Source organism: Micromonospora sp. KC207, assembly GCF_004348615.1.
Lineage (GTDB): Bacteria > Actinomycetota > Actinomycetes > Mycobacteriales > Micromonosporaceae > Micromonospora.
The window spans coordinates 1-45,651 of the sequence record NZ_SMKJ01000008.1; the positions used below are offsets into that span (position 1 = coordinate 1).

Annotated in this window: 35 protein-coding genes; 22 read left to right on the plus strand and 13 right to left on the minus strand. The window is 73.6% G+C overall.

From position 1 onward, the window contains the following. Positions 1-68: 68 nt before the first annotated feature. The 9 genes from mnmA to gatB all read left to right on the plus strand — a co-directional run bounded on the left by mnmA (position 69) and on the right by gatB (position 12,423). The gene (mnmA, locus tag E1258_RS01925) at positions 69-1,142 is read left to right on the plus strand and encodes a tRNA 2-thiouridine(34) synthase MnmA (protein ID WP_132396227.1); all 1,074 of its coding nucleotides are present in this window, start codon (positions 69-71) and stop codon (positions 1,140-1,142) included. 64 nt (positions 1,143-1,206) lie between these two features. Continuing rightward, on the plus strand, positions 1,207-2,211 hold the full coding sequence (locus E1258_RS01930) for a methionine synthase (protein WP_132396229.1): 1,005 nt from the start codon (positions 1,207-1,209) through the stop codon (positions 2,209-2,211). 35 nt (positions 2,212-2,246) lie between these two features. Then, positions 2,247-2,615, plus strand: a complete 369-nt coding sequence (locus tag E1258_RS01935) for a VOC family protein (protein WP_132396231.1) — start codon at positions 2,247-2,249, stop codon at positions 2,613-2,615. A gap of 51 nt (positions 2,616-2,666) precedes the next feature. Further along, positions 2,667-3,680: an ADP-ribosylglycohydrolase family protein gene (locus E1258_RS01940; RefSeq protein ID WP_132396233.1), complete on the plus strand. Its 1,014-nt coding sequence runs from the start codon at positions 2,667-2,669 to the stop codon at positions 3,678-3,680. 622 nt (positions 3,681-4,302) lie between these two features. Further along, entirely contained in the window at positions 4,303-6,438 is a 2,136-nt protein-coding gene (gene ligA / locus E1258_RS01950) for an NAD-dependent DNA ligase LigA (RefSeq protein ID WP_132396285.1), read from the plus strand. 161 nt (positions 6,439-6,599) lie between these two features. Beyond that, positions 6,600-8,993: a bifunctional diguanylate cyclase/phosphodiesterase gene (locus E1258_RS01955; RefSeq protein ID WP_132396237.1), complete on the plus strand. Its 2,394-nt coding sequence runs from the start codon at positions 6,600-6,602 to the stop codon at positions 8,991-8,993. 145 nt (positions 8,994-9,138) lie between these two features. Continuing rightward, positions 9,139-9,444, plus strand: a complete 306-nt coding sequence (gene gatC, locus E1258_RS01960; protein WP_007075103.1) for an Asp-tRNA(Asn)/Glu-tRNA(Gln) amidotransferase subunit GatC — start codon at positions 9,139-9,141, stop codon at positions 9,442-9,444. Further along, positions 9,441-10,916 (plus strand): Asp-tRNA(Asn)/Glu-tRNA(Gln) amidotransferase subunit GatA, encoded by a 1,476-nt coding sequence (gatA, locus tag E1258_RS01965; RefSeq protein WP_132396239.1) that lies wholly within the window; start codon positions 9,441-9,443, stop codon positions 10,914-10,916. The genes gatC and gatA overlap by 4 nt, the downstream gene beginning before the upstream one ends. 13 nt (positions 10,917-10,929) lie before the next feature. Then, positions 10,930-12,423 (plus strand): Asp-tRNA(Asn)/Glu-tRNA(Gln) amidotransferase subunit GatB, encoded by a 1,494-nt coding sequence (gatB, locus tag E1258_RS01970; RefSeq protein WP_132396241.1) that lies wholly within the window; start codon positions 10,930-10,932, stop codon positions 12,421-12,423. Positions 12,424-12,554: 131 nt separating this feature from the next. Here the strand turns inward: gatB and E1258_RS01975 are convergent, their stop codons facing one another. Together E1258_RS01975 and E1258_RS01980 are read right to left on the minus strand one after the other, a co-directional pair. Then, entirely contained in the window at positions 12,555-14,096 is a 1,542-nt protein-coding gene (locus tag E1258_RS01975; RefSeq protein WP_132396243.1) for a metallophosphoesterase, read from the minus strand. A 70-nt stretch (positions 14,097-14,166) separates the two neighbouring features. Continuing rightward, a complete protein-coding gene (locus E1258_RS01980; RefSeq protein ID WP_371688549.1) occupies positions 14,167-15,432 on the minus strand; it encodes a sorbosone dehydrogenase family protein in 1,266 nt (421 codons plus the stop codon). An 18-nt stretch (positions 15,433-15,450) separates the two neighbouring features. Between E1258_RS01980 and E1258_RS01985 the strand changes: the two genes are divergently transcribed. Beyond that, positions 15,451-16,377 carry a 2-hydroxyacid dehydrogenase gene (locus E1258_RS01985; RefSeq protein ID WP_132396247.1) on the plus strand — a complete coding sequence of 309 codons (927 nt, stop codon included), beginning with the start codon at positions 15,451-15,453 and terminating at the stop codon, positions 16,375-16,377. Positions 16,378-16,417: 40 nt separating this feature from the next. On the opposite strand, the gene E1258_RS01990 is transcribed toward E1258_RS01985, so the two are convergent. Then, a complete protein-coding gene (locus E1258_RS01990; protein WP_132396249.1) occupies positions 16,418-16,795 on the minus strand; it encodes a PH domain-containing protein in 378 nt (125 codons plus the stop codon). 269 nt (positions 16,796-17,064) lie between these two features. On the opposite strand from E1258_RS01990, the gene E1258_RS01995 reads away from it, so the two are divergent. Then, a complete protein-coding gene (locus tag E1258_RS01995; protein WP_371688550.1) occupies positions 17,065-19,773 on the plus strand; it encodes a putative bifunctional diguanylate cyclase/phosphodiesterase in 2,709 nt (902 codons plus the stop codon). Positions 19,774-19,876: 103 nt separating this feature from the next. On the opposite strand, the gene E1258_RS02000 is transcribed toward E1258_RS01995, so the two are convergent. After that, positions 19,877-20,896 (minus strand): LacI family DNA-binding transcriptional regulator, encoded by a 1,020-nt coding sequence (locus E1258_RS02000; protein ID WP_132396251.1) that lies wholly within the window; start codon positions 20,894-20,896, stop codon positions 19,877-19,879. A gap of 435 nt (positions 20,897-21,331) precedes the next feature. Between E1258_RS02000 and E1258_RS02005 the strand changes: the two genes are divergently transcribed. After that, on the plus strand, positions 21,332-23,764 hold the full coding sequence (locus E1258_RS02005) for a glycoside hydrolase family 2 protein (protein WP_132396253.1): 2,433 nt from the start codon (positions 21,332-21,334) through the stop codon (positions 23,762-23,764). 70 nt (positions 23,765-23,834) lie between these two features. Here E1258_RS02005 and E1258_RS02010 read toward each other — a convergent pair whose 3' ends face one another. Beyond that, on the minus strand, positions 23,835-25,181 hold the full coding sequence (locus E1258_RS02010) for a stress response protein (RefSeq protein ID WP_132396255.1): 1,347 nt from the start codon (positions 25,179-25,181) through the stop codon (positions 23,835-23,837). A gap of 233 nt (positions 25,182-25,414) precedes the next feature. Between E1258_RS02010 and E1258_RS33805 the strand changes: the two genes are divergently transcribed. Next, positions 25,415-25,567 (plus strand): hypothetical protein, encoded by a 153-nt coding sequence (locus E1258_RS33805; protein WP_207919368.1) that lies wholly within the window; start codon positions 25,415-25,417, stop codon positions 25,565-25,567. On the opposite strand, the gene E1258_RS02020 is transcribed toward E1258_RS33805, so the two are convergent. Beyond that, positions 25,525-25,995, minus strand: a complete 471-nt coding sequence (locus E1258_RS02020; protein WP_132396257.1) for a DUF2690 domain-containing protein — start codon at positions 25,993-25,995, stop codon at positions 25,525-25,527. The two genes, E1258_RS33805 and E1258_RS02020, sit on opposite strands and share 43 nt — an antisense overlap. Before the next feature lie 135 nt (positions 25,996-26,130). Here E1258_RS02020 and E1258_RS33000 point away from each other — a divergent pair, with 135 nt between their 5' ends. Then, a complete protein-coding gene (locus E1258_RS33000; protein WP_165949604.1) occupies positions 26,131-27,054 on the plus strand; it encodes an XRE family transcriptional regulator in 924 nt (307 codons plus the stop codon). Between the two features lie 40 nt (positions 27,055-27,094). Then, on the plus strand, positions 27,095-27,901 hold the full coding sequence (locus E1258_RS02030) for a DNA-processing protein DprA (protein WP_243715120.1): 807 nt from the start codon (positions 27,095-27,097) through the stop codon (positions 27,899-27,901). Positions 27,902-28,296: 395 nt separating this feature from the next. On the opposite strand, the gene ilvD is transcribed toward E1258_RS02030, so the two are convergent. Then, positions 28,297-30,144, minus strand: coding sequence for a dihydroxy-acid dehydratase (ilvD, locus tag E1258_RS02040; RefSeq protein WP_132396261.1), 1,848 nt, complete (start codon positions 30,142-30,144; stop codon positions 28,297-28,299). 129 nt (positions 30,145-30,273) lie between these two features. Between ilvD and E1258_RS02045 the strand changes: the two genes are divergently transcribed. The 5 genes from E1258_RS02045 to serA all read left to right on the plus strand — a co-directional run bounded on the left by E1258_RS02045 (position 30,274) and on the right by serA (position 38,397). Then, positions 30,274-32,661 carry a putative bifunctional diguanylate cyclase/phosphodiesterase gene (locus E1258_RS02045; protein ID WP_371688551.1) on the plus strand — a complete coding sequence of 796 codons (2,388 nt, stop codon included), beginning with the start codon at positions 30,274-30,276 and terminating at the stop codon, positions 32,659-32,661. Positions 32,662-32,852: 191 nt separating this feature from the next. Then, positions 32,853-34,733 (plus strand): acetolactate synthase large subunit, encoded by a 1,881-nt coding sequence (locus tag E1258_RS02050; protein WP_132396265.1) that lies wholly within the window; start codon positions 32,853-32,855, stop codon positions 34,731-34,733. 179 nt (positions 34,734-34,912) lie between these two features. Next, a complete protein-coding gene (gene ilvN, locus E1258_RS02055) occupies positions 34,913-35,428 on the plus strand; it encodes an acetolactate synthase small subunit (protein ID WP_007075136.1) in 516 nt (171 codons plus the stop codon). Between the two features lie 98 nt (positions 35,429-35,526). Then, entirely contained in the window at positions 35,527-36,540 is a 1,014-nt protein-coding gene (gene ilvC / locus E1258_RS02060; protein ID WP_132396267.1) for a ketol-acid reductoisomerase, read from the plus strand. A 258-nt stretch (positions 36,541-36,798) separates the two neighbouring features. Continuing rightward, positions 36,799-38,397 carry a phosphoglycerate dehydrogenase gene (serA, locus tag E1258_RS02065; RefSeq protein ID WP_132396269.1) on the plus strand — a complete coding sequence of 533 codons (1,599 nt, stop codon included), beginning with the start codon at positions 36,799-36,801 and terminating at the stop codon, positions 38,395-38,397. Positions 38,398-38,526: 129 nt separating this feature from the next. Here serA and E1258_RS02070 read toward each other — a convergent pair whose 3' ends face one another. After that, positions 38,527-38,883, minus strand: coding sequence for a hypothetical protein (locus tag E1258_RS02070; RefSeq protein ID WP_198141604.1), 357 nt, complete (start codon positions 38,881-38,883; stop codon positions 38,527-38,529). Positions 38,884-39,349: 466 nt separating this feature from the next. Then, positions 39,350-40,228, minus strand: a complete 879-nt coding sequence (locus E1258_RS02075; RefSeq protein WP_132396271.1) for an FAD:protein FMN transferase — start codon at positions 40,226-40,228, stop codon at positions 39,350-39,352. A 222-nt stretch (positions 40,229-40,450) separates the two neighbouring features. Here E1258_RS02075 and E1258_RS02080 point away from each other — a divergent pair, with 222 nt between their 5' ends. Together E1258_RS02080 and E1258_RS02085 are read left to right on the plus strand one after the other, a co-directional pair. Further along, entirely contained in the window at positions 40,451-41,482 is a 1,032-nt protein-coding gene (locus tag E1258_RS02080) for a 3-isopropylmalate dehydrogenase (RefSeq protein ID WP_132396273.1), read from the plus strand. 143 nt (positions 41,483-41,625) lie between these two features. Next, positions 41,626-42,720 carry a branched-chain amino acid aminotransferase gene (locus E1258_RS02085; protein ID WP_132396275.1) on the plus strand — a complete coding sequence of 365 codons (1,095 nt, stop codon included), beginning with the start codon at positions 41,626-41,628 and terminating at the stop codon, positions 42,718-42,720. Positions 42,721-42,804: 84 nt separating this feature from the next. On the opposite strand, the gene E1258_RS02090 is transcribed toward E1258_RS02085, so the two are convergent. From E1258_RS02090 to E1258_RS02105, 4 genes are all read right to left on the minus strand, one after another. After that, positions 42,805-43,545 (minus strand): tyrosine-protein phosphatase, encoded by a 741-nt coding sequence (locus tag E1258_RS02090; protein WP_132396277.1) that lies wholly within the window; start codon positions 43,543-43,545, stop codon positions 42,805-42,807. A gap of 57 nt (positions 43,546-43,602) precedes the next feature. Further along, positions 43,603-44,064, minus strand: a complete 462-nt coding sequence (locus E1258_RS02095; protein WP_132396279.1) for a PRC-barrel domain containing protein — start codon at positions 44,062-44,064, stop codon at positions 43,603-43,605. A gap of 174 nt (positions 44,065-44,238) precedes the next feature. Further along, a complete protein-coding gene (locus tag E1258_RS02100) occupies positions 44,239-44,769 on the minus strand; it encodes a carboxymuconolactone decarboxylase family protein (RefSeq protein WP_132396281.1) in 531 nt (176 codons plus the stop codon). A 2-nt stretch (positions 44,770-44,771) separates the two neighbouring features. Further along, entirely contained in the window at positions 44,772-45,332 is a 561-nt protein-coding gene (locus E1258_RS02105) for a peroxiredoxin (RefSeq protein ID WP_132396283.1), read from the minus strand. Positions 45,333-45,651: the final 319 nt, after the last annotated feature.

Genomic DNA, 45,651 nt, shown 5'->3' on the forward strand with positions numbered 1-45,651 from the left:
CCCCCGCTGCCCCAGGCCGCCCGTCGGGCGGGGCCGGTACGCTCGGAGGGGGAAGGGAGCGTGACAGGGTGAGGGTGTTGGCGGCCATGTCCGGCGGAGTGGACTCCGCTGTGGCGGCGGCGCGGGCGGTGGAGACCGGGCACGACGTCACCGGCGTGCACCTGGCGTTGGCCCGCAACCCGCAGACGTATCGCACCGGGGCACGCGGGTGCTGCACGCTGGAGGACGCCCGGGACGCCCGGCGCGCCGCCGACGTGCTCGGCATCCCGTTCTACGTGTGGGACATGGCCGACCGGTTCCACGCCGACGTCGTGGACGACTTCGTCGCCGAGTACGCGGCCGGCCGTACCCCGAACCCCTGCCTGCGCTGCAACGAGAAAATCAAGTTCGCGGCGGTGCTGGACCGGGCCGTGGCGCTGGGCTTCGACGCGGTGGTCACCGGCCACCACGCCCGGCTCGGCCCCGACGGGCTGCTGCGCCGTAGCGTCGACCTGGCCAAGGACCAGTCGTACGTGCTCGCGGTGCTGACCCGCGCCCAGCTCGACCGGTCGGTCTTCCCGCTCGGCGACTCGACCAAGGCCCAGGTCCGCGAGGAGGCGGCCCGGCGCGGGCTCGCCGTGGCCGACAAGCCCGACTCGCACGACATCTGCTTCATCGCCGACGGCGACACCCGGGGCTTCCTCGCCGGTCGGCTGGGCGAGGCACCGGGCGAGGTGGTCGACGCCCTCACCGGCGCGGTGGTCGGCAGCCACACCGGTGCGTACGCGTACACGGTGGGGCAGCGTCGTGGCCTGCACCTAAACCGGCCCGCCCCCGACGGCCGCCCGCGTTACGTGCTGTCCATCACCCCGAAGACCAACACCGTCACGGTGGGGCCGGCCGAGGCGCTGGAGGTCCGCGCGGTGCGCGCCGAGCGTCCCGTGTGGACCGGTGGCGAGCGCCCGGCCGGGCCGATGGAGTGCGAGGTGCAGCTACGCGCCCACGGCGACGTGGTCCCGGCCACCGTCGAACTGACCGGCGACACGCTGCGCGCCGAGCTGCGCCGCCCGGTGCGCGGCGTCGCCGCCGGCCAGGCCGTCGTCGCCTACCGGCCGGACCCGGCCGGCGACGTGGTGCTCGGCTCGGCCACGGTCGCCACGTGACACGGGGCCCGGCTCCGCGACCACAGCCGCGTGACGCCGGCCGGCGACCGGCTACCCTTCGCCCGTGACAGCTAGTGCGTGGCCCTGGTCCAGCGGCGCGGCGACCGGCATCGGCTCGCTGCCCGGCATCGACGTCGCCGAGGCGCAGCGGGTCGTCCTCGGGGAACTGCCCGCCCTGCCCCACCTGCCCGAGCTTCCGGCACGCGGCCCCGGCGCGGACCTGATCGGCCGCACCGGCGGGCTGCTGGTCGAACTGCCCGTCGAGCTGTACGCGGCCCGCTGGCGGGTCGCCCCCCGCCCGGGGCGGGACCTGCGCCGGGCCCGGGACCTGATGGAACGCGATCTCGACCAGCTCGCCGAGCAGGCCGAGGAGTACGCCGGCCCGGTCAAGGTGCAGGCCGCCGGCCCGTACACCCTGGCAGCCGGGCTCGACCTGCCGATCGGCGGCCGGATGCTGCGCGACCCGGGCGCGGTGCGCGACCTCGCCGGCTCCCTCGCCGAAGGGCTGCGCGTCCACGTCGCGGCGGTCGCCCGCCGGCTGCCCCGGGCCTCGCTGCTGCTTCAGCTCGACGAGCCGTCCCTGCCGGCGGTGCTGGCCGGGCGGGTGCCCACCGAGAGCGGCTTCGGTACGTACCGGCCGGTGGCGCAGCCCGACGCGGCGGCCCTGCTGCGCACGGTGGTCGAGGCGGTCGGGGTGCCGGTCGTGGTGCACTGCTGCGCGCCGGACGTCCCGCTGGAGCTGATCCGCTCGGCCGGCGCGGTCGGGGTCGCGCTGGACCTCGGCCTGGTCAAGGACCTCGACCCGCTCGGCGAGGTGATCGACGCGGGGCTGGGCCTGCTGGCCGGCGCCGCACCGGCCACCCCGACGCCGGGCGGTCGCGCGCCGACCTCCGCCGAGGTCGCCGACCGGGTACGCCAGCTCTGGGACCGCCTCGGCTTCCCCCGTCGCCGGCTTCCCGAGCAGGTGGTGGTCACCCCCACCTGCGGCCTGGCCGGGGCACCGCCGGAGCACGTCCGGGCGGTGCTCGTGGCGTGCCGGGACGCCGGCCGAAGGCTCGCCGAGGGTTGAGGTTTCCCGTCGTACGTGGCGGGCAGGATGGCGGCATGATCGGACAATTGCGTACCACGGTCGTCGACTGCCCGGATCCCCGCGCGCTCGCGGCGTTCTACGCCGAGCTGACGGGCCTGTCGGTGGTGGAGGACGACTCCGACGGCAACGACTGGGTGGTGCTCGGCGGTGCCCCGGGCGACCACCCCCGGCTCGCCTTCCAGCGGGCACCCGACCTGCGCCCGCCGACCTGGCCCGACCCGGAGCGACCGCAGCAGCTTCACCTCGACATCACCGTCGCCGACATCGAGGCGGCCGAGCGCGCGGTGCTGGCACTGGGCGCGCGCCGGCTCGACGGCGAGGCGGAGGGGTTCCGGGTCTACGCCGACCCGGCCGGCCACCCGTTCTGCCTCTGCTGGGACTGATCCGCCGGACGTCGCGGGGCCGTGGCCTGGCGGGGACCGCCGGGGCGCGGCATGATCACGAGGGTGATCGACTCCTCGCTCCGGCGGGCCTCCGGCTCGCTCCTCGGCCTGGCCTACGGTGACGCGCTGGGCGGCCCGACCGAGTTTCTGACCGTCGCCGAAATCCACCGCCGGTACGGCTCGTCCGGCCCCCGGGAGCTGGTCGGCGACCCGGCGCTGGTCACCGACGACACTCAGCTGGCGCTCGCGGTGGGCTGGGCGCTGCACGACGCTCCGGCGTTCACCCCGGACGCGGTCGAGCCGTTGCTGCGCGAGCGCTTCCTGGCCTGGTCGGTCAGCCCGGAAAACAACCGCGCCCCCGGGATGACCTGTCTGCGGGCCTGCGCCGAGCTGTCCCGGGGCGTGCCCTGGCAGGAGGCCACCGTCGCCGGCTCGAAGGGCTGCGGGGCCAACATGCGGGTCACCCCGGTCGGGCTGCTCGCCGTCGACCTGGACACCCTGGCCGGTCTTGCCCAGCTCCAGGCCGGCCTGACCCACGGCCATCCCACCGGGCTGGCCGCGAGCGAGCTCACCGCGTACGCCGTCCGGCTGCTGCGCGACGGCGCGGCGCTGGCCGAGCTGCCGGCGCTGCTCACCGGCCGGGCCCGCGAGCAGCGCCGGGTCTACCGGTCGGACTGGCTGGGCGACCTGTGGCAGCGCCCCGGCGTCGACTCGCCGGAGGAGTTCATCGCCCGTGGCTGGGACGAGTGCCTGGGCGCCCTGGGCCGACTGACCACGACCCTGATCCGCGCGGACGACGGCGGGGACCCGTGCCGGCGTACCGGCGAGGGGTGGGTGGCCGAGGAGGCCCTGGCGACCGCGCTGCTCTGTGCGCTGTGGCACGCCGACGACCCGGTCGCCGCGCTGGCGCGCGGCGCGACCACCGCCGGCGACTCCGACTCCATCGCGGCCCTGGCCGGCGCGTTCGTCGGCGCGGCGCACGGCCTGCCGGCCTGGCCGGCCGACTGGGCCACCCGCATCGAGTACGCCGACCAGCTCGTCGCCCTCGCCGCCCCTCACGACTGATCGCCCCTCACGGCTGACTGCCCTCACGGCTGACTGCCCTCACGAATGACTGCCCTCACGGCTGACCGCTTGCACGACTGACCGCGCCCCGGCCGCTGTCGCCTGTTTCCGTGCGCTGCGGGGCACGGGGGGCAGGTGACTGGTACGGGCCTCTGGAACTGCCCCGTCCGTACTACCGCCGGCGGGATGGCCGGGTGCGGCGCATGCGGCGCGGGGTGCCTGCGGCGAGGTGGTGTTCGCGGTGCGGTGGCGGGTGTGCTGCTGTGCGGTGGTGCCTGCGGTGCGGGCCGGTTCGGGACCGCGACGCGGACCGGCTCATCCGGTTTCCCCGGTTTCCCCGGCTCATCCGGTTTCCCCGGCTCATCCGGTTTCCCCGGCTCATCCGGTTTCCCCGGCTCATCCGGCTCGGTACACCGTGCCGGCTCCGGGCGCACGGACGGGGCAGCTCCATAGGGCCGACCGCGGTGGCAGTCTCGGGGAGCAGCCGGGGAGGTGGTGGAAGGCCGGAGGAGACGGGGCAGATGGGGAAAGGCCAGGCAGGCCGCGGATTGTCCCACCGTCCCGATACGGTGCGGGGGTAGCGTGAACAGGGGAGGTCGACGCGGTGTCCGAAGCCGGCAGCATGTCCGAGGAAGCCGTTCCACAGCAGGTGAGCCCGGCGCAGGAGACGGTGGCGGGCCCCGAGCCGACCCTCGAGGCGCGGGAGCGGCACGCCACCCTCAGCCAGGAGCTGACCGAACACCAGTACCGCTACTACGTGCTGGACGCCCCCACCGTCTCGGACGCCGAGTTCGACCGGCAGTTGCGCGAGCTAGAGGCGCTGGAGGCCGAGTTCCCCGCCCTGCGCACCCCGGACTCGCCGACCCAGCGGGTCGGCGGCACCTTCTCCACTGACTTCACCCCGGTCACCCACGCCGAGCGGATGCTCTCCCTCGACAACGCGTTCGCCGACGAGGAGCTGGCGGCCTGGGCCGAGCGGGTGGAGCGGGACGCGGGCGGCCCGGTGCCCTACCTGTGCGAACTCAAGGTCGACGGGCTGGCGATCAACCTCACCTACGAAAAGGGCCGGCTGGTGCGGGCCGCCACCCGTGGCGACGGGCGCACCGGCGAGGACGTCACGGCCAACGTCCGCAGCATCCGGGACGTGCCGGCCCGGCTGACCCCGTCCGACGAGTTCCCCGACGTGCCCGAGTTCGTCGAGGTGCGCGGCGAGATCTACTTCCCGATCGCCGGGTTCGCCGACCTCAACGCGGGCCTGGTCGAGCAGGGCAAGGCACCCTTCGCCAATCCGCGCAACGCCGCCGCGGGCAGCCTGCGGCAGAAGGACCCCCGGATCACCGCCTCCCGGCCGCTGCGACTGGTGGTGCACGGCATCGGCGCCCGGCGCGGCTACACCCCGACCGCCCAGTCCGAGTCGTACGCGGCGCTGCGGGCATGGGGGCTGCCGACCAGCGACCGTTGGCGGGTCGTGCCCGATCTGGCCGGCGTCGCGGAGTTCATCGCGTACTACGCCGAGCACCGGCACGACGTCGAGCACGAGATCGATGGCGTGGTGGTCAAGGTGGACCCGGTTTCCATCCAGGGCCGGCTCGGCTCGACCAGCCGGGCCCCGCGCTGGGCGATCGCCTTCAAGTACCCGCCGGAGGAGGTCAACACCAAGCTGCTCGACATCGACGTGAACGTCGGGCGCACCGGCCGGGTCACCCCGTTCGCCATCCTGGAGCCGGTCCTGGTCGCCGGGTCCACGGTGGCCCTGGCCACCCTGCACAACGCGCACGAGGTGGAGCGCAAGGGGGTGCTGATCGGCGACACGGTGGTGATCCGCAAGGCCGGCGACGTGATCCCCGAAGTGCTCGGCCCGGTGGTCGACCTGCGCCCCGCCGACGCCCGCCCGTTCGTCATGCCGACGACCTGCCCGGCCTGCGGCACCCCGCTGCGGCCGGAGAAGGAGGCGGACGTCGACATCCGCTGCCCGAACAGCCGCAGCTGCCCGGCCCAGCTCCGCGAGCGGGTCTTCCACCTGGCCGGCCGGGGCGCGTTCGACATCGAGGTGCTCGGCTACAAGGGCGCGTCGGCGTTGCTCGACGCGCAGGTCATCACCGACGAGGGCGACCTGTTCGGCCTCGACGCCGAGCGGCTGGCCCAATCACCGTTCTTCGTCAACAAGGACGGCAGCCTCGGCAGCAACGCCGCCAAGCTCCTCGACAACCTCGCCGTGGCCCGGGAGCGCGACCTGTGGCGGGTGCTGGTCGGGCTCTCCATCCGGCATGTCGGCCCGACCGCCGCCCAGGCCCTCGCCCGCCACTTCCGGTCGATGGCGGCGATCCAGGAGGCCAGCGAGGAGGAGCTCTCCTCAGTCGACGGCGTCGGCCCGACGATCGCGGCCAGCATCGTCGACTGGTTCACCGTGGACTGGCACCGCGAGGTGGTCCGCAAGTGGGCCGAGGCGGGCGTACGGATGGCCGAGGAGGCTGGTGACGAGGGGCCGCGCCCGCTGGAGGGGCTCACGGTCGTGGTGACCGGCACCCTGAGCGGGTTCTCCCGCGACCAGGCCGCCGAGGCGATCCAGACCCGGGGCGGAAAGGTCACCGGTTCGGTCTCCAAGAAGACGGGCTTCGTGGTGGTGGGCGACAACCCGGGCTCCAAGGCCGACAAGGCGGCCACCCTGAAGGTGCCGGTGCTGGACGAGGAGGGCTTCCGGGTCCTGCTCGACCAGGGCCCGGACGCGGCCCGGGAGGTGGCCCGCGTCGGCGGGTGACCGGGCGGGTGCGTGAATCTTGACCGTTCCTGGTCGTGTATACCAGGTTGATTACGACTACGACCGATTCGTGGCTGTCATCTCGGAAAAGCGGCACCCAGGGCGTTTCATGGTGGCACGACGGGTGCAGGGCCCGTCGTTGCCGCTGTCCGGGAGGTGCGATGGAGGCCGTCGATCCGCGAAACTCCGTCCCGCCAGGACAGACGACGCCCTTCTTCGGCTTCGTCGCCGCCGTCGCCGCGCTGGCCGTGCTGCTCTCCGCCGGGCCGCTGGCCGCCTTGGCGGGCCGGCTCGCCGAGCTACCGGCGGCGTTCTGGACGATGGCGGCGCTCGCGGTGGTCTGCGACGCGCGGCCGTTCGTGCCGCCGGGGCGGCGGCAGCCGTCGGCGGTCTTCCCGTCCACCTGCTTCACCTTCGCCATCCTGCTCGGCTGGGGGCTGGGCCCGGCCGTGGCGGTGCAGACGGTGGCGGTGGTCGTCTCCGGCTGGCGGATGGGGCACGCCGCCTGGCGGTCCGGCTTCAACGCCGCCCAGTACGCCTGCGCCCTCGCCGCCGCCTCGGCGGTCACCGGGCTGGGGCCGGGTGGCCTCTTCGCCGACGGTCGGCTGCGCGCGGGCGACGTGCTGGCGGTGGGCGGGGCGACCGCGATCTGGTTCGCGGTCAACTACGGCCTGGTCAGCACCGCCATCCGGCTGCGCTTCGGGGGCCGCTGGTGGCCCGGTCTGCGGTCCGGCCTGGGGTACGAGCTGCTCTCCACCGGGTCGCTGCTGCTGCTCGCCCCGGTGCTGGCGTCCGCCGCCCGGGCCAGCGCCGCGCTGATCCCGCTGGTGCTGGTACCGCTGTTCGCGGTGTACCGGATGGCCCGGCTCGCCGCCGAACAGGAACAGCTCGGTGCGCTCGACCCGCTCACCGGCCTGCCCAACCGCAAGGCGCTGCTGGCGGAGGTCGCCGAGCAGGTCCATTTGCACGCCGAGCGTTCGGCGCGCAACGAGCCGGACGCCCACCTCGCGCTGCTCCTGATCGACCTGGACCGGTTCAAGAACGTCAACGACGCGCTCGGCCACGCCGTCGGCGACCGGCTGCTGATCGAGGTCAGCGCCCGGCTGGCCGGCGCGGTGGGGGAGCGGGACCTGCTCGCCCGCCTCGGCGGGGACGAGTTCGCCATCGTCAGCACCGGGCTCGCCGACGTGGACGCCGCCCGCGCGACGGCCGACCGGGTGACCGCCGCGCTCGCCGAGCCGGTGTCCCTGGACGGGCTGCCGCTGGACGTCGGCGGTTCCATCGGCATCGCGATGTACCCCGAGCACGGTGGAGACTTCGCCACCCTGATGCGCCACGCCGACGTGGCGATGTACGACGCCAAGCACCGCAACGACACCGTCGCCGTGTACGCCGCCGAATCCGACCACAACTCCGCCGAGCGGCTGGGTCTCCTGGCCGACCTGCGGCGCGTACTGGAGGCGGGTCCGGCCGGGTCGGCGGAGCGGGACGGGCCGGTCGGGGCGCGTGGCGGGGACGGGGCCGCGCTGCCGGCGGCCCTCGCCCCGGCGGCCGGTGGCCCGGCCGGCGCGGGACGGCCGTCGCCCAGCGGGCCGGGGCGGTGGCGGTCGCGCCGGCACCGGCAGCGCGCGGAACCGGGCCACCCCGACGAGCTGATCAACCGGATCGTCACCGCCGCCGACCCGATCCGCCGGCGGGCCGCCGATGCCGACGCCGAGCCGGACGGGACGGGTGTCGGGGAGCCGGAGGCCGAGCCGGCGCACGGCGACGCGGGTGAGGCCGGCCGGATCACCATGTACTACCAGCCTCAGATCGCCATCGCCACCGGCGAGGTGGTGGGCGTGGAGGCGCTGCTGCGCTGGCGGCACCCGCTCCGGGGCATGGTCGACCCGGAGGAGCTGATCCGGGTCGCCGAGCAGAGCGCCGTGATGCGGCTGCTCACCCGCCGGGTCGTCGACGACGTGGTGGAGCAGTTGGCGAAGTGGTCGGCGGCGGGGATCACCCTGCGGGCCGCGCTCAACGTCAGCGTCCGGGACCTGCACACCGGCGAGATCGTCGACCAGATCGCCGACCGGCTGGCCCGGTACGGCGTCCGGCCGCAGCGGCTGCAACTGGAGATCACCGAGGGCGCGCTGATGGCCGATCCGCGCCGGGTGCTGGCCACCATCTCGCGGCTGCACGCCATCGGCGTGGCCATCGCCCTGGACGACTTCGGCACCGGCTACTCCTCCCTGCAGCACCTGCGCCGGCTGCCGCTGTCCGAGGTGAAGGTGGACCGGTCGTTCGTGCTCGGGATGGCCGACGACGCCGACGACGCCGCGATCGTCCGGTCGATGATCGATCTGGCCGGGGCGCTCGGCCTGCGGGTCGTCGCCGAGGGCGTGGAGGACGAGCGGACGTGGCGGCTGCTGCACGCCGCCGGCTGCGACGTGGCGCAGGGCTGGTTCTACGCCCGGCCCATGCCCGCCGGGGAACTGACCGCCTGGCTCGCCCGCTACCGGCCACTGCGGCCGGCCGCCCGCGAGGCGGAGAGCCGCCCCCCGCAGGCCCGCTGACTCCGCCGCCGGGCCGGCCGCAGGGGGAGTCGGGGACGCCCGGCCGGCGCCGGGCAATAGACTCGCTGCGGTCACCGCGCGTCATCGTCGTTGCCGGCGTGCGGGCCACCGCCGGATGCAGCAGGACAGCCAGAAGGGGGCACTGATGGCCGCCATCTCCCGCGAGGAGGTCGCGCACCTGGCGCGACTGTCGCGGCTCGCCGTCACGGAGGAGGAGCTGGACACCTTCGCCGGCCAGCTCGACACGATCCTCCAGGCGGTCGCCCAGGTTGGCGAGGTCGCCGCGGCGGACATCCCGCCGACCTCCCACTCCGTGCCGTTGACCAACGTGCTGCGCGAGGACGTGGTGGTGCCGGGCCTGACCCCGGCCGAGGCCCTGTCGGGCGCGCCCGACGCAGAGGAGCAGCGGTTCCGCGTCCCGCGGATCCTGGACGAGGATGTGGCGTCGTGACTGACCTGACCAAGCTGACCGCCGTCGAGATCGCCGGCCTCGTCGCCGGCGGGGAGACCTCGGCCGTCGAGGTGACCCGGGCCCACCTGGACCGGATCGCCGCCGTCGAGGACCGGGTGAACGCCTTCCTGCACGTCGACGCCGAGGGCGCGCTCGCCGCCGCCCGCGCCGTCGACGAGCGGCGGGCCGCCGGCGAGGAGCTCGGCCCCCTCGCGGGCGTGCCGGTCGCCGTCAAGGACGTGCTCACCACGAAGGGCGTGCCGACCACCGTCGGGTCGAAGATCCTCGAGGGCTGGCGCCCGCCGTACGACGCGACGATCGTCGAGCGGCTCCGCGCCGCCGGCACGGTGCTGCTCGGCAAGACCAACATGGACGAGTTCGCGATGGGCTCCTCCACGGAGTACTCGGCGTACGGGCCGACCCGCAACCCGTGGGACACCGACCGCATTCCCGGCGGCTCCGGTGGCGGCAGCGCCGCCGCCCTCGCCGCGTACGAGGCGCCGCTGGCCATCGGCTCGGACACCGGAGGCTCGATTCGCCAGCCGGGCGCGGTCACCGGCACCGTCGGCGCGAAGCCCACCTACGGCGGCACCTCCCGGTACGGCCTGGTGGCGTTCTCCTCCTCCCTGGACACCCCCGGCCCGTGCGCCCGTACCGTCCTCGACGCGGCGCTGCTGCACGCGGCCATCGGCGGGCACGACCCCCGCGACTCCACCTCCATCCCGCAGCCGGTGCCCGACGTGGTCGCCGCCGCCCGGCGCGGCGCGACCGGCGACCTGACCGGCGTGAAGCTGGGCGTGGTCACCGAGTTCTCCGGCGAGGGCGCGGAGCCGGGCGTGGCGGCGGCGTTCCGCGACTCCGTCGACGCGCTGGCCAAGCTCGGCGCGGAGATCGTCGAGGTGTCCTGCCCCCACTTCAGCTACGCCCTGCCGGCGTACTACCTGATCGCCCCGAGCGAGTGCTCCTCGAACCTGGCCCGCTTCGACGGCGTCCGGTTCGGGCTGCGCGAGGGCGACGACGGCAACCGGTCCCTGGAGGAGGTCATGTCGCTGACCCGGGACGCCGGCTTCGGCCCCGAGGTCAAGCGCCGGATCATGCTCGGCACGTACGCCCTTTCCTCGGGCTACTACGACGCCTACTACGGGCAGGCGCAGAAGGTCCGCACCCTGATCACCCGGGACTTCACCGCCGCGTTCGAGCGGGTCGACGCGCTGATCTCGCCGACCACCCCGTTCGTGGCGTTCCCGATCGGCGCGCGCACCTCCGACCCGTACCAGATGTACCTGGCCGACCTCTACACCATCCCCACCAACCTGTACGGCGGGCCGGGCATCTCCGTACCGTGCGGGCTCTCCGAGGGGTTGCCCGTCGGCCTCCAGATCATGGCCCCGACGATGGCCGACGACCGGATGTACCGGGTCGCCGCCGCGTTGGAGTCCGCGGTCGGCACGTTCACCCCACCGGCACTGTGAGGCAGGAGCACCGATGACCACGACTACCTTGCCCGCGTACGACGACGTCGTCGCGCGCTATGAGCCGGTGATCGGCCTGGAGACCCACGTCGAGCTGGGCACGAACACCAAGATGTTCTGCGGCTGCCCGACGGACTTCGGCGGCGAGCCGAACACCCGGGTCTGCCCGGTCTGCCTGGGCCTGCCCGGCTCGCTGCCGGTGGCCAACAAGGCGGCCATCGAGGCGACGATCCGCATCGGCCTCGCGCTGAACTGCTCGATCGCCTCGTGGTGCCGGTTCGCCCGGAAGAACTACTTCTACCCGGACATGCCGAAGAACTTCCAGATCAGCCAGTACGACGAGCCGCTCTGCGTCGACGGGTACCTCGACGTCGAGGTGGGCGGCGAGCTGGTCCGCATCGGCATCGAGCGGGTGCACCTGGAGGAGGACACCGGCAAGACCCTGCACGTCGGCGGGGCCACGGGCCGCATCCACGGCGCGACCGAGTCGTTGGTCGACTACAACCGGGCCGGAATTCCGCTGGTGGAGATCGTCACCAAGCCGGTCCCCGGCACCGGGGCGCTGGCCCCCGAGGTGGCCCGGGCGTACGTCACCGAGCTGCGCGACGTGATCCGCTCGCTGGGCGTCTCCGACGTGCGGATGGAGGAGGGGTCGCTGCGCTGCGACGTCAACACCTCCCTCAACAGGCCCGGTCAGGAGTGGGGCACCCGCACCGAGACGAAGAACGTCAACTCGTTGCGCTCGGTGGAGCGGGCGGTCCGTTCGGAGATGCTGCGCCAGGCGTCGGTGCTCGACGCGGGCGGCCGGATCACCCAGGAGACCCGGCACTTCCACGAGGACACCGGCGACACCACCCCGGGCCGGTCGAAGGAGACCGCCACCGACTACCGGTACTTCCCCGAGCCGGACCTGGTGCCGCTCGCCCCGGACGCCGCCTGGGTCGCCGAGCTGAAGGCCGCCCTGCCGGAGCTGCCCCGGCTGCACCGCCGCCGGCTCCAGCTCCAGTGGGGCCTGTCCGACGCCGACATGCAGTCGGTCCTCAACGCCGGCGCGGTCGAGCTGATCGAGGCCACCGTGGCCGCCGGGGCCACTCCCGCCGCCGCCCGCAAGTGGTGGCTCGGCGAGCTTTCCCGCCGGGCCAACGAGACCGGCGTGGAGCTGGCCGACGTCGGGGCCACCCCGCACCAGGTCGCCGAGTTGCAGGGCCTCGTCGACGCCGGGAAGCTCAACGACAAGCTGGCCCGCACCGTGCTGGAGGGCGTGGTGGCCGGCGAGGGCTCGCCGACGGAGATCATGACCAACAAGGGTCTGGAGGTCGTCTCCGACACCGGGGCGCTCACCGCCGCCGTGGACGAGGCGATCGCCGCCAACCCGGACATCGCCGAGAAGATTCGCAGCGGCAAGGTCGCGGCGGCGGGCGCGCTGGTCGGCGCCGTCATGAAGACCACCCGCGGCCAGGCAGACGCGAAGACCGTCCGCGAGCTGATCCTGTCCCGCCTCGCCTGAGGTGTAAGGAGCGCTGCACTCCCTCGAAGGGCGTCAACGGCGACGCCCGGGTGGAGTCAGCGTGAACCAGCAGACCGCGGCGTCCTCGACGAGATTCAGCGCCGGGTGCTCCGGCTCGCCCCGGCCCGCCCTCAGCGGGTCGGGGTCGGGGTGACCGGCACCTGGTCGCCGGCCTTGGGGTCCTTCACCACGTGCCGCTCCAGGTTGACCTGCGCCTGGCCGGTCCCGCCGACGGTGATGTCGTCGTACGCCTGGAGCAGCTTGTCCTTGTCGAAGTAGAGCACCGTCATCGACAGCGGGGTGGGCTTCTCGCCCTCCAGGCCGCGCAGCCCCGCGCCGCCGGTGGACCCCTCCACCATCAGCTGCGTCGGCATCTGCCCCGGCACCTGCGGCAGCTTGGAAACCTGCCGGGCGTGGGTGTGCCCGGCGAGCACCAGGGGGCAGGTGCCCGACAGCGGCCCCGCGGACGCCGGGTCGTGCACCAGCGCGATGTTCACCGGCTTCGGCGAGTTGCGGACGGTGGTGGCGAGCTTCTCGCCGACGCCGATCACCTGGTTGGCCACCTCGCTGGTGAGGCCGCTGCCAGCCGGCGAGGTCTCCTTGTCGGGGGTGAACCGGGGGTCGCCGATGCCGGCGATGGTCAGCCCGGCGACGGTGGTGGTGGAGTTGTTCAGCACGATCGCGTTGGGCTGCTGGGCCACCGCCGCAGCCGTCTTGCCCGAGTCGTGGTTGCCCCGGATGTAGACGTACGGCTTTTTGAGCAGCCCGATCGAGCCGACGAACGACGCCTCCGGCTCGCTGCCCCAGTCGGTGATGTCGCCGGTGTCGATCACCACGTCGATGCCGAACTGCTCCACGACGGTGCGGATGAGCTGCCAGCCGGTCGGGTTGAGATGCATGTCGGAGACGTGCAGCACCCGGGTGGTGCCGGGTGCCGGCTCGTACACCGGCAGCGTGGAGACGGTGGTGTAGAGCTGGCTGACGTTGCCGACGAGACGCTGGAGCTGCTCGGCGTACTTGGTGTAGTCGTTGGCGATCCGCCGTGCGTCGCCGACGATGGCCGGGGCGTTGACCAGCAGCCCCTCGTACCGGGGCTCCTCGATCGCCTGCGGGCGGACGGTGGACGCGGCCAGGCCGAGGCTGCCGGCGGTGACCAACAGCGACAGCCCGCCGGCCCAGGCGGTGCGCCGGGTGTCCCGGAACACCAGCCCGGCGAGGACGAGGGTGATCAGCACCGCCGCGCCGACGGTGCGCAGCCCGAGGCGCAGCACCCCCTTGCGGACGTCGGTGACGGCGGACTGGCTGGCCCGGCTGATGCTCGCCGGGTCGTCGATCAGGGCCTCGGTGCGGCGCTGGTCGAGCGCCCCCAGGCTCACGGTCAGGTGGGTCGGCCCGTCGTGGCTGTCGAGCTGGAGCGCGCCGAGCGGCGGGATGTCGACCGTCGTGCCGCCCTCCAGTGCGGGGGTGATGCTCAGCTCGGCGCGGAACGGGCCGAGGTCGGTGTGCACCCGCCCACCGGCGAGGGTGCCGATCACCGCGCCGGCCAGGGAGAGCACCAGGACCGCGAGAACCACTCCCACCCTGCGGACCCGACCGCGCCCGGTCACCCGGCCACCGCGCCGGGGCTCGGCGTCGCCGGCCCTGCGCTGCTCGTCTTCTTCCTGCCCGTCCATGCTGAGATTCTGACCTGCCCAGTGAAGGCTCTTGGCAAACCCGGGATACCGGCCCGCGTCCCGGCGGCGCTCAGCCCCGGCCCGCGCCGCCGTCGGTGAGGACCAGACGCAGGATCCGGTCGTCCTCGGGGGCCGGCTGGCCCCGCCCGTCGTGGTTGGAGGTGGTGACCCAGACCGACCCGTCGGGGGCGGCGATCGCGCCGCGCAGCCGGCCGTACTGGCGGGTGAGCAGCTCCCGGGGCTGGCCGAGCACGGTGCCGGTGTCGGTCAGCTCGACCAGCCACAGTCGCTGCCCGCGCAGGCAGGCGGTGACCAGCATCCGCTCCGCCGCGGCGAGGCCCGAGCAGGAGGCGTCGGAGGTCGGCCACTGCACCAGCGGGTCGGTGTACCGCGTGTCGTCGGCGCTGCCCTCGACCTGGGGCCAGCCGTAGTTGCCACCCTTGGTGATCAGGTTGATCTCGTCCCAGGTGTTCTGGCCGAACTCGACGGCGTACATCCGCTTGCCGGCGTCCCAGGCCAGGCCCTGCACGTTGCGGTGGCCCAGGGACCAGACCGGGGAGCCGGCGATCGGGTTGCCGGGAGCCGGCTTGCCAGAGGTGGTGATCCGCAGGATCTTGCCGCCGAGGTTCTTCTGGTCCTGCGCGGCCTCCCGGTTGCCGGCGTCGCCCGTGCTCGCGTACAGGAAGCCGTCCGGGCCGAAGGCGAGCCCGCCGCCGTTGTGGATGGCGGCCTTGGGGATGCCGGTCAGGATCGGGGTGGGCTCGCCGTCCAGGTCCAGCCGGACGACCCGGTTGTCCTTCTCCGCCGTGTGGTAGACGAAAATCGTCTGGTCGGTCGCGTAGTTCGGGGAGACGGCGATCCCCATGAGCCCACCCTCGCCGCCGGCCACCACGCCGGGCACGGTCCGCACCGCGGTGACGTTCATCCCGTCCCGCCCGGACTCGGGGCCGACCTGGAGGATCCGGCCACTGTCACGCTCGGTCACCAGCGCGCCGCCGTCGGGCAGGAACGCCATGCCCCACGGCACCCGCAGCCCCTTGGCCAGCACGGTGGTGACGACCTGCTGGCCGGCCCCGTCGGGCGTGGAGGCGGACGGGGTGGGCAGGTTGGGCGGCTCGCCGGCCGGGTCCGGTTCCGGCTGGCCGAAGCTGCACCCTGCGGCGGCCAGCAGCAGCGCCACGCAGGAGGCTGCGACGAGCGCCCGCGGCGGGCTCTTGCGGATGTACGGGGCATGGGCGTTCATCCGGGCCAGCCTAGCCGGCCCCGGCCGCGCCGTGTGGGGCTCGCGGGCGACACCCGCCCCACCTCGCCGACACGGGGCGGTCGGGGGCCGCACCGGCTATCGTCGGCGTCCGTGAAGGTATGGATACCGCATCCCGCCGGCCGTGCTCTCCTCGGCGACGTACCGCCCGGGGTCACCGTCGAGGTGGCCGAGGACCCGTCCCGGCTCCTCTCCGAGGCGGCAGGCGTCCGGTTCTGGGTGCCGCCGTTCCTCTCCGGTGGAAACGCCGCCGCCGTGCTCGGCGAGCTGCCCGACCTGCGGGTGGTGCAGCTCCTCTCGGCCGGCGCGGACGCCTGGGCGGGCCGGGTGCCGCCCGGGGTGACGCTCTGCGACGCGCGCGGCGTCCACGACATCGGCACGGCCGAGTGGGTGGTCGCCGCGATCCTGTCTCAGGTGCGCGGCTTCGGTGCCCTCGCGCTCGCCCAGTCCCGCCGCGAGTGGGCCTACGACCGGGTCTGCCCGACCGACGAACTGGCCGGCAAGCGGGTGCTGATCGTCGGCGCGGGCTCGATCGGCGCGGCGGTGCGGGCCCGGCTGACCCCGTTCGAGGTGACCTTCACACTGGTCGCGCGGACGGCCCGGCCCGCCGAGGGCGTGCACGGGGTCGACGAGCTGCCCACCCTGCTGCCCGAGGCCGACGTGGTGGTGCTGCTGGTGCCGCTGACCGACGCGACGCGCGGCCTGGTCGACGAGAAGTTCCTCGCCGCGATGCCCGACGGCGCGCTGCTGGTCAACGCCGCGCGCGGCCCGGTGGCTCGGACCGACGCGCTCCTCGCCGAGCTGCTCACCGGCCGGCTGCGGGCCGCGCTGGACGTCACCGACCCCGAGCCGCTGCCCGCCGAGCACCCGCTGTGGGGGCTGCCCAACGTCCTGCTCACCCCGCACGTCGCCGGCACGGTGCGCGGGCTGCTGCCCCGGGCGTACCGGCTGGTAGGGGAGCAGGTCCGGCGCTTCGCGGCGGGGGAGCCGCTGGTGAACACGGTGACGGACGGCTACTGACCCGTCCGTCGGGCACGGCCCGTCGGGTGGTGCCGGCGGGTCAGGTGGCCCGGCCGGGCAGGGTGTGGCCGGTGACCGCGACGAGCCGGGGCAGCTCGGTGCCGCGCACCCCGGGCAGCGCGAGCAACTCGCCGTCGTCGAGCCGGACGACCGCCCGGCCCCGGGCGTCTTCGCGCAGCTCGACGACCCGTTCCCAGGCCACGCGGCGCTGCCCGACCAGCGCGCGCAGGCGCAGCTCCCGGGCGTCCGCCTCCGTGCCGGCCCGCCAGGCCCAGACCCCGACCGCGAAGGGGACGAGCAGCACGGGCAGGAAGTACCACCCGACGCTGGCCAGCGGCAGGGCCCCGATGAAGGCGATCACCGCCGCGACCAGGATCGCCTGGTTGTGGCGGAAACGGACGGTCTCGGCGCGAGTCACTTCCCGATGATCCCACTTGGGCGAGACGGCTCACCGGGTGGGCGGCGAACCGGGTTACCGCCGCCGCAGTGACCCGAATCACGCGCGCCCGGCCCACGGCGCCCGCGTCCGGCGGTGACGATGAATCGTTCCCCGGGATGGGCGGCTCGTCTGCCGCGCCGGACCCCCGCCCGGCGACACCGCCGACCAGCCGGGCACTGCGACCGCACCGCCGTGCCGGGACCACCGCCGTACCGCACCGCCCGTGCCCCCTCACGAAGGCGACCGCCGTGCCCGTCGCGTACCCCTCAGGCTCCCCCCGCCTACGCCCCGCCGACCTGCTGGTGCTGGCGGCGGCGGCGCTGCTCGTCCTCGCCGGGCTCGCCGGCGTGGTTCCGCCGCTGGCCGCGGTGGCGCTCGCCGGGGCCGCCGGCAGCGTCCTGGCCGGGGCCCGGCTCTCCCGGCTGGTCGTCCCGGCCCGGGGCGACGGCCCCGCCGGGGACAGCTCCGACGGCCCCGACCAGCCCCACCACACCGGCTCCGACGGCCCCGACCGGCCCCACCACGCCGACCGGGACGGTCCCGTCGGGGCCGGCCCCGGCCGCCGCCGTGGCCAGCGCGTGCGGCCCGCCGCCGGCCTGCTCTACGCGGCGGTGCTCACCGTCGGGCTGACCGTCGCGGTGCTGCCGCTCACCGCCGCCGGCCTGCGGGTCGCCGTCGGCGCGGCGGGGCTCGGCCTTGCCGCCGCGCTGCACAGCGCCGGGCTGCTCCTGCTGCCCGGCCGTGTCCGGCTGTCGCTGTGCGCCCGGCTGCGCCACGCGGTGGACATCGTCAGCCTGGGCCTGAGCCTGCAATTCGCCGCGTGGGTGCTGCTGCCGACGGAGCAGGCTCCGCTCGCCGCCCGGATCGCGGTGGCGTTCGGCGGGTTCGGCTTCGCGGCGATCGGCGTGGCGGTGCTGGCGGACTGGCGACGCCGCCCCGGCGCGGCGATTTGCCTGTTGGGCACCGGGGCCACCCAGTTCGGCCTGCTCGCGCTGATCGTGCTGCTGGCCTACGACGCGCCGGAACCGGCGGCGCTGGCCACCGTGCCGCCGCTGGTGACCGGAGCGCTGCTCACCGCCGCCGGGGTCCGGCGGGTGGCCGGTGGCGACCCGGAGCGGGCGGGGGGTCCGCCGCCGGTCTGGCCCCGGGTCAGCGCGCCGGCGGGCATCGCCACCCTGGCCGCCGGCGTGCACCTCGTCACGTACGGGCCGTTCACCCCGGGCATGATCCTGCTCGGGCTGGCGGTGATTCCCCCGCTGGTCGTCCGGGAGCTGATCTCCGCCACCGACAACCGCCGGTACGCCGGCCGTCTCGCCGCCCAGGAGGCGTACTTCCGTGCCCTGGTCTCCGGCGGCAACGATCTGATTCTGCTGCTGGACGGCACGCTGCGAGTGCGCTGGCAGTCCCCGGCGGCGGCCCGGCTGTTCGCGCTCACCGACGCGGACGTGCTCGGCCGGCACTTCGCCGACCTGCTGCACCCGGACGACGCGCCGCAGGCCGCGCGGCTGCTCGACGAGGTGCTCGCCGGTGCCCGGCCGACGCTGCTGCCGGCGCGGATGCGCGACGGGTACGGGGTCTGGCGGGAGACCGAGTCCACGGTGAGCGACCAGCGCGGCGTGCCCGAGGTCCACGCGCTCGTGCTGCACGTGCGCGACGTCGGCGAGCGCCGCCGGTTGGAACGCGCGGTGCAACAGCTCGCCGCGACCGACCAGCTCACCGGGCTGGCCAACCGGCGGGAGCTGCTGTGCGAGCTGCGCGCCCGGCGGGGCGGGTCGGGGGCGCTGCTGGTGGTCGACCTGCACGGCCTGGGCGCGGTCAACGACGGTCGCGGGCACGCGTTCGGCGACGTGGTCGTGGTCGAGGTGGCCCGTCGGCTGCGGGCGGCGGCCGGCGCGGAGGACCTGGTGGCCCGACTGGTGGGGGACGAGTTCGCGGTGCTCACCGACGCGGGCCCGGTGCTCGCGTACGCGCTGGGCACCCGGCTGCTGGCGGCGCTGTCGCAGCCGTATCGGGTGGCGGGCCCGGACGAGGTCCGGTTGCAGGCGAGCATCGGCCTGGCCGAGGTCTCCGGGGCGGGGCCGGACGACGTGCTGCGTCAGGCGGACCTGGCCCGCCGCCGGGCGGCCCAGCTCGGGCGGGACCGGATCGAGTGGTACGACGCGTACCTGGAGGAGCAGTTGGTGCGTCGGCTCGACCTGGAGCGGGAGCTGCCCGGCGCGGCGGCCCGGGGCGAGCTGGACCTGGTCTACCAGCCGGTGCTGGGGCTGGCCGACGGGCTGCCGGTGGGCACGGAGGCGCTGCTGCGCTGGCGCAGCCCGGTGCTGGGCACCGTGCTGCCGGCGGAGCTGCTGCCGGTCGCGGAGGATCTGGACCTCGTCGGCGAGGTGGGCCGCTGGGTGCTGGACCGGGCGTGCCGCCAGCTCGCCGACTGGTCGGCCGGAAACCGGCGGCTGTGGATGTCGGTGAACGTCACCCCCCGGGAGCTGGTCGCGTCGGACTTCCTCCAGCGCACGGCGGCGGTGCTGGCCACGTACGGGATAGCGGCGGACCGGCTGGTGATCGAGGTGGCCGAGCCGCGCGTCGGCCCGGAGCTGCCCGCGCTGGTGGCCCGGCTCGCCGGGCTGCGTTCGCTCGGCGTCCGCACGGCGCTGGACGGGTTCCGCGCCGCGCACGCCTCGCTGGCCCAGCTCCGCCGGCTCCCGATCGACATGTTGAAGCTGGCCCCGCAGCGGACGGACGCGGCCGAGGCGGGGCCGTCGCCGCTGACCAGCGTGGTGGTCAGCCTCGGTGACCGGCTCGGCCTGGAGATCGTCGCCGCGGAGCTGGAGACACCGGCGCAGACGGACGCGGCGTCGCAGGCCGGCTGCCGGTACGGGCAGGGCTACGCGTTGGCCCGTCCGGCGACCGCCGAGCGGGTGGAGGCCTACTTCGAGGAGTTCCCGTCCACGTCCCGGTGACCGCTCAGTCGGTTCACCCGACCCTGGTTCACCCGACCCCGGCCCGGCGGGCCCCGGTTCGTCCGACCCCGGTTCGTCTTGCCCCGGCCCGGCCGATCCCGGATCACCGCACCCGGGGTGGCGCGGTGCTGCCCCGGGGGGTGAGTTGCGCCGTCTCGCCCTGCACGCCGCTGACCGGCTCGCCCTCGATCACCTTGAGTAGCTGCCGGGCGGCGTGTGCGCCGTAGGCCGGGATGTCCCGGCCGAGCGCCGTCAGCGGCGGGTGGACGAGCTGGCACAGGGGCGAATCGTCCCAGGCGACGATGGACAGGTCGCCGGGGACCGACAGACCCATCTCCTGGGCCACGGACAGGCCCGCCACCGCCATCACGTCGTTGTCGTAGATGACGGCGGTGGGGCGGTGCGGGGAGCTGAGCAGTCGCCGGGTGGCCCGCGCCCCCTCCTCGCCGGTGTAGTCCGACCAGACGGTGACCGACTCGTCGAGCCCGAGTCGCCCGCACACCTCGGTGAAGGCGTCGTTGCGGACCTCGGTGTGCAGCAGCGAGGGCAGGCCGCCGACCCGGGCGATCCGGCGGTGGCCCAGGGCCACCAGATACTCCACCGTCTCGATCAGCGCCGCGGCGTCGTCGGACCAGATGTGGGCCAGCGTTCCGGTGTGCCCGGGGCCGCCGATCACCACGGCCGGCAGCTGCAGCTCCTCCAGCGCCCACACCCGCCGGTCGTCGGTGCGCAGGTCGCAGACGAAGATCCCGTCGACCCGGCGCTCGGCCCACCAGCGGCGGTAGACCGCGATCTCCGCGTCGTGGTCGGCCACCACCTGCAGGGTCAGCGCGTACGAGCGGGCCGACAGCTCGGCCTCGACGCCGCTGATCAGCTCCATGAAGAACGGCTCGATGCCGAGTATCCGGGCCGGCCGGCACAGGGCCAGCCCCACGGCGTGGGCGCTGGCGCCGGAGAGCGCCCGGGCGGCGCTGCTCGGACTGAACCCGATCTCCGCGGCGATGGCCAGGATGCGCTGGCGGGTCGCCTCGGAGACGCCGGGCTGCCCGTTCAGCGCGTACGAGACTGCGCCCTTGGAGACCCCGGCCCGCCGCGCGACGTCGGCGATGGTCGGCCGCTTCACCGGCGTGTTCCTCCACTTGCTCGGCCCGCTCGGGCGGCGGGTGTCCTTGCTCGGCCCGCCCGGCGGCGGGTGCCACGGTGCCGGGGTGGCCGGCGGCCCTCACGCTACTGCAAGCGGGCCGGCCGGTGATCGAGGTCGCGAACCTCCCGCCCGCGCCGGATGGGCGGGTGCTTGCCCGGTTAAGCCTATGGCTCGGGGTTTGGAGGCGGGGTTTCCGGCCCCGCCCGTACCTGCGCCCGAGCGCGATTCACCGCGCATGATCGCGCCTTCCCCGGGCGGGAACGTTACGGAACGGCCACGCCGTCAACCGTCCGTTGACACTGGTGAAACCAATCCGTACGGTGGCGACACTTACCCGGTTCAGTCGACGTCTCTCGATGTCGGGAGCGGTCGCCAGATCGTCCGCGGAATCATGGAAGGCGCGGTGAAGTCGTGATGCGGCAACCGTTGCACGAGGGGTGGCTGCTGCGGGCCGTTCCCGGCCCGCAGGTGCCGCCGGAGGTGGACGGCCGGTCGATCCCGGCGACCGTGCCCGGCTGCGTGCACACCGACCTGCTCGCCGCCGGCCTCATCCCGGACCCGTACCTCGACGACAACGAGACGGCGCTGGCCTGGATCGGGCGCACCGACTGGGTGTACGAGACGGTCTTCGACGCCCCGAGCGGCGACGCCGACCGGGTCGACCTGGTCTGCGCCGGCCTCGACACGGTCGCCACGGTCGCCGTCAACGGCGTCGAGGTCGGCCAGGCCGAGAACATGCACCGCGGCCACCGGTTCGACGTGGCGGCGGCGCTACGGCCGGGGGCGAACGGGCTGACCGTCCGGTTCGACTCGCCGTACCGCTACGCGCAGGCGCACCGGGACCGGCTCGGCGACCGACCCAACGCGTATCCGGAGCCGTTCAACTTCATCCGCAAGACGGCCTGCAACTTCGGCTGGGACTGGGGGCCGACCCTCGTCACCGCCGGCATCTGGCAGGACATCGGCCTGCACGCCTGGTCCACCGCCCGGCTCGCGACGGTCCGGCCGCTGGTCACCATCGCCGATGGCGTCGGCCGGGTCGAGGTGCGCGTCGAGGTCGAGCGGATCACCGACGAGCCGGTCACCGTCCACGCGACGATGGCCGGGGCCGCCGCCGAGGCGGTCGTGGCGACCGGGGAACGCACGGCCGCGCTGACCGTCGAGGTTTACGACCCCGCGCTGTGGTGGCCCCGGGGGTACGGGGAGCAGCCGCTGCACCCCCTCGCGGTGACCCTGCGCGCCGCCGACGGCCGGAAGCTGGACGCCTGGTCCCGCCGCGTCGGCTTCCGCACCGTGCGCCTGGACACCGGCGCCGACGAGCACGGCTCCGCGTTCACCCTGGTCGTCAACGACGTGCCGGTCTTCGTCCGGGGAGCCAACTGGATACCCGACGACGCCTTCGGCAACCGGGTCACCCGGGCACGGCTGGCCGAACGCTTCGAGCAGGCCGTCGGGGCGAACATCAACCTGCTGCGCGTCTGGGGCGGCGGCCGGTACGAGTCGGAGGACTTCTACGACCTCGCCGACTCCCTCGGGCTGCTGGTCCAGCAGGACTTCCTGTTCGCCTGCGCGGCGTACCCGGAGGAGGAGCCGTTCCGCTCCGAGGTCGAGGCCGAGGCGCGGGAGCAGGTGACCCGGCTGGCCGCCCACCCGTCGCTGGTGCTGTGGACCGGCAACAACGAGAACATCTGGGGCTGGCACGACTGGGACTGGCAGCATCGGCTCGCCGGCCGTACCTGGGGCCGGGGCTACTACCTGGACCTGCTGCCCCGCGTCGTCGCCGAGCTGGACCCGACCCGCCCGTACTGGCCGGGGAGCCCGTGGTCGGGCAGCGAGGACATCCACCCGAACGACCCGGCGCACGGCACCACGCACATCTGGGACGTGTGGAACACCGACGACTACACCAGGTACCGCGAGTACGTGCCCCGGTTCGTCGCCGAGTTCGGCTATCAGGGCCCCCCGGCGTACGCGACGCTGCGCCGGGCGATCTCCGACGATCCGCTCGCGCCCGACTCGCCCGGGATGGCCCACCACCAGAAGGCGATCGACGGCGACGCGAAGCTGCGTCGGGGCCTGGACGCCCACCTGCCCCCGCCGGCAGACTTCGCCGACTGGCACTACTTCACCCAGCTCAACCAGGCGCGGGCCATCCAGCTCGGGGTGGAGCACTTCCGCTCGCACCGGCCGGTCTGCATGGGCACCATCGTCTGGCAGCTCAACGACTGCTGGCCGGTCACCTCCTGGGCGGCCGTCGACGGCGACGGCCGGCGCAAGCCGCTGTGGTACGCGCTGCGCCGCGCGTACGCCGACCGGCTGCTCACCGTCCAGCCCCGCGACGGCGGGCTGGCGCTGGTGGCGGTCAACGAGACCGGGGAGCCGTGGCGGGCCCCCGCCACCGTCACCCGGCTCACGGCGGACGGCGAGCCGAGGGCGAAGTCGGCGTACCACCTCGACGTGCCCGCGTACGGGAGGGTGGAGCTGGCGCTGCCCGCGGACCTGGCCCGGCCCGAGCAGGCCCGGCCGGAGTTGCTGGTCGCCGAGGCCGACGGCGACGCCGGGCGGGCGTTCTGGTTCTTCGCCGAGGACCGCGACGCCGACTGGCCGGCGGCGCGGTTCGACGCGACGGTCGAGCAGGTCGACGGCGGGCAGCGGGTCCGGGTCACCGCCCGCACGATCCTGCGCGACCTGACCCTGTTCCCGGACCGGCTCGACCCGGTCGCCGAGGTCGACGAGGCCCTGGTCACCCTGCTGCCGGGGGAGTCGGCGACGTTCACGGTCCGGGCCCCGCGCCCGCTCGACCCGGCCGCCCTCACCAGCCGCCCCGTCCTGCGCACGGTGAACTGATGCAAGGAGGGGCCCCCTGTTGACGCTTTCGGTATAGGAAGGGGCCCCTCCAAACACCCCGGCACCCGGCTCAGCTGCTCGGCGGGTCGTCCTGCGAGGAGATGGCGGTGGAGATGAGGCTGGGCGCGACGGGCTGCACCGGCGCGGTCTCCTCGGGGGAACGCAGCCGAGGCGGCGCGGGCAGCCACGGCTTCAGGTTCTGGATGATCTGCTCGTAGAACTCGTCGACCGCGTCCAGCACCGAGTCGATGAACGCGCCGCGACCGCTGCCCCGCTTCGTGCCGGCGGCCGTGGATTGGGCGACCCGGAAGGCGCGCAGCTCACGCGCCGGGTCGCTGATCAACGTGGTCGGCTCGGCGCGCACCTGACGCAGCAGGTCCGTCGCGCCGCCGCCGCGTGCGTGCATGGCGAAGGCCTCGATGCGTACGTTGTCCGGCGCGTCCCTGAGCTGGCGGACCAGCCAGTTGACCCGAGTCGTCGGGCGGCCGGTGCGGGGCGCGTCCACGTCGACGTGGCAGATGACCTGCCCCGCCCGCAGGTCGGCGGTCACCTGGAGCGAGCCGACGGAGCCAGGGATCCTGATGCTGCCGGTCAGGGTTCCCGTCGAGACGAGTTGGTTGACCAGCCCCTGGGTGCGCGCGGCCGGGTCGGCGAGGTCGCGGCGGCTCAGCGCGGGGGTGACCTCCGTGCCGAGTCGCCTGCCGAGGCGCAGGCAGACGTACCGGATCAGGGCGTCGAACCGGCCGGCGACCTGCGCCGCGCCACCGTCGCCGGCGCGCAGGGTGCCGGCCGAGACGGCCTCGCGGACCTGGACCCAGGCGGGGCCCATGTCGCTGAACTCCAGGGCTCCCGAGCGGGGGTGCTCCAGGTATCTGATCAGCTCGCCGAGCACCCACGCCTGGTCCGGGTCCGCCACGCCCCGGTACTCCTTCTGCAACACGGCCTGCGTCAGGACCTCGGTCCAGGGCAGGTGGTGCAGCGCGACCTTGCGCAGCTTTCGCCGGTCGACCGTGGTCGGGTGCTGCCCAGGGACCGGGGCGATCTCGTTGGAGATCGTGAGGAGGGCGTCGAACCCCTGCTCCCGGGCGATGTCGAGGTACGCCTCCACCTGCTCGGTCCGCAGGGCGTTGCTGCCGGTCTTCACCTCCACCAGCGCCGTCCACCGCCGCTGCCCCCGCGTCACGCGGATGAGGCCGTCGGGGAACAGTTGCTGGTCGCCGAGCTTGAACGGAACCTCGATGAAGGTCTGTACCGTGCCGGCCGGCGCGCCGACGGACTGCGTCAGGGCGCGGCCGAACTCACGTACGGCGCTCATCACGGCCAGCAGGGCGGATGTGGCCCGCCGTTCCTGCTCGTCGGCCCCGTTGATGCCCGAGGTGGGGATCAGGCGGGCGGCGAGCCAGGTCTCCTCAGACATGCGGAAACTCCTCGTCATGGCGGTGATACGAGAAGTTAACCCGTCAACCGTTCGGAAGCCGGTGGCATCACCGGGGCGAACGAGTCGATTGAGTTGGCCGGTAGGGACCACGGGCGGGCGGCGGGTGTCCTCTTGCGCGCCGATCGGCCGGACCTGGCGGTCGGTGTCCGGAACATGACTGCGCGAAACGGCCCCAGGGGGCACAGCCGACGACGAGTCGAAGGTCTCCGCAAGTGCCAAACGTCCGCGTGCTCGAACTGCTCCAGGACGGACCGAAGCCCGTCCTGGAGCAGTTCGCCGCCACCGACGTCGAGGCGGTCGCCCGGCCGGTGGGCCGCCGCGATCAGGCGCAGAGCGGCGAACTCGTGTACGTGACGCCGCCGTAAACCACCTCGCCGACCGCGCAGATCACCGAGTTGTCGCCGTGGAGCTGGTCGCCGTAGTACTGGGCCCCGGTGCCGCCGTACCACGGGGTCGACTTGCGCGGGCTCTCCCGGTAGGCGGTGACCCGGACGCTGTTCGGGGTCACCCGGTTGTTGATCCGGCCCCAGTTGGTGCCGCACGCGGCGCTGTAGCGCAGCTCCACCACGGCCAGCGTGGTCGCGCCCTTCATGATGTACGCCGGCTGGCTGGTGGCGTTGCGGGCGTCGGCCGAGCAGCCGGTGTTGATCGGGTCGGTGCCGTCGCAGCCGCTGGTGGGGCAGGCGGCGCTCGCCGGGCTCGCCACGAGCAGGCTGGCGGCGACCAGCGTGCCGGCGGCCACGACGGCCAACGCCCGGCGGGCGGCTTTCGGCATACGGGGTGCGGTGGTCATTCTTCCTCCACTGTGGATTGACGATCTCCGGCTGGGAAATCGACTTCCATCTCTACCTTGCGTCGCCGGTCGTCTCTACGCTGTGTGGCGCTGGACAATCAATACCGGCGCTGGTCAATCAATGCGAGGAGTCACATGGCCCGGGCGGAGCGCCCCCTGGACCCTGACGCCGACCCGGTGCAGGCGTTCGCCGCCGAGCTGCGCAGGCTGCGCGAGCAGGCCGGCCGGCCGACCTACCAGGCGTTGGCCCGCCGGGCGCACCGGTCGTCGAGTTCGTTGTCGGAGGCGGCCGGCGGCCGGAAACTGCCCACCCTGGACACCACCCTCGCGTACGTCCGGGCGCTCGGCGGCGACGAGGCGGCCTGGGCCAGCCGTTGGCGGCAGGTCGCCGCGACCGCTCCCGAGGCGACGGGCGGTTCGAGTGCTGCCGACGAGGAGGCCGGGCCCACCGAACTGCTGCGGTCTCCGGCGCAGGCTGATCTGTCCCGCCGCCGGCTGCTGCTTCCCGCCGCCGTGGCGGGACTGCTGCTGGTGCTCGTCGTCGGGTTGGCATCGATCGGCTGGCGCTACGGGGACCGTCCGCCGGGCCCGTCCTCCCCACCGGCCGGGGTGGCGGTCCCGACGTCCGTGGAGCCCGCTCCGGTCGTCGAGGTGCGCGACGGGGCGGACCCGAAGGACGCCGGCTGCGCCGCGGATCCCGCCGTGGCGACCGTCGACAGCGCTGCGGTGCTGGTCGACGAGCGGGTGATCGGAATGGTGGAGCTGCGCTACTCGCCCGCCTGCGGGGCAAGCTGGCCCCGGTTCATGCCGGCCCCGGCGGGCACCCCGACCCTGCCCCGGCCGGCCCGGGTGGTGCTCACCGTCACCGACGGCGACACCCCGGCCCGCAGCCGGGACTTCACCATCGACTACGCCGGCATCTCGGCGTACGGCAACCTGCTGACCAGCACCCGGAGCTGTGTCTGGGCCGAGGTCCGGATCACCGGCGAGGGGTGGGCGTCGCCGCCGGCGCGCACGGGCTGCTACCGGGGCGCCACCCAGGTCCGCCCCATCCCCTGACACCACCCACGAGGTCCAGGAGACCGGCACCGCAGTCGGCGTGCTCGCGCGGTTGGTCGGTAGGGCGGACACCCTGTTCCCCGACACTCGCTCGGTCGACTCGCTCATCGAGGCGGCGGCCGGAGACCTGCTGGCCTGGCAGGCCGAGGGCGTCACAGTCCGTGCCTTCTTCGACGAGGACTATCCCGCCCAGCTCCGCGACATCCGGGAGATGCCACCGCTGCTGTTCGCGCGGGGGGGGGGCCTGCGGCCCGATCCACGTGCCATCGCGGTGGTCGGCAGTCGAGAGGCGAGCGACCGGGGCCTGGAGGTCGCCGGGTCGGTGGCGACCTCGCTGGCCAGCCGGGGCGTCACCGTGGTCAGTGGCCTGGCGGAGGGGATTGACACTGCGGCCCACGAGGCGACGCTCGCCGCTGGTGGGCGCACGGTCGCGGTCATCGGCACCGGCATCCGCCGCCACTATCCAGCTGCCAACCAGGCACTGCAGGAGCACATCGCCGATGTGGGCCTGGTGATCAGCCAGTTCTGGCCGGACGCCGCCCCGACGAGGCAGAGCTTCCCGATGCGCAACGCCGTGATGAGCGGTTATGCCGCCGCGACCGTCGTCGTTGAGGCCGGTGAGCGCAGCGGAGCCCGCATCCAGGCGCGGCTGGCGCTCCAGCACGGCCGTCCGGTGGTGCTCACCGGCCAGGTGATGCGGCACGAGTGGGCGCGCTCGTTCGCCGACCGGCCCGGGGTCCACGTGGCGCGCGGCACGGTGGAGTTGATGGAGGCGGTGGACGGCATCCTCGACCGGGTGCCGACGGCCCCCGAGCTGGAGGGCTTTCCTGAGTTCGTCAGCCTCTGACCCCTGGGCCAGGATCCGAAACTACGTCGAGACCCAACGGAACTTCCTCCGCAACCCACTGGCCGCCGGAGAGTTGATGTGCCGACCACTGGTTCCCGGGCGCAGTCACGCGCACATGCGCTGAAGACTGCCGGTGCCTCATCGGTGGGTGTCGTGGTGCTCGGCCGGCACGTCGATCCGGAACACGTGGCGTCCCGACCCCTGCTCAAGGCAATCGAGGAGCCGGTGTTCGACCTGACGGTGTGTGCCGTCGAGCGCTGAGCTCAGAACTGGCCGGAAATGGGCTCGTGGTGCCTGCCAGACGGCGGCGCGCTGGAGACCCCAGACCTTCGTCGCCTCAGGTGGTGAGAAGGGGCCCCTGCTATACGCCAGGCGTTAACAAGGGGCCCCTCCTTTCACTCGGGAACGCGGCGGTACGCGCCGTCGCTGGCCGACGTCGCCATCGACGCGTACGCGCGCAGCGCGGCCGACACCGGGCGCTGCCGGTCGGCCGGCGTGTACGGCCTGGCGCGCTTCTCCTGCGCGATGCGCCGCGCCTCCAGCACGTCTTCCGGCACGTTCAGCGAGATCGACCGGGCCGGGATGTCGATGACGATCTCGTCGCCGGGCTCGACGAGGGCGATCAGGCCGCCGGAGGCCGCCTCCGGGGAGACGTGCCCGATGGACAGGCCCGAGGTGCCGCCGGAGAACCGGCCGTCGGTGAGCAGTGCGCAGGACCGGCCCAGCCCCCGGCCCTTGAGGAACGAGGTGGGGTAGAGCATCTCCTGCATACCGGGGCCGCCCCTGGGGCCCTCGTACCGGATCACCACCACGTCGCCGGCGACGATCTCCTTGGCGAGGATCGCCGTGACGGCGTCGTCCTGCGACTCGTACACCTTTGCCGGCCCGCGGAAGGTCAGGCACTCCTCGGGCACGCCGGCGGTCTTCACCACGGCGCCGTCCGGGGCGAGGTTGCCGTGCAGGATGGCCAGCCCGCCGTCGGCGCTGTACGCGTGCTCGCGGTCGCGCACGCAGCCGCCGGCCGCGTCGGTGTCCAGCGACGACCAGCGGTTGGTGGTGGAGAACGGCTCGGTGGTGCGCACCCCGCCCGGCGCGGCGTGGAACAGCTCGATCGCCTCGCGCGTGGCCGAGCCGCCCCGCACGTCCCAGTCGGCGAGCCACTGCGCCAGCGAGGGGGAGTGCACGGAGCGCACGTCCCGGTGCAGCAGCCCGGCGCGGTCCAGCTCACCGAGGATGGCGGGGATGCCGCCGGCGCGGTGCACGTCCTCCATGTGGTACTGCGGCGAGTTCGGCGCGACCTTGGCCAGGCAGGGCACCCGGCGGGAGACGGCGTCGATGTCGGCGACGGAGAAGTCCAGCTCGGCCTCGCGGGCGGCGGCGAGCAGGTGCAGGATCGTGTTGGTGGACCCGCCCATGGCCACGTCGAGGGCGACGGCGTTCTCGAACGCGGCCCGGTTGGCGATCTGCCGCGGCAGCACCGAGGCGTCGTCGCCGTCGTACCAGCGCTTGGCGATCTCCACGATGGTCCGGCCGGCCTCGACGAACAGCGACCGGCGGGCGGCGTGGGTGGCCAACGTCGAGCCGTTGCCGGGCAGGGCCAGGCCGATCGCCTCGGTGAGGCAGTTCATCGAGTTGGCGGTGAACATGCCGGAGCAGGAGCCGCAGGTCGGGCAGGCGGACCGCTCGATCTCGCCGAGCTGGTCGTCGGTGACCGCGTCGTTGGACGAGGCGACCATGGCGTCGATGAGATCGATCTTGGAGTGGACGATGCCCTCGATCGCCAGCGTCTTGCCGGCCTCCATCGGGCCGCCGGAGACGAAGACGGTGGGGATGTTCAGCCGCAGTGCGGCCAGCAGCATGCCTGGGGTGATCTTGTCGCAGTTGGAGATGCAGACCAGGGCGTCCGCGCAGTGCGCGTTGACCATGTACTCGACCGCGTCGGCGATCAGCTCCCGGCTGGGCAGCGAGTAGAGCATGCCGCCGTGGCCCATGGCGATGCCGTCGTCGACCGCGATGGTGTTGAACTCGCGGCCGACCCCGCCGGCCTCCGCGACCGCGTCGGCGACGAGGCCGCCGAGATCCTTGAGGTGTACGTGGCCGGGGACGAACTGGGTGAAACTGTTGGCGATGGCGACGATCGGCTTGCCGAAGTCGTCGTCGGTCATCCCGGTGGCCCGCCACAGGGCCCGGGCACCGGCCATCGTCCGACCGTGGGTGGAGGTCCTCGACCGCAGCTCAGGCATGAGTACCAGTCTTGCACCGCCGGACGGGCCGCCGCCGGGGGCGCGGCCTGTGTCCCAACAGATGCACACCCGGCCTCCCACGGACAGCGGGCATCCGGCACAGTTGAGGACGTGCACTTCCCCCCGGGCATGATCGCCGTCGTGGTGCTGAGCGGGCTCGTCGCCGCCGGTGCAACCGCACTGCTGGTCGTCGTCGCCCGACGCGGGCGCCCGTGCGGCCGGGCCGTCGCGCTGATGGCCGTGGCCGGGGTCTTCGCGCTGGCCGGCCTGCTGATCGGGCTGACTGTCGCGCTGGCCGGCGGCGAGCACCTGGCCCACCGGCAGGGGCAGCGCACCGGCTGGGCCACTCTGGTCTCCGCCGCAGTCGGGGCCAGCGCGCTCGCCTTCGGCGCGGGCCTGCTGCGGCTGCCCGGCGCGGGGGCCACCCGGGCGGCGACGGCCCGCCTGGTGCTCGACGGCGTGACCATGGCCACCGCGCTCTGGTTCGTCGGTTGGGTGCTCTTCTCCGAGCCGACCCGGCTGCTCGGCGCCGCCACCCCGATGGCCTGCGCGCCGATCCTGCTGGCCACCGTCAGCGTCGCGCTCACCGCCGGGCTCACCCTGATCGTGCTCGTGCGCGCCGCCCGGCCCCGCCGCCGGCTGGCCCTGCTCGGCATCGGGATCACGGCGGTGACCTCCGGTGGGCTCGGCATCGCCGGCGGGCTCTGCCAGGCCGTGCCGGGCCTGGTGCTGGCCGGTGCCGTGCTGCTCGCGGCCGGGCTGCTGACCGCCGGGCTGGTCGTGCGCGGGGTCGGTCCGCCGGGGCAGCTCGACGTCGACCTGATCGGCCGCGACGGCGCGTACGCCTTCGTCCCGATGGGCGCGATGGCCGCCTCCGCGATGTATCACCTGCTCCAGGGCGGCCGGTTCGACGCGCTGGGCATCGTCGCCGGCAGCGTCGAGGGCTTCGCGCTGGTGGCCCGGCAATATCTGGCCCTGCACGACGTGCGCCGGTACGCGGTCCGGCTGGCCGAGCGGGAAGCGCACTTCCGGGAGCTGGCGCACACCGACCCGCTGACCGGCCTGGCCAACCGGAGGGGGCTGCTGCGCGCCCTGCACCAGGCCACCGGCTCCGGAGACCCGTGCGTGCTGCTCGGGCTGGACCTGGACGGCTTCAAGAACGTCAACGACATGCGCGGGCACGACGTGGGCGACGAGGTGCTGGCGGAGGTGGGCCGGCGACTGCGCGGCAACCTGCGCCCCGGCGACCTGGCCGCCCGGCTCGGCGGGGACGAGTTCGCGGTGCTCGTGCCCGGTTGTCCGGCCGATGCGGGGCGGGTCGCCGAGCGACTGCTCGGGGTGCTCGGTCGCCCGTACGACCAGCCTGGCGGGCCGGTCTTCCTCTCGGTCAGCATCGGGGTGGCCGGGCAGCCCGAGGAACCGGACACCGAGCTGCTGCTGCGCCATGCCGACCTGGCCCTGCGCTACGCCAAGCAGCGCGGCAAGAACCGGATCGAGCACTACGACGGCGCGTACGACAAGCTGCTGCGCCGCCGCACGACGCTGGAGCACGAGCTGCGCGGGGCGATCGAGCGCGGGGAGCTGCGGCTGGTCTTCCAGCCGGTCGCGTCGCTGCCGTCGGTGCGCCCGGTCGGGGCGGAGGCGCTGCTGCGCTGGCAGCACCCGGAGCTGGGCAACGTCCGCCCCGACGAGTTCATCCCGCTGGCCGAGGAGTGCGGGATGATCGCCAAGCTCGGTGCGTGGGTGCTGCACCAGGCGTGTCACCAGCTCTCCCGCTGGCTGGCCGACGGGCACGACGTCTGGGTGTCGGTGAACGTCTCGCCCCGGGAACTGCACGCACCGGCGTACGTCGTCCAGGTCGCCGACGCGCTGCGCGCCCACCACGTGCCGCCGCAGCGGTTGGTGCTGGAGGTCACCGAGCACGCCGTCGCCACCGACCTCGACGAGCTGATCCGGCGGCTGACCGCGCTGCGGCGCACCGGCGTCCGGATCGCCCTCGACGACTTCGGCGCGGGGTACTCGTCGCTGGGGCAGCTCCGCCGGCTGCCGATCGACATCCTCAAGATCGATCACGGCCTGGTCGCCGAGCACGAGCCGGTCCGCCCGGCCGGTGCCGACGGCCCGCCCTTCGCCCCGATGGTGGACATCGTGATGCGCCTGGGGCACCAGCTCGGGCTGGAGGTGATCGCCGAGGGGGTGACCAACCCCACCGAGTTGGCCGCCGTGGTCGCCGCCGGCTGCCGGTTCGGTCAGGGCGCCCTCTTCGGCTGGGGGGTGCCGGCCGAGCACCTGGAGGCGATGCTGGAGGCCGCCACGTCGCCCGGCGCGCGCCCGTCCCCGGTGTCGGCTCCGCCCGCGCCCGCCCGGCCCCGATGGCTGCCTGCCCAGCGGGCCGAATGGGAGGGATCCGAGCAGTTCGCGAAGGGTGCCGCCGGCGCGGCGGCGGGGGAGGCGCCGACACCCGTGAACCAAAATGTGGGATCAGTTGACTCATCGCGTGAGATGCGGCAGGCTTGACCGCATGTCGTCGAACCAGTCTCCGCGAGTACTCACCTGAGCGCACTCTCCGTCGTCGAGAGTGCGCTGGCCCCGTGCATCTGCACGAGGGCCGTTTTTATTGCCGTCGGACCCATCGCATCGGAACGGGCAGCCGCCCGCGTCGCACGCTTGATCAGTTCCAGCCACTCCAGCCGAAGGCCTGAACCGCAATGACGAGACCCACGCCAGAGACACTCGCCCACTCCGCCCGCCGCGCCCGCGCCGGCGGTGAGCCCGCGACCGACGCCGCCGCGGCCGGCCGCGGCGCCGTCGTCCCGGCCGCTCCGGGGGTACGGCAGCCCGGGCCGGTCCAGCTCTCCGGGGCCGGTTCTCTCGTGCGGTCCCTGGAGGCGCTCGGCGTCGACGTCGTCTTCGGTATTCCGGGCGGGGCGATCCTGCCGGCGTACGACCCGCTCTACGACTCCACCGTCCGGCACATCCTGGTCCGGCACGAGCAGGGAGCCGGCCACGCCGCCACCGGGTACGCCCAGGCCACCGGCCGGGTCGGCGTCTGCATGGCCACCTCCGGCCCGGGGGCGACGAACCTGGTGACCCCGATCGCCGACGCGTACATGGACTCGGTGCCGATGGTGGCGATCACCGGCCAGGTCGCGCGGCCGTCGATCGGCACGGACGCCTTCCAGGAGGCCGACATCCAGGGCATCACCCTGCCGATCACCAAGCACAACTTCCTGGTCCAGACGGCCGAGGAGATCCCGCGCGTGCTCGCCGAGGCGTTCCACCTGGCCTCGACGGGCCGCCCCGGCCCGGTGCTGGTGGACATCCCGAAGGACGTCCTCCAGGCCCAGACGACGTTCTCCTGGCCGCCGACGCTGGACCTGCCCGGCTACCGGCCGACCCTGCACCCGCACGGCAAGCAGATCCGGGAGGCGGCCCGGCTGATGACCAGCGCCCGTCGGCCGGTGCTCTACGTCGGTGGCGGCGTGCTCAAGGCCGGGGCCACCGAGGGGCTGCGCCAGCTGGCGGAGCTGACCGGCACCCCGGTGGTCACCACGCTGATGGCGCTCGGGGCGTTCCCCGACTCGCACCAGCAGCACCTGGGCATGCCCGGCATGCACGGCACCGTGGCGGCCGTCTACGGCCTGCAGAAGGCCGACCTGATCGTGGCGCTCGGCGCCCGGTTCGACGACCGGGTCACCGGCCGGCTGGACTCCTTCGCCCCGGACGCGACGATCGTGCACGCCGACATCGACCCGGCCGAGATCGGCAAGAACCGGCACGCGGACGTGCCGATCGTCGGCGACGCCAAGCACGTGATCGAGGAGCTGATCGCGGCGGTCACCACCGAGCGGGCCGCCGGGCGACCGGCAGACCTGGGCGACTGGTGGACCCAGCTCGACGACCTGCGCGACCGGTACCCGCTGGGCTACGAGGAGCCGGCCGACGGCACCCTCTCCCCGCAGTACGTGATCCAGCGGCTCGGCAAGATCGCCGGGCCGGAGGCCATCTACGTGGCCGGCGTCGGCCAGCACCAGATGTGGGCGTCGCAGTTCATCTCGTACGAGAATCCGGGCACCTGGCTCAACTCCGGCGGCCTCGGCACGATGGGGTACGCGGTGCCGGCCGCGATGGGCGCCAAGGTCGGCCGGCCGGACACGGTGGTCTGGGCGGTGGACGGCGACGGCTGCTTCCAGATGACCAACCAGGAGTTGGCCACCTGTGCTCTGGAGGGCATCCCGGTCAAGATCGCCGTGATCAACAACGGTAACCTCGGCATGGTCCGGCAGTGGCAGACGCTGTTCTACAACGAGCGGTACTCCAACACCGAGCTGGGTACCCACAAGCACCGCATCCCCGACTTCGTCAAGCTCGCCGAGGCGCTCGGCTGCGTCGGCCTGCGCTGCGAGAACGCCGCCGACGTCGACAAGATCATCGAGGCCGCGATGGCGATCAACGACGCCCCCGTCGTGATCGACTTCGTGGTCGGCAAGGACGCGATGGTGTGGCCGATGGTCGCCGCCGGCACCAGCAACGACGAGATCATGTTCGCCCGCGGCGTCCGCCCGGCTTTTGACGAGGACGACATCTAGTCATGAGCGGATGCACCGAGCGCAGCGAGGGCCATGAGGGCATGACGAGGAAGGCAGCTTCATGACCGAATGCACCGAGCGCAGCGAGGGCCATGAGGGCATGACGAGGAAGGCAGCTTCATGACCGAATGCACCGAGCGCAGCGAGGGCCATGAGGGCATGACGAGGAAGGCACAGCCATGACGATGCACACCCTTTCCGTGCTGGTGGAGAACAAGCCGGGGGTCCTGGCCCGGGTTTCCGGGCTGTTTTCCCGGCGCGGCTTCAACATCGACAGCCTCGCCGTCGGGGAGACCGAGAACCCGGACGTCTCCCGGATCACCATCGTGGTCAACGCCGAGTCGTCCCCGCTGGAGCAGGTCACCAAGCAGCTCAACAAGCTGGTCAACGTGCTCAAGATCGTCGAGCTGGATCCGCAGGTCTCGGTCGCCCGGGAGTTGCTGCTGGTCAAGGTCCGGGCCGACCGCGCGGCGCGTGGGCAGGTGTTGGAGACGGTCACCCTGTTCCGCGCCCGGGTGGTCGACGTCGCGCCCGACACGCTGACGATCGAGGCCACGGGCACCCCCGACAAGCTGGACGCGCTGCTGCGCGACCTCGAACCGTACGGGATCAAGGAGATGGTGCAGTCCGGGACGGTGGCGATCGGGCGCGGCTCGCGTTCGATCACCGCCGGCCCGGCCCTGCGGGCCGCCTGATCCCCGGGCAGGTCGGCCCCGGGGGCCACCTGATCCCCACCCACAACCGCACAAGCCACGACGGGCCACCCGCGGGCCGCCGTACGAAAGGGAAGTCAATGAGCGTTGAGGTGTACTACGACGACGATGCCGACCTCGGCCTGATCCAGGCCAAGAAGGTGGCGGTGATCGGGTATGGCAGCCAGGGCCACGCCCACGCGCTGTCGCTGCGCGACTCCGGCGTCGACGTGGTGATCGGCCTGCCGGCGGGCTCGAAGAGCCGGCCCAAGGCCGAGGAGCAGGGCCTGCGGGTGCTCACCCCGGCGGAGGCGGCGGCCGAGGCCGACGTGATCATGATTCTGGCCCCGGACACCGCCCAGCGCGGCCTGTACGCCGAGGCGATCGCCCCGAACCTGGCCCCGGGCAAGGCGATCTTCTTCGGTCACGGCTTCAACATCCGGTACGACCTGATCAAGCCCCCGGCCGACGTGGACGTGGCGATGGTCGCCCCCAAGGGCCCGGGTCACCTGGTCCGCCGCCAGTACGTCGACGGCAAGGGCGTGCCCTGCCTGGTCGCCGTCGATCAGGACGCCAGCGGCAACGCGTTCGCCCTGGCCCTGGCGTACGCCAAGGGCATCGGCGGCACCCGCGCGGGCGCGATCAGGACCACCTTCAAGGAGGAGACGGAGACCGATCTCTTCGGCGAGCAGGCGGTCCTCTGCGGCGGCGCGGCGGCGCTGGTGCAGACCGGCTTCGAGGTGCTCACCGAGGCGGGCTACGCCCCGGAGATCGCGTACTTCGAGTGCCTGCACGAGCTGAAGCTGATCGTCGACCTGATGTACGAGGGCGGCATCGCCCGGATGCGCTACAGCGTCTCCGACACCGCCGAGTACGGCGACCTGTCCCGGGGCCCGCGTGTCGTCGACGCCCGGGTCAAGGAGGAGATGCGCAAGATCCTGGCCGAGGTGCAGTCCGGCGAGTTCGCCCGCGAGTGGATCGCCGAGGACGACAACGGCCGCCCGAACTTCGCCAAGTGGCGGGCCGAGGGCGCGGCGCATCCAATCGAGGCGACCGGCCAGAAGCTGCGGTCCATGATGAGCTGGGTCGACCGGCCGATCACCGAGACCGCCTGAGCACTGCCCGCAAGCGGCGATCCGTCCGACGCTCTCCCCGGCGTCGGGCGGGTCGCCGCTGTCTTTTTGCCCGGCCGTAACGCCGTTGACATGTCGGGTTTGTGAGGGCACTCACCCTAGCGTCCGGGCCGCTGCGGCCGGCCCGCGCCCTACGATCGCGGGTAGGTGCGTAGCCGGCACCTGACGGCCATGGCACGTATCAGCGCAGGGCGCAGCGCGGCGCCCCGGCCGACCGCCACACGACCTCTACGAGGACCGATGAATCCTGTCGTACTGATCGCCGAAGAACTCGCCCCCGCCGCCATCGAGGTGCTCGCCCACGACTTCGACGTCCGTCACGTCGACGGCACCGACCGCCCGGCGCTGCTCTCCGCGCTCTCCGAGGCCGACGCGGTGATCGTGCGCAGCGCCACGCAGATCGACGCCGAGGCGATCGCCGCTGCGCCGCGGCTGAAGGTGGTCGCCCGGGCCGGCGTGGGTCTGGACAACGTCGAGGTGCCGGCCGCCACCGCGCGGGGCGTCATGGTGGTCAACGCCCCGACCTCCAACATCGTCTCCGCCGCCGAGCAGGCCGTCGCGCTGCTGCTCGCCGTGGCCCGCAACACCGCCAGCGCCAGCGCGGCGCTCAAGGCCGGCGAGTGGAAGCGGTCCAAGTACACCGGCGTCGAGGTGCAGGGCAAGACCGTCGGCGTGGTCGGCCTCGGCCGCATCGGGGTGCTCTTCGCGTCTCGGATCGCCGCCTTCGGCACCCGTCTGATCGCGTACGACCCGTACATCCAGCCGGCCCGCGCCGCCCAGCTCGGCGTGCGTCTGGTCGGGCTGGAGGAGCTGCTGCGGGAGAGCGACTTCATCTCGATCCACCTGCCGAAGACCCCGGAGACGGTGGGCCTGATCGGCGAGAAGGAGCTGGCGATCGTCAAGCCGGGCGTGCGGATCGTCAACGCCGCCCGGGGCGGGCTGGTCGACGAGCAGGCCCTCGCCGACGCGATCGCCGAGGGTCGCGTCGGCGGCGCCGGCGTCGACGTGTACGCCAAGGAGCCGTGCACCTCCTCGCCGCTGTTCGCCTTCGACAACGTGGTGGCCACCCCGCACCTGGGCGCGTCCACCGCCGAGGCGCAGGACAAGGCCGGCCTCGCCGTCGCCAGGAGCGTGAAGCTCGCCCTGCAGGGCGAGTTCGTGCCGGACGCGGTCAACGTCCAGGCCGGCGGCGTCGTCGCCGAGGACGTCCGCCCGCTGCTGCCGCTGACCGAGAAGCTGGGCCGGGCGTTCACCGCGGTGGCCGGCGGGGTGGCCGCCAGCGTCACCGTCGAGGTGCGCGGCGCGGTCGTCAGCCACGACGTCTCGGTGCTCAAGCTCGCCGCCACCAAGGGGCTGTTCAGCTCGGTGGTCGAGGAGCAGGTCACCTACGTCAACGCGCCGCACCTGGCGGTGGAGCGGGGCGTCGAGGTGAACCTGGCCAGCCAGGCCGAGACGACCGACCACCCGACCCTGGTGACGGTGCGCGGCGCGCTGCCGGACGGCCGCACGGTCAGCGTCTCCGGCACGGTCGCCTCGGCGGGCGCTCGCGACGTGCTCAAGCTGACCGAGGTGGACGGGTTCGACGTGGAGATCGGCGCGGAGGGCATCCTGCTCTTCCTGCGCTACGTGGACCGCCCCGGCGTGGTCGGTACCGTCGGCACCCTGCTCGGCGAGGCCGGCATCAACATCGCCGCCATGCAGGTGGCCCGCCGTGAGGCCGGCGGCGAGACCCTGATGACCCTCACGGTCGACCAGGCGCTCGGCGCCGACCTGCTCACCTCGGCGGCCGACTCGATCGGCGCGACCTCGGCCAGCGCCGCCGACCTGCGCGACGAGTAGCCAGGTCCACCCTGGACCGCCTGGCGCGGTCCAGCAGGGACGAGCTTGGGGCCCGGCCGGTTCGGTCGGGCCCCACGTCGTGTTCGGCCGGGCTCGTGTCGTGTCGGCCCGGGTCGGTGGACGGGCGGGTCAGCGTCGGGCGCGGGCGGGCGGCGGGTAGACCGAGCCGTCCTGGTAGTCGAAGAGCATCAGGTCGTGCTCGCCGGCCAGCCGCTCGATGTCGAGCAGCACCTGGTCCTCGCAGGCGGGGTTCAGGTTCATCTCGATGTGGTCGTTCGCCGCGTGCAGCGGCGCGACCTCCCACGGTGAACCCGGGCCGGCCGGCCGGTCGGGATAGCTGGCCGTGATCGCCCGGTAGAAGGCGACGACCCGCGGATCCGGGTAACGTTCGCCGTGCTGCCCCTGCCGGCACCGTTGTACCGCTGCCCGCACATCCGCGGGCGTGGCCCCGACCGGGAGGGCCCACACGCTCAGATCGAAACTCACGGCGGACAGCGTGCCATCTTGGGCCCGGGAAGTCACCGCGACCCCACCGCAGGTCAACCGCGAATCTTCCGATCGTCCTCCGGTGACGGTCCGCTGTGGAGACTCTTGCGTCGAGTGACGTCGATTCGCTAGCGTACTCGTGCGGTCACTGGCTGAGTTCGGTCGTCGGCCCGTCTTCGGGTGGCGAGGTCTGACCTCGGGCCCGGCCGGTCCCGCACCCCTCGATTGCGCAAGCCACGCGCACTCGTCGCTGACCGGCCCCCACGGTCGTTGCCGAGACCGTGGGGGCCGATCGCCGACCACCCACGGCCGGGATGCGAAGACCGGCCGGTGCGGGTGGCGCGGTCGGGCTTGCGATGGGGCTCGCGATCGGGCGGATCGCGACCGGTGCGCGCGGCGCTGGCGGTCACCTCAGTGCCGGCGGTCACCTCAGCGCCGGCGGATGCGCTCGGCTCCGGCGGTTGCCTCAGCGCTCGCGGTGGGCGAACAGCGCCCGGTAGTCCGATCCGGTGCGGAACCAGGCCAGCCCCGCCGGGCCGGCGGCGTAGAGCGCGGTGGCGTAGGCGTCGGCCACCGCCAGGTCCGGGCCGATCACGGTGGCGGTGTCGAGCTGGTCGGCCGGCTCGCCGGTGTGCGGGTCGACCACGTGCCCCCGCCGCCCGGTCACCCCGGAGGTGCCCACCGCACCGGCTGTCATCTCCAGCACCAGTGGGGCCCGCCGGGGGTCGGTCGGGTGGTGCACCGCCACCCGCCACGGGCCGCCGTGCGCCGCGTGGCCGCGCACCACCAGGTCGGCACCGGTGAGCACGGCGTAGTCGTGGATGCCGGCGGCGCGCAGCCGGGCCGCGGCCCGCTCCACCGCCCAGCCACCGAGCAGGCCCCCCGGGTCGAAGCCGCCGGGCACCGCCCACGCGTCGAACCAACCGTCGGTGGCCGCCCGCATCGCGGCGCACCGGTCCACCAGATCGACCAGCGGCGGGTACGACTCGGGGCTGATCTCCCCCCGGCGCAGCCGGGACACCAGGCTGTCCGGGCGGGCCGGGCCGTAGGTGAGGTCGATGGCGCGCAGCTCGCCGACGGCGTCGGCCAGCGCCTCGCCGATTCCGCGCCGGCCCAGCCAGCTGGGCGCGTTGAGCAGCAGCGAGTACTCGGCGGTGCTGGTCCGCACGGTGTGCTGCACGGCGACCCGGTCGACGGCGGTGCCACCACCGGCGCGGTCGAGGCGGTGGCTGCGGGTGCCCAGCCGCAGGTCGGGACGGCGGCTGCCGAAGGCCGACTGGTCCACCCAGCGGGTGCGCGGCTGTTCGTCGACCCACTGGTGTCGGAGTTGCTCGTCGGTCCGCATCGCAGTGCTCCTTCGCTGACGGCGCCGCAGCGCCGCGGCGAACACCCGTCGGGCCCCCGTGTCCCGTTCACCACCGACCCTAGGCAGGGAAGTTGACCGCATCATGAATCCCACCTGGAAACCTGCTGTGCATCCCAGCTTCCCGGAATGTGGAAGGCTCGTACCGGGAGACGGGACGGGGTCGTACCGTGGGGAGGAGGACGAGGCGAGGGAGCTGACGACGTGGCACGCATCGCGGTGGTGGCCGGGGACGGGATCGGACCCGAGGTGGTCGCGCAGGCCCTCAAGGTCGTCGACGCCGTGCTTCCCGGGGTGGAAACCACCGCGTACGACCTCGGCGCGGCCCGCTACCACCGCACCGGCGAGGTGCTGCCGGAGTCGGTCCTCGCCGAGCTGGCCGGGCACGACGCGATCCTGCTCGGAGCGGTCGGCGACCCGACCGTCCCGCCGGGCGTGCTGGAGCGGGGCCTGCTGCTCAAGCTCCGGTTCGCCTTCGACCAGTACGTCAACCTGCGCCCGTCGCGGCTGTGGCCCGGCGTGGCCGGGCCGCTGGCCAGCGTCAAGCCCGGCGAGGTCGACCTGGTCGTCGTCCGCGAGGGCACCGAGGGGCTCTACGCCGGGGCGGGCGGCTGTCTGCACCGGGACACCCCGGCCGAGGTGGCCACCGAGGAGAGCCTGAACACCCGGCACGGCGTGGAACGGGTCATCCGCGACGCGTTCGCCCGGGCGTCGCGCCGCGAGCGGCGCAAGGTGACCCTCGTGCACAAGACCAACGTGCTGACCCACGCCGGGTCGCTGTGGGCCCGCGCGTTCGAGGCGGTGGCCGCCGAGCACCCGGACGTCGCCACGGAGTACCAGCACGTCGACGCCGCCGCGATGTTCCTGGTCACCCAGCCCCAGCGCTACGACGTGGTGGTCACCGACAACCTCTTCGGCGACATCCTGACCGACATCGCCGCCGCCGTCACCGGCGGCATCGGGCTGGCCGCCAGCGGCTGCATCAACCCCTCCGGGGCGTACCCGTCGACGTTCGAGCCGGTGCACGGCTCCGCGCCGGACATCGCCGGCCAGGGTGTCGCCGATCCGGTGGCCGCGGTCCTCTCCGCCGCCCTGCTGCTCGACCAGCTCGGGCACGCCGACGCCGCAGCCCGGGTGACCGCCGCCGTCGGCACGGAACTGGCCAACCGGGGCGCGGGCGTACCGTTGCGCACCGCCGAGGTCGGCGACCGGCTCGCCGGCTACGCGGTGGCCTGACCCGCCGGCTCACCGGCACCCCGTCAGAGGCCACGCTCGGCCGGTTGGCGCTGTCCGCTGAACGGCCGTTCGGGGTAGGTTTCTGGCAGCACTCATGCGGCGTGCGGTCCCGCGCGCCGTCGTTCCCCAGGGAGGTACGCGCGATGAGCGGTGGTGACATGCTCGACTTCGAGATCCGTCCGAATCCCACGCCGGTATCCGCCGCCGAACGGGCCGCCCTGCTCGCGAACCCGGGGTTCGGCCGCGTCTTCACCGACCACATGGTCACGATCCGGTACGCCGAGGGCAAGGGCTGGTACGACGCGCGAATCGAGGCGCGCGGGCCGATCCCGATGGACCCGGCCTCCGCCGTGCTGCACTACGCGCAGGAGATCTTCGAGGGGCTGAAGGCGTACCGCGTCGCAGACGGGTCGGTGACCATGTTCCGGCCGGAAGCCAACGCCGCCCGGTTCGTCGACTCGGCCCGCCGGATGGCGATGCCGGAGCTGCCGCCGGAGCTGTTCGTCGACTCGCTGCGCCGGCTCGTCGAGATCGACCGCGACTGGATCCCCGAGGGCGACGGGAGCAGCCTCTACCTGCGTCCGTTCATGATCGCCAGTGAGGTCTTCCTCGGCGTCCGCCCGTCGAACGAGTACCTGTACATGGTGATCGCCTCCCCGGCGGGGTCGTACTTCGCGGGCGGGGCCAAGCCGGTGACGGTCTGGGTCTCGCCGGAATACACCCGCGCCGCCCCGGGCGGAACCGGCGCGGCCAAGTGCGGCGGCAACTACGCCGCCTCACTCGCGGCCCAGGCCGAGGCGATCGAGGCCGGCTGCGACCAGGTCGTCTTCCTCGACGCGGTGGAGCGCCGCTTCGTCGACGAGCTGGGCGGGATGAACGTGTTCTTCGTCTACGACGACGACACGCTGGTCACCCCGCCGCTGACCGGCACGATCCTGCCCGGCGTCACCCGGGACGCGCTGCTCACCCTGGCCGCCGAGGCCGGCCACCGGGTCGAGGAACGGCCGGTCAGCTTCGCCGACTGGCAGGCCGACGCGGCGAGCGGCCGGCTGCGCGAGGCGTTCGCGTGCGGCACCGCGGCCGTGATCACGCCCATCGGCGGGGTCAGGTACCCCGACGGTGAGTTCCTGGTCGGCGGCGGCGAACAGGGCCGGGTGACCACGGCGCTACAGCAGCGGCTGATCGACATCCAGCGTGGCCGGGCCGCCGACCCGTACGGCTGGGTCACCCGACTGTAAGGAAGGGGCCCCTGCTCAACGCCTGGCGTAGAGCAGGGGCCCTTTCTCAACCCCGGACGGCGGGGCGGGCCGGCCGGCCCAGCCTCACTCCAGCAGGTGGTCGCGGAGCGCCGCGAGCTGGGCGTCGGTGACACCGGCGTGCCGCAGGTACCCCTCCACCGAGCCGTGCCCTTCCCGCAGCTCGGTCAGAAACAGCGTCATCGCCTCGGCGGGCGAGGCCAGGTACGGGGCGGGCAGCTCTCCGGCCTCCGGCAAGGTCGCGGCAACCCAGGCGCTGAACCGCTGCGACGCCTCGGTGCTCAGCGCGTAGTCGGCGGCGATGTCGGCGTCGCTGACGCCCAGCACCGACAGGGTCAGCGCGCAGACGATGCCGGTGCGGTCCTTGCCGGCAACGCAGTGCACGACGACCGGTGCCGTGGCGCTGTCGGCGATCAGCCCGACCGCCTCGGCGAGCCCCGCCGCGCCGGTGCCGGCGAGGTCGGCGTACCGGTCGGCGAGGAAGCGGGCGAGGCTGGACCCGGGCGCGTACTGGGCCTCCGCCCAGTCGGCGTGCTCCGGGTGGATGTGCCGGTAGGCGAGCCCGGCCAGCTCGGGCACCCGGCCGTCCCGGGCCACCTCCTTGGGGCGGCGCAGGTCGATCACGGTGCGCACGCCGAGGGCGACGAACGCGTCCCGGTCGGCTCCGTCGATGCGGTGCGGGGAGTCGGAGCGGTAGAGCCGGCCCCAGCGCACCGCGCGCCCGTCGCCGGCCGGGTAGCCGCCGACGTCGCGGAAGTTGAACAGGGCGGAGAAGGGGATCCTGCGCTTGTTCTCGGTGGCGTCCACGCTGACACGGTAACGGCCGGTGGGCGGAAACCCATCGGCCGTTGTGGCGCAACGCGGTCAGCGCGCGGTGCCCGGGGGCAGGTTCCCGTGCCTCTCGTCGTAGTAGCCGCCGAGCCGGTCCCGGTACGCCGGGTCGCTGTGGCTGTCCTCGTCGTACTCGGGGGCGGCCTTGATCTGGTCCCGGTCCCGGTCGACGTACACCGTGCGGGTGCCGTGGTCGACGTGGTGGACCGTGCCGGCCGGCAACATGACCTTCTTGCCGAAGAAGAGCCAGGCGCCTGTGTCGACCACCAGGTAACTGCCGCCGACCTCGTGGCTCGCGCTGTCGATCTTGCCGATGCGGCCGTCGCTGGCCTCGACGTGGTAGCCGACGAGGTCGGCGTCGGCGACCGAGGCCCGGTCGCGGTAGCTCCACGGGTCGAACCGCCCGGCGGGGGCGCCGCCGGCGATCGCCCCCTGGCCGCCGTGGATCATCGGTTCGGGCGTGCCGGTGGCGGCGTGCGGGTCGAGCCTGTCCATGAGTGCTCCTGCCCCGACCGTCGTGGTCGTCTCGGAGGGTCGTCTCGCAGGGTCGTTCCGGAAGGTGAGGTGCTTCGGGTCCGAGAAAACACCTACCCCGGGCCGGGGCCCCCTACACGCCGCCGCCCGCCGGCACCGCGGGGCGCGGTGCCGGCGGGCGGCGGGACGCACGGCTCAGGCCAGGGCGGCCTGCGCGTCGAGGGCCACCGCGGCGGCGTGCACGACGGCGGCGATGCGCAGCCCCTCGTGCACCTGCTCCCGGGTGAACCCGGCGGCGCGCAGGGTCTTCTCGTGCGACTCCAGGCAGACGCCGCAGCCGGTGATCGCCGAGACGGCGAGGCACCACAGCTCGAAGTCACCCTTCTCGACACCCGGCTTCGCGATGATCTGCATCCGCAGCCGGGCCGGCATCGACGCGTACTGCTCGTCGCCGATGAGGTGCTTGGCCCGGTAGTAGACGTTGTTCATCGCCATGATCGTCGCGGCGCCCTTGGCCGCCTCGACCGCCTCGGGGGTGAGGTGGCTGGCCGCCTCGGCGGCGATCTCCCGCAGCACGACCGGGTTACGCGCGGCGACGGCACAGGCCAGCGCCGTGCCCCACGCCTGCTCCGGCTTGAGGGTGGAGGTGCCGACGGTGGAGCCGAGGTTGAGCCTGATGTCCCTGGCGTACTCGGGCAGGGCCGCCTTGACCGCGTCCAGACCCATCGTCAGGCCCCGGCGCCGGCGAGCAGCCGGGTGGCGTCGAGGGTCTCGCCGCCGGACTTCCAGTTGCACGGGCAGAGCTCGTCGGTCTGCAGGGCGTCGAGTACGCGCAGCACCTCGGAGACGTTCCGGCCGACCGAGCCGGCGGTAACCATGGCGAACTGGATCTCGTTGTCCGGGTCGACGATGAAGGTGGCCCGCTGGGCCACGCCGTCGGAGCCGAGCACGCCGCACGCGGCGGTCAGCTCGCGCTTGATGTCGCTGAGCATCGGGAACGGCAGCTCGCGCAGGTCCGGGTGGTCCTTGCGCCAGGCGTAGTGGACGAACTCGTTGTCCACCGACACGCCGAGCACCTGGGCGTCCCGGTCGGCGAACTCGCCGTTGAGCCGGCCGAACTCGGCGATCTCCGTCGGGCAGATGAACGTGAAGTCCTTCGGCCAGAAGAAGACCACCCGCCACTTGCCCTCGTACGACTTGTGGTTGATCGACTCGAACGCCCGGTCGGCCTCCAGGGAGACGCAGGCGGTGAGTTCGTACTCGGGGAAGCGGTCACCGACAGTGAGCACGGGTCCTCCTTGACAGCGGCACGAGGCCGGTAACTGGATCAGTTCCAGATGCTGCCGCAGCGGTGTTTCGGTTCGGTGCCGGCTGGGCGACTTGTGAAGTTGATCACCGATAGCGGGTTGTGGCCGGTGAGCGGCTGCCGTGCGGTATTGCAAGCTTCGTGACCGTCCCGCCATGTGGATTGTTCCTCCCGAAACCCGGGTGCGGGTGGCAAAGTGGCGACCATGACCAGCACCGTCGCCATTATTGGCAGCTAGCGCGTCCGGCCCCTCGTCGCCGAGCGCGCAGACCTCCCGCATCCGCGGGGGGTCTTTTTGTTGG

Bases quoted from the DNA above. Each gene is read 5' to 3' on its own strand.
- E1258_RS01935 (WP_132396231.1), top strand. From the start codon at position 2,247: ATGATCGGACAATTGCGTACCACGGTCGTCGACTGCCCGGATCCCCGC.
- E1258_RS01940 (WP_132396233.1), top strand. From the start codon at position 2,667: ATGATCACGAGGGTGATCGACTCCTCGCTCCGGCGGGCCTCCGGCTCG.
- ligA (WP_132396285.1), top strand. From the start codon at position 4,303: ATGTCCGAGGAAGCCGTTCCACAGCAGGTGAGCCCGGCGCAGGAGACG.
- E1258_RS01955 (WP_132396237.1), top strand. From the start codon at position 6,600: ATGGAGGCCGTCGATCCGCGAAACTCCGTCCCGCCAGGACAGACGACG.
- gatC (WP_007075103.1), top strand. From the start codon at position 9,139: ATGGCCGCCATCTCCCGCGAGGAGGTCGCGCACCTGGCGCGACTGTCG.
- gatB (WP_132396241.1), top strand. From the start codon at position 10,930: ATGACCACGACTACCTTGCCCGCGTACGACGACGTCGTCGCGCGCTAT.
- E1258_RS01975 (WP_132396243.1), bottom strand. From the start codon at position 14,096: ATGGACGGGCAGGAAGAAGACGAGCAGCGCAGGGCCGGCGACGCCGAG.
- E1258_RS02005 (WP_132396253.1), top strand. From the start codon at position 21,332: ATGCGGCAACCGTTGCACGAGGGGTGGCTGCTGCGGGCCGTTCCCGGC.
- E1258_RS02010 (WP_132396255.1), bottom strand. From the start codon at position 25,181: ATGTCTGAGGAGACCTGGCTCGCCGCCCGCCTGATCCCCACCTCGGGC.
- E1258_RS02020 (WP_132396257.1), bottom strand. From the start codon at position 25,995: ATGACCACCGCACCCCGTATGCCGAAAGCCGCCCGCCGGGCGTTGGCC.
- E1258_RS33000 (WP_165949604.1), top strand. From the start codon at position 26,131: ATGGCCCGGGCGGAGCGCCCCCTGGACCCTGACGCCGACCCGGTGCAG.
- ilvD (WP_132396261.1), bottom strand. From the start codon at position 30,144: ATGCCTGAGCTGCGGTCGAGGACCTCCACCCACGGTCGGACGATGGCC.
- E1258_RS02045 (WP_371688551.1), top strand. From the start codon at position 30,274: ATGATCGCCGTCGTGGTGCTGAGCGGGCTCGTCGCCGCCGGTGCAACC.
- E1258_RS02050 (WP_132396265.1), top strand. From the start codon at position 32,853: ATGACGAGACCCACGCCAGAGACACTCGCCCACTCCGCCCGCCGCGCC.
- ilvN (WP_007075136.1), top strand. From the start codon at position 34,913: ATGACGATGCACACCCTTTCCGTGCTGGTGGAGAACAAGCCGGGGGTC.
- ilvC (WP_132396267.1), top strand. From the start codon at position 35,527: ATGAGCGTTGAGGTGTACTACGACGACGATGCCGACCTCGGCCTGATC.
- serA (WP_132396269.1), top strand. From the start codon at position 36,799: ATGAATCCTGTCGTACTGATCGCCGAAGAACTCGCCCCCGCCGCCATC.
- E1258_RS02075 (WP_132396271.1), bottom strand. From the start codon at position 40,228: ATGCGGACCGACGAGCAACTCCGACACCAGTGGGTCGACGAACAGCCG.
- E1258_RS02085 (WP_132396275.1), top strand. From the start codon at position 41,626: ATGAGCGGTGGTGACATGCTCGACTTCGAGATCCGTCCGAATCCCACG.
- E1258_RS02095 (WP_132396279.1), bottom strand. From the start codon at position 44,064: ATGGACAGGCTCGACCCGCACGCCGCCACCGGCACGCCCGAACCGATG.
- E1258_RS02100 (WP_132396281.1), bottom strand. From the start codon at position 44,769: ATGGGTCTGGACGCGGTCAAGGCGGCCCTGCCCGAGTACGCCAGGGAC.